The organism is Acinetobacter sp. M5A5_2a, from assembly GCF_053345265.1.
Genome location: NZ_JBKEZV010000001.1, coordinates 288,356 through 346,026, shown reverse-complemented (window position 1 = coordinate 346,026; position 57,671 = coordinate 288,356). Strand labels below are relative to the sequence as shown.

At 38.2% G+C, this 57,671-nt stretch carries 46 protein-coding genes and 1 pseudogene (2 of these 47 running past the window's edge); 17 read left to right on the top strand and 30 right to left on the bottom strand.

Going from position 1 to position 57,671, the window contains the following annotated elements; translation table 11 throughout:
- A protein-coding gene (locus ACLBWE_RS01645) for a DUF4882 family protein (RefSeq protein ID WP_447600746.1) crosses the window boundary here: on the top strand, nt 1–377 show its 3' portion. Its footprint begins 592 nt before the window's first position; 377 of the gene's 969 nt are visible here — the last part of the coding sequence; the start codon falls outside the window, past its left edge; it ends in the stop codon at nt 375–377.
- Nucleotides 378–433: 56 nt separating this feature from the next.
- Here ACLBWE_RS01645 and ACLBWE_RS01640 read toward each other — a convergent pair whose 3' ends face one another.
- Both ACLBWE_RS01640 and ACLBWE_RS01635 read right to left on the bottom strand, forming a co-directional pair.
- Entirely contained in the window at nt 434–1,543 is a 1,110-nt protein-coding gene (locus ACLBWE_RS01640) for an S-(hydroxymethyl)glutathione dehydrogenase/class III alcohol dehydrogenase (protein WP_045432371.1), read from the bottom strand.
- 229 nt (nt 1,544–1,772) lie between these two features.
- Nucleotides 1,773–3,644: a non-contractile tail sheath protein gene (locus ACLBWE_RS01635; RefSeq protein WP_447600743.1), complete on the bottom strand. Its 1,872-nt coding sequence runs from the start codon at nt 3,642–3,644 to the stop codon at nt 1,773–1,775.
- A gap of 183 nt (nt 3,645–3,827) precedes the next feature.
- Between ACLBWE_RS01635 and ACLBWE_RS01630 the strand changes: the two genes are divergently transcribed.
- Nucleotides 3,828–4,985, top strand: coding sequence for a catalase family protein (locus ACLBWE_RS01630; protein WP_447600741.1), 1,158 nt, complete (start codon nt 3,828–3,830; stop codon nt 4,983–4,985).
- Between the two features lie 59 nt (nt 4,986–5,044).
- Here ACLBWE_RS01630 and ACLBWE_RS01625 read toward each other — a convergent pair whose 3' ends face one another.
- The 3 genes from ACLBWE_RS01625 to ACLBWE_RS01615 all read right to left on the bottom strand — a co-directional run bounded on the left by ACLBWE_RS01625 (nt 5,045) and on the right by ACLBWE_RS01615 (nt 6,783).
- A complete protein-coding gene (locus ACLBWE_RS01625) occupies nt 5,045–5,353 on the bottom strand; it encodes a hypothetical protein (protein ID WP_447600739.1) in 309 nt (102 codons plus the stop codon).
- 349 nt (nt 5,354–5,702) lie between these two features.
- Nucleotides 5,703–6,158 (bottom strand): hypothetical protein, encoded by a 456-nt coding sequence (locus ACLBWE_RS01620; RefSeq protein WP_004642822.1) that lies wholly within the window; start codon nt 6,156–6,158, stop codon nt 5,703–5,705.
- A 190-nt stretch (nt 6,159–6,348) separates the two neighbouring features.
- Nucleotides 6,349–6,783 carry a GFA family protein gene (locus ACLBWE_RS01615; protein ID WP_447600737.1) on the bottom strand — a complete coding sequence of 145 codons (435 nt, stop codon included), beginning with the start codon at nt 6,781–6,783 and terminating at the stop codon, nt 6,349–6,351.
- 223 nt (nt 6,784–7,006) lie between these two features.
- On the opposite strand from ACLBWE_RS01615, the gene ACLBWE_RS01610 reads away from it, so the two are divergent.
- Nucleotides 7,007–8,572, top strand: coding sequence for a phospholipase D family protein (locus ACLBWE_RS01610; protein ID WP_205469259.1), 1,566 nt, complete (start codon nt 7,007–7,009; stop codon nt 8,570–8,572).
- A 17-nt stretch (nt 8,573–8,589) separates the two neighbouring features.
- Here ACLBWE_RS01610 and ACLBWE_RS01605 read toward each other — a convergent pair whose 3' ends face one another.
- The 3 genes from ACLBWE_RS01605 to adeR all read right to left on the bottom strand — a co-directional run bounded on the left by ACLBWE_RS01605 (nt 8,590) and on the right by adeR (nt 11,083).
- Nucleotides 8,590–9,177: a uracil-DNA glycosylase family protein gene (locus ACLBWE_RS01605; RefSeq protein ID WP_447600735.1), complete on the bottom strand. Its 588-nt coding sequence runs from the start codon at nt 9,175–9,177 to the stop codon at nt 8,590–8,592.
- Nucleotides 9,178–9,294: 117 nt separating this feature from the next.
- Nucleotides 9,295–10,362 (bottom strand): two-component sensor histidine kinase AdeS, encoded by a 1,068-nt coding sequence (adeS, locus tag ACLBWE_RS01600; RefSeq protein WP_447600733.1) that lies wholly within the window; start codon nt 10,360–10,362, stop codon nt 9,295–9,297.
- Nucleotides 10,352–11,083, bottom strand: coding sequence for an efflux system response regulator transcription factor AdeR (gene adeR / locus ACLBWE_RS01595; RefSeq protein ID WP_231763312.1), 732 nt, complete (start codon nt 11,081–11,083; stop codon nt 10,352–10,354). The genes adeS and adeR overlap by 11 nt, the downstream gene beginning before the upstream one ends.
- A 143-nt stretch (nt 11,084–11,226) precedes the next feature.
- Between adeR and ACLBWE_RS01590 the strand changes: the two genes are divergently transcribed.
- Nucleotides 11,227–12,393 (top strand): efflux RND transporter periplasmic adaptor subunit, encoded by a 1,167-nt coding sequence (locus ACLBWE_RS01590; protein WP_447600730.1) that lies wholly within the window; start codon nt 11,227–11,229, stop codon nt 12,391–12,393.
- Nucleotides 12,390–15,497 (top strand): AdeB/AdeJ family multidrug efflux RND transporter permease subunit, encoded by a 3,108-nt coding sequence (locus ACLBWE_RS01585; protein ID WP_427959590.1) that lies wholly within the window; start codon nt 12,390–12,392, stop codon nt 15,495–15,497. The genes ACLBWE_RS01590 and ACLBWE_RS01585 overlap by 4 nt, the downstream gene beginning before the upstream one ends.
- 83 nt (nt 15,498–15,580) lie before the next feature.
- Here the strand turns inward: ACLBWE_RS01585 and ACLBWE_RS01580 are convergent, their stop codons facing one another.
- From ACLBWE_RS01580 to ppk1, 9 genes are all read right to left on the bottom strand, one after another.
- Nucleotides 15,581–15,817, bottom strand: coding sequence for a hypothetical protein (locus tag ACLBWE_RS01580; RefSeq protein WP_005040740.1), 237 nt, complete (start codon nt 15,815–15,817; stop codon nt 15,581–15,583).
- Nucleotides 15,818–16,057: 240 nt separating this feature from the next.
- Nucleotides 16,058–16,234 (bottom strand): hypothetical protein, encoded by a 177-nt coding sequence (locus ACLBWE_RS01575; RefSeq protein WP_003651752.1) that lies wholly within the window; start codon nt 16,232–16,234, stop codon nt 16,058–16,060.
- Nucleotides 16,235–16,810: 576 nt separating this feature from the next.
- On the bottom strand, nt 16,811–17,863 hold the full coding sequence (locus ACLBWE_RS01570; protein WP_447600727.1) for a dipeptidase: 1,053 nt from the start codon (nt 17,861–17,863) through the stop codon (nt 16,811–16,813).
- Nucleotides 17,864–17,880: 17 nt separating this feature from the next.
- On the bottom strand, nt 17,881–19,035 hold the full coding sequence (gene pqqE / locus ACLBWE_RS01565; RefSeq protein ID WP_447600725.1) for a pyrroloquinoline quinone biosynthesis protein PqqE: 1,155 nt from the start codon (nt 19,033–19,035) through the stop codon (nt 17,881–17,883).
- The gene (pqqD, locus tag ACLBWE_RS01560; protein WP_049836639.1) at nt 19,032–19,316 is read right to left on the bottom strand and encodes a pyrroloquinoline quinone biosynthesis peptide chaperone PqqD; all 285 of its coding nucleotides are present in this window, start codon (nt 19,314–19,316) and stop codon (nt 19,032–19,034) included. The genes pqqE and pqqD overlap by 4 nt, the downstream gene beginning before the upstream one ends.
- Nucleotides 19,313–20,071 (bottom strand): pyrroloquinoline-quinone synthase PqqC, encoded by a 759-nt coding sequence (gene pqqC / locus ACLBWE_RS01555; protein WP_447600722.1) that lies wholly within the window; start codon nt 20,069–20,071, stop codon nt 19,313–19,315. The genes pqqD and pqqC overlap by 4 nt, the downstream gene beginning before the upstream one ends.
- Before the next feature lie 8 nt (nt 20,072–20,079).
- Complete coding sequence (gene pqqB / locus ACLBWE_RS01550) at nt 20,080–20,991, bottom strand: pyrroloquinoline quinone biosynthesis protein PqqB (RefSeq protein ID WP_447600720.1); 912 nt, start codon at nt 20,989–20,991, stop codon at nt 20,080–20,082.
- Between the two features lie 75 nt (nt 20,992–21,066).
- Nucleotides 21,067–21,141, bottom strand: coding sequence for a pyrroloquinoline quinone precursor peptide PqqA (pqqA, locus tag ACLBWE_RS01545; protein ID WP_001982218.1), 75 nt, complete (start codon nt 21,139–21,141; stop codon nt 21,067–21,069).
- A 224-nt stretch (nt 21,142–21,365) separates the two neighbouring features.
- Nucleotides 21,366–23,441, bottom strand: coding sequence for a polyphosphate kinase 1 (ppk1, locus tag ACLBWE_RS01540; protein WP_347018268.1), 2,076 nt, complete (start codon nt 23,439–23,441; stop codon nt 21,366–21,368).
- Nucleotides 23,442–23,737: 296 nt separating this feature from the next.
- Between ppk1 and ACLBWE_RS01535 the strand changes: the two genes are divergently transcribed.
- Entirely contained in the window at nt 23,738–25,516 is a 1,779-nt protein-coding gene (locus ACLBWE_RS01535) for a bifunctional metallophosphatase/5'-nucleotidase (protein ID WP_447600718.1), read from the top strand.
- A 58-nt stretch (nt 25,517–25,574) separates the two neighbouring features.
- On the opposite strand, the gene ACLBWE_RS01530 is transcribed toward ACLBWE_RS01535, so the two are convergent.
- Both ACLBWE_RS01530 and ACLBWE_RS01525 read right to left on the bottom strand, forming a co-directional pair.
- A complete protein-coding gene (locus ACLBWE_RS01530; RefSeq protein ID WP_004642804.1) occupies nt 25,575–25,976 on the bottom strand; it encodes a transcriptional repressor in 402 nt (133 codons plus the stop codon).
- A gap of 139 nt (nt 25,977–26,115) precedes the next feature.
- Nucleotides 26,116–28,068 (bottom strand): TonB-dependent receptor plug domain-containing protein, encoded by a 1,953-nt coding sequence (locus ACLBWE_RS01525; protein ID WP_447600715.1) that lies wholly within the window; start codon nt 28,066–28,068, stop codon nt 26,116–26,118.
- 217 nt (nt 28,069–28,285) lie between these two features.
- Here ACLBWE_RS01525 and ACLBWE_RS01520 point away from each other — a divergent pair, with 217 nt between their 5' ends.
- Nucleotides 28,286–31,447, top strand: a complete 3,162-nt coding sequence (locus tag ACLBWE_RS01520; RefSeq protein ID WP_447600713.1) for a multidrug efflux RND transporter permease subunit — start codon at nt 28,286–28,288, stop codon at nt 31,445–31,447.
- 55 nt (nt 31,448–31,502) lie between these two features.
- Here ACLBWE_RS01520 and ACLBWE_RS01515 read toward each other — a convergent pair whose 3' ends face one another.
- The 5 genes and pseudogenes from ACLBWE_RS01515 to ACLBWE_RS01495 all read right to left on the bottom strand — a co-directional run bounded on the left by ACLBWE_RS01515 (nt 31,503) and on the right by ACLBWE_RS01495 (nt 36,108).
- Nucleotides 31,503–31,691, bottom strand: a complete 189-nt coding sequence (locus ACLBWE_RS01515; protein ID WP_235823111.1) for a phosphopantetheine-binding protein — start codon at nt 31,689–31,691, stop codon at nt 31,503–31,505.
- A 39-nt stretch (nt 31,692–31,730) separates the two neighbouring features.
- A pseudogene (locus ACLBWE_RS01510) lies at nt 31,731–32,372 on the bottom strand (isochorismatase family protein); the annotation flags it as partial.
- Nucleotides 32,373–32,393: 21 nt separating this feature from the next.
- On the bottom strand, nt 32,394–34,058 hold the full coding sequence (locus tag ACLBWE_RS01505) for a (2,3-dihydroxybenzoyl)adenylate synthase (RefSeq protein WP_447600711.1): 1,665 nt from the start codon (nt 34,056–34,058) through the stop codon (nt 32,394–32,396).
- On the bottom strand, nt 34,055–35,293 hold the full coding sequence (locus ACLBWE_RS01500; RefSeq protein WP_447600709.1) for an isochorismate synthase: 1,239 nt from the start codon (nt 35,291–35,293) through the stop codon (nt 34,055–34,057). The genes ACLBWE_RS01505 and ACLBWE_RS01500 overlap by 4 nt, the downstream gene beginning before the upstream one ends.
- A gap of 44 nt (nt 35,294–35,337) precedes the next feature.
- Complete coding sequence (locus ACLBWE_RS01495) at nt 35,338–36,108, bottom strand: SDR family oxidoreductase (protein WP_447600707.1); 771 nt, start codon at nt 36,106–36,108, stop codon at nt 35,338–35,340.
- 267 nt (nt 36,109–36,375) lie between these two features.
- Here ACLBWE_RS01495 and fes point away from each other — a divergent pair, with 267 nt between their 5' ends.
- The 4 genes from fes to entS are packed head-to-tail and all read left to right on the top strand — an operon-like array spanning nt 36,376 to nt 46,237.
- Nucleotides 36,376–37,578 (top strand): enterochelin esterase, encoded by a 1,203-nt coding sequence (gene fes, locus ACLBWE_RS01490; RefSeq protein ID WP_447600705.1) that lies wholly within the window; start codon nt 36,376–36,378, stop codon nt 37,576–37,578.
- 29 nt (nt 37,579–37,607) lie between these two features.
- Nucleotides 37,608–37,823: an MbtH family protein gene (locus ACLBWE_RS01485; protein WP_003651732.1), complete on the top strand. Its 216-nt coding sequence runs from the start codon at nt 37,608–37,610 to the stop codon at nt 37,821–37,823.
- Between the two features lie 12 nt (nt 37,824–37,835).
- Complete coding sequence (locus ACLBWE_RS01480) at nt 37,836–44,990, top strand: amino acid adenylation domain-containing protein (protein ID WP_447600702.1); 7,155 nt, start codon at nt 37,836–37,838, stop codon at nt 44,988–44,990.
- Nucleotides 44,987–46,237: an enterobactin transporter EntS gene (gene entS / locus ACLBWE_RS01475; RefSeq protein WP_447600700.1), complete on the top strand. Its 1,251-nt coding sequence runs from the start codon at nt 44,987–44,989 to the stop codon at nt 46,235–46,237. Before ACLBWE_RS01480 ends, entS begins: the two co-directional genes overlap by 4 nt.
- 41 nt (nt 46,238–46,278) lie before the next feature.
- On the opposite strand, the gene ACLBWE_RS01470 is transcribed toward entS, so the two are convergent.
- Nucleotides 46,279–47,022 (bottom strand): 4'-phosphopantetheinyl transferase family protein, encoded by a 744-nt coding sequence (locus ACLBWE_RS01470; RefSeq protein WP_447600967.1) that lies wholly within the window; start codon nt 47,020–47,022, stop codon nt 46,279–46,281.
- Between the two features lie 400 nt (nt 47,023–47,422).
- Here ACLBWE_RS01470 and ACLBWE_RS01465 point away from each other — a divergent pair, with 400 nt between their 5' ends.
- Together ACLBWE_RS01465 and ACLBWE_RS01460 are read left to right on the top strand one after the other, a co-directional pair.
- Nucleotides 47,423–47,713: a hypothetical protein gene (locus ACLBWE_RS01465; RefSeq protein ID WP_003651724.1), complete on the top strand. Its 291-nt coding sequence runs from the start codon at nt 47,423–47,425 to the stop codon at nt 47,711–47,713.
- A 3-nt stretch (nt 47,714–47,716) separates the two neighbouring features.
- Nucleotides 47,717–49,321: a PepSY-associated TM helix domain-containing protein gene (locus ACLBWE_RS01460; protein ID WP_447600698.1), complete on the top strand. Its 1,605-nt coding sequence runs from the start codon at nt 47,717–47,719 to the stop codon at nt 49,319–49,321.
- A gap of 46 nt (nt 49,322–49,367) precedes the next feature.
- Here ACLBWE_RS01460 and ACLBWE_RS01455 read toward each other — a convergent pair whose 3' ends face one another.
- The 4 genes from ACLBWE_RS01455 to ACLBWE_RS01440 all read right to left on the bottom strand — a co-directional run bounded on the left by ACLBWE_RS01455 (nt 49,368) and on the right by ACLBWE_RS01440 (nt 52,303).
- Nucleotides 49,368–49,988: an ATP-binding cassette domain-containing protein gene (locus tag ACLBWE_RS01455; RefSeq protein ID WP_447600696.1), complete on the bottom strand. Its 621-nt coding sequence runs from the start codon at nt 49,986–49,988 to the stop codon at nt 49,368–49,370.
- A 4-nt stretch (nt 49,989–49,992) separates the two neighbouring features.
- The gene (gene modB / locus ACLBWE_RS01450; protein WP_205469283.1) at nt 49,993–50,685 is read right to left on the bottom strand and encodes a molybdate ABC transporter permease subunit; all 693 of its coding nucleotides are present in this window, start codon (nt 50,683–50,685) and stop codon (nt 49,993–49,995) included.
- Nucleotides 50,682–51,467 (bottom strand): molybdate ABC transporter substrate-binding protein, encoded by a 786-nt coding sequence (modA, locus tag ACLBWE_RS01445; protein ID WP_447600693.1) that lies wholly within the window; start codon nt 51,465–51,467, stop codon nt 50,682–50,684. Before modA ends, modB begins: the two co-directional genes overlap by 4 nt.
- A gap of 488 nt (nt 51,468–51,955) precedes the next feature.
- Complete coding sequence (locus ACLBWE_RS01440) at nt 51,956–52,303, bottom strand: winged helix-turn-helix domain-containing protein (RefSeq protein ID WP_348949235.1); 348 nt, start codon at nt 52,301–52,303, stop codon at nt 51,956–51,958.
- 222 nt (nt 52,304–52,525) lie between these two features.
- On the opposite strand from ACLBWE_RS01440, the gene antA reads away from it, so the two are divergent.
- From antA to ACLBWE_RS01420, 4 genes are all read left to right on the top strand, one after another.
- Nucleotides 52,526–53,941, top strand: a complete 1,416-nt coding sequence (antA, locus tag ACLBWE_RS01435) for an anthranilate 1,2-dioxygenase large subunit (RefSeq protein ID WP_447600691.1) — start codon at nt 52,526–52,528, stop codon at nt 53,939–53,941.
- 2 nt (nt 53,942–53,943) lie between these two features.
- Nucleotides 53,944–54,435, top strand: a complete 492-nt coding sequence (gene antB, locus ACLBWE_RS01430; RefSeq protein WP_003651713.1) for an anthranilate 1,2-dioxygenase small subunit — start codon at nt 53,944–53,946, stop codon at nt 54,433–54,435.
- Nucleotides 54,436–54,440: 5 nt separating this feature from the next.
- Entirely contained in the window at nt 54,441–55,475 is a 1,035-nt protein-coding gene (antC, locus tag ACLBWE_RS01425) for an anthranilate 1,2-dioxygenase electron transfer component AntC (protein ID WP_447600688.1), read from the top strand.
- A gap of 465 nt (nt 55,476–55,940) precedes the next feature.
- Nucleotides 55,941–56,999, top strand: a complete 1,059-nt coding sequence (locus ACLBWE_RS01420) for an AraC family transcriptional regulator (protein ID WP_447600686.1) — start codon at nt 55,941–55,943, stop codon at nt 56,997–56,999.
- Between the two features lie 58 nt (nt 57,000–57,057).
- On the opposite strand, the gene ACLBWE_RS01415 is transcribed toward ACLBWE_RS01420, so the two are convergent.
- Nucleotides 57,058–57,671, bottom strand: partial view of a SphA family protein gene (locus ACLBWE_RS01415; protein WP_447600684.1) — the 3' portion only. Its footprint extends 334 nt past the window's final position; 614 of the gene's 948 nt are visible here — the last part of the coding sequence; its start codon lies beyond the right edge, outside the window — the gene reads right to left on this strand; it ends in the stop codon at nt 57,058–57,060.

The window sequence follows — 57,671 nt, the reverse complement described above, 5'->3', positions numbered from 1 at the left end:
ATCCAGATTTTGGTGAGAATCCTGCTAGATTGCACTATTATGTAGCCTACCGACTTAGTGATAATGGCGGGCCTGATAATCCATACTATAAAGGTCAAAACATGACAAATAGTTCAAATGGATACCAAAGATTAGGTATGTATATTAATCAGAACACTAAGCAAGTTGGTTTTATTATAAATGGTGTTGATCAGGGGTATCAATCTACTTTACCTGCTCCACTTGAGAATATACGTTTTTCTGTAGCAAGTGCTATAGGAATATATTCTAATCAATTATTTGGGCAAGAGTTGTCTAATGAACTGATTACTGACCGTAATGAGCTACAGTTTAGCTATCCTCAGGGTACAACTGATATGTGCGGTAATGCCATTTAAGATATAAAACTATAAGTTGTAAAAAAGGGCTGAATCACAGCCCTTTTTTATTTCGTTTAAAAATGAATGACAGTACGAATTGATTTACCTTCATGCATTAAATCAAAAGCAGTATTAATGTCTTGTAAAGGCATGGTATGCGTTACAAAAGGCTCAAGTTGAATTTCACCTTTCATAGCATCTTCAACCATTTTAGGAAGTTGTGAGCGGCCTTTTACGCCACCAAAAGCAGTACCTAACCATTTACGGCCAGTAACCAACTGGAATGGACGAGTCGAAATTTCTTGACCTGCACCAGCAACACCAATAATAACGGATTGTCCCCAACCACGATGTGCACACTCTAAAGCAGAACGCATAACATTGACGTTACCAATACATTCAAATGAGTGGTCTACACCCCAGCCTGTCATTTCTACAATGACTTGCTGAATAGGTTTATCATAATCTTTAGGGTTTAAAAAATCTGTAGCGCCAAACTGTTTAGCAAGTTCAAATTTATCTGGATTCATGTCGATTACAATAATGCGCCCTGCTTTTGCCTGACGTGCACCTTGTACAACAGCCAAACCAATACCACCTAAGCCAAATACCGCAACAGAGTCACCTTCTTGTACTTTAGCTGTGTTATGCACGGCGCCAATACCCGTAGTTACGCCACATCCAAGTAAACAAACTTGTTCGTGATTCGCTTCAGGATTGATTTTAGCTAAAGATACTTCTGCAACTACCGTATATTCACTAAATGTTGAACAACCCATGTAATGGTAAATAGGTTCGCCATTATAAGAAAAACGCGTGGTTCCATCCGGCATTACACCTTTACCTTGTGTTGCACGTACTGCAACACACAAGTTGGTTTTTCCAGATTTACAAAATAAGCATTCTTTACATTCAGCGGTATAAAGTGGAATAACATGATCACCTGGTTGAACGCTCGTTACGCCCTCACCGACTTCCACCACAACACCTGCACCTTCATGACCTAAAATTGCAGGGAAAACACCTTCTGGGTCATCGCCTGATAGAGTGAAAGCATCGGTATGACATACCCCTGTATGGGTAATTTTTATTAAAACTTCACCAGCTTGAGGTGGTGCAACATCAACTTCAACAATTTCTAAAGGTTTTCCTGGGGCAAAGGCGACAGCTGCACGAGATTTCATCTTTGGGTTTCCTTTAAATCATTCGGTATTTATAGTCGAGCAAAATAGATTATGTAACAGTAATACAAGAGATTAATTTTGCTTAAATTAAAATTGGCTTTCATGACAATCCATCACAGCATAGCCAGTCAGGTACGTCTAAGCAAGCCTATGTTTCAAAAAGAAGAAAACCTCTTACTTGAAGAGGTTTTCTATCAAATCACTTATCTTATAAACGGTTTATGTTTACTTATAGGTAAATATTTGGTGGATATGGTGTGTTATCACTAATTGGTGAATAAAGCGTATTTTCAACAAAGAAGCCATTTGGGGCTTGAGTGGTATCGATCGTAATCGAATCAAACATGACTTGTGGATATGCCCAGATAAATTGCTTCATTAAACCCAGAGAAACATTGTTTTTCATGTCACCAAAAATTCGTTGCCAAATGGGCGTCCGATATGGTTTGGTTTTATCAAACCCATAAATATAGGCAATAGATGCATCAGGAACGAATCCTGATAAATAAATGACTTTATTTGCAGGATAGCCTAGCCCTTGTATTGGTATTTGGGAAACTGCTTGATGTGCCAAATCTAAGCGAGCTTCTAAAAGCCAATCATAAGCTTCGGTCATCATGTAATCAAAATTAGGATATGAATAGTGCGTGCTTGGATAGTTAATATAAGTTGCTAGTGTCTGAATTGGCGATTGAATAGAAGGAAAGAAAATAAGTGGGCTAACTTTGGCTGTTGAATATTTTGCTTTGATAACGGTACGAATGTTTTGACAGGTTTGTCCTAATTTATTTCTAAGCCATGTTTTAAACTCATCATAAGGAGTTCCTGTTTTATTCATGGCCTCATAAATTGTACCTAAATCTGGTGCATATAAACCTGTATCTGCATTAAAAGCCAGTTTTGTTGGATAGTCATACACACATGGTAGATTCGTGTCAGTGTTGTACCACCACCAAGGTTCACCAATCTGCATGTTTACATCACATCCCCCGACAACCATTGCATCTGCAAACTCAATAAAGACTTTATGTAGATATGCCAAAGCATTTTGGTCACTTAAACTAAAAAAATAGCTCGGTGGTTGGTAGCCTGTTTTACCCAAATTGCTATTCCAGTCACGCTGTGCCCAATACTCATTGGCCCCCAAGGAATACATTTCAAAGCTGACCCCAAAGATGGGCTGCATACTGGCGTTATGCAAAGCCTGAGCATATTTCTCATGCCATTTACGGGTACATGAGTTAACAACAGCTTCGCCCGTCACCAACGTATCAGGTATTTGCCATTTATTAATATCGCTTTTCCATTTCATTTCAGGATAATGCGACATTCCACAATAATGGTTCACCAAACCTTGATATCCCAAAGTGACCATATTGTTGACTAGGCGCTGCGGGTTTAAATCGTAATGGTCGTCATAGCTGGTACAGATACCATAATTGTGCTGAGGTACAACAACACGACTCAAATTTAACTTCGCATTTGTTCCTATAACAACCGAGTTGGTTAGTCGAATATAACCATCTTGGGGCTGACTTAAAGGTGTAGCTGATTGGCCATTATATTGACTGGTAAAACCAGAAAATGAAATTCGCTGAATATTGGTGACAGGAAAGCTATCTGTCGCAGAAAAACCAGCTTTCACCGTATCCCAATTAATATGAATATGCGCCGTGCGAGATGAAGGATTATTTGCGTAGTTAAACAAGACAACATATGCAATTTTATCTATGCCATTGTCTTTATAATACACCGTTAAAGTCGGTGTTAAACTCGCATTGTTAAGCACAGGCATAGAAGCCGACAATTCAATATCGAAGTCCCAAATTACCCCTGCATAGCTGTATTTGGTTTCATAAGCTAAAAATTTATGATCTTTAGTGTCATAAGAATCCCACGTAATTCCTACCAAATCATTTGCCATGCGCGACCTAAAAGATGCTTCAAAACCATTTCCATAATTAGTAATGGCAAAAGACATCGTTTGCGGGCCGTCTATTCTCCAATAAATAGGGCTAAATCGATCAATAAGTGTATTTTGAGTGATTGGATGAGGTGATGAATTAGAATTATTTTGCACATTTTGTCGATTAGTTATCATGTCGTCATTCTCTTAATGTATTAAGAAGTTTTATATTAAATAATAATTCTTATTTTATTGTTCAGATAAGTAACAATGACGTTTAAATTATTTACAGTTAATATTTTTTATAAAGCTCAAAATAAACTTAAACAAGAATTCTTAATATTATCCTAAAATATTTTTGCCCTAAGGAGATAATAAATGTCAAATTTTATGCAGCCTATAAATTTTAGGGTGTTGTTTGTATTTACTCCTCTTGTGTTTGCACTAACAGGTTGTAGTGAAACTTTACATTCCCAAAGAACCATACCAATAAAGATATCTTCAGAAAGTATCGCTTATCCAGAAGTTGATACCGTTTTAGGGGAAAAGCTACAGCCTAATGAGGAAGTATTAGCCCAGAACATAGCTCAAGTCATTGAAAAGTCAATTCGTGAACAATATACGGCGGGAAATGCTTTACGTGATGCGCATCCTAAAGCACATGGGTGTGTGCGAGCTGAATTTCATGTCTCAAAAAATATACCTGCTCAGTTCGCTAAAGGCGTTTTTATACCAGACCAAAGTTATCAAGCATGGATTCGCTTTTCTAATGCTTCTAATGACGCCTCTAGTGCTGACATTGACAAAGATGCACGTGGCATAGCGATAAAACTTTTAGGTGTATCTGGAGAGAAAATTTTAGAAAGTGAAAAGCAAGCAACTACCCAAGATTTTATTATGATTAATCACCCTGTCTTTTTTGCGAATGATGCTAAACGATACCTTTCTTTTATAAATGATGTGAATAGCCATAATATGATTAGAAAACTTCATATTCCATTTGCCTTAGGTTTTAAAGGAACAATGAATGCACTCGGAGCACGTAATTCACAAATTGCAAACCCACTCTATGCACGTTACTGGTCTATGGTTCCCTATCAGTTAGGCCTGGGTAATGATCGACAAGCGGTTAAATATTCGGTACGTGCTTGCTCAGTGACAGCAAATAATCTACCTAAAAATCCTAGTCATGATTTTTTAAGAGAGGCTTTAAAAAATACTTTACAGCAAACTGACGCCTGTATGGAATTCCTTATTCAGCCACGAACTTCAAGTCAAATGTTAGTAGAAGACTCGATGACAGAATGGGATGAGAAAGCGGCTCCTTTTTATCAAGTAGCGACTATTCATATTCCAAAGCAGAATTTTGATACGCCCGAGCAAAATAAGTTCTGTGAAAATTTGTCTTTTACGCCGTGGCATGCCTTACCTGCACATAAGCCACTAGGTGCAGTAAACCGAATGCGTAAAGTCATTTATGAAAATATAAGCAGGGTTCGACATGATATGAATTCCGCACCTAGACAAGAGCCTTAAATACCTTATTCCTCTCGGTTTAACATTTAAGTAATCTTGTCTTACGAGGAGCAACTTTTTTATTTAATGACTTTTTTACTGGTGTCTATGGTGATTCGATCAATGAAATCTGCCAGCCATAAAATAAATTCATCTTCATTTTTATGTTTTGGAATCAAGCTTATATCTACTCTAATGAGTAATTCAATTTGCACACTAACAACAGCCCCTTCGAAGTTCACAAAGTTATATAAAAATTTTAATTCTGTACCGGCAATCGCTTTTTCAATTTCTATAATTAAATTATTTAAGTCTTTAAAGTAATTGCTTGAATGTTTGTTTTTAATATTTTTATTAATTTTTTCTGCTAATAATAAGTATTTTGGCATTTTTATCTCCTTATTAATTATTTATAAAATATAAGTATAAAATTGTAGTTGTAAAAATAAATTTATAATTTTTATTAAGATTGTTTCTGTTTTTTAATTTTAATTGATAAATTATGAATATCATAACTATTTATTGTTTTAATAATGTGATCTGGTTTTAATTTTATTCCGATTAAATTGGTAGGTATTTTAACAGCCAGCTAAAAATTTATATTTAAGAAGATCTATATTATTTTAAATATTGAAAATTTTAAAAATCACTATTAAAAAACCGCCCCAGAAGGCGGTTGCTGAATTTACAGCGATATATAGAAGTGTAGTGGACGATCACTTCTATATTTTTTTAAACTTATTTTTCTTCTTTTATAATTTTTGTAAAGGCATCTGACTTGAAATAATTAATAATCATCTCTCCATCATCACCTGTAGATGAGGACACTTTAGGAGGTTCTTCATAGTTAAACTTAAAATCAGGAGGGATAAATTGTGAGATCGGTGGAAGCTTGGCCTCTCCTCCTGTTGTAATTCTTTCAATAAAACCTGCGAGCCAAAGAATATATTCATCTTTATTTTTATGGTTGGGCATGAGGCTCATATCCAACTTAATTGCACATTCTTCTAACGGCTTGGTTAAGCACTCATCAAAATCTATAAAATTATATTTAAGTTTAAACTTGGTTCCTTTAATTTCCTTACGAATTACACCAACCAAATGATTTAAGGTCTCTGCTGAGCTTTCTGAAAATAAATTTTTGTCCTCAATCTTTTTGTACACATTCTCAGCGATGATTAAATATTGTGGCATCTCTATTTTCTCCCTTTTATTGTTTAGCTACTCACTCAGCCTTTTAAGGAAGTATGATAGATATCATGTTTTCTAATGTAATTGTTGTACTGCCAATTGTAATTAATGTGTGTTTGTGAAATCTGAAAGCATAGCTATTCCTAAAAATTAAAGATAACGCAAAGCAAGTCTCTTTTTAGAGAAAATTATTCTAATCAAAAAATATTTTTAGTTCATCTAAAGTTGGAAGCTGGTTATAAGATTCATCTGCCTCTATTGTGTTCGCCCAGTTTGACTTTGAAAACACGCAAAAATTAAGTTTTTTTAGCACAACAATGTCTTTATCTAATAAGCCTAATGGTATCCACATAAAATGTGTATTTCCAACTAGGTTGGGTACTGGCGATCCACATTTACTACAAAATGAAGATGTGAAACCTGTTTCCTTTTTATAAGTACGAATAAGTTCTAAACCTGATAACCATTTAAATTTGTCTTTACCGACCAAAGTGGCCGCGTTTGATCCCGTTCCCGATTGTTTTCGGCAGAGACTACAGTGGCAGTGATAGATAGTCTCTATCTCGTTGGTAATTGAAAATCTTACTTCATTACATAGACAAAAACCCATATGACTCATCTCGAGCATCCTTAAAAAATAATATTGAATATAGCATTAGGTTTAAAACGGTTAAATTTAACTTTATATATTTAAAAGGCTATGTTTTCTTAGAAATACCTATAAAAATAAGGAATTGCTAGCGTTGAGGCTTGGCACAATGCATTTATAAGGTTTAATATGAATTTTGACATATAAATTGAATATAAGAATGCTCTGATAGGTTTAACTTGGATGCAGATTAAATGCTTACATGATCAATCAGCTATACCAGCATTACAGTACTATAGCTTCAAGTGCTTGGGGCTTTACTGATTTACCCTCTTATACAGATACATACGATCCTAATGAGAATGATACAGTGACGAATAGCTTTAATTGGTTGAATGATGAGCAAGCTACAGAAAAAACAGAACAAGGATTAACTGCTTTTGTGGCATTAGATGATGCCTTTATTAGCATTGCTTCTCGCATGTATCTCATTAGAAATGCAAAAGAAAAAATCGATTTACAATATTATATTTGGACAAACGATTTTGTTGGAAACTTAATGCTGCATGAGTTACTAACGGCGGCAGATCGTGGCGTAAAAATCCGCTTACTCATCGATGATCAAAATGGAGTAAAACTTGATGGAGTTCTCAGGAGCCTTCTCCACCATCCTAATTTTGAAATTCGATTATTTAATCCATATAAATTTAGATATTTAAGAATTTTAGACTATATTTTTCGTTTCAAAAAAGTAAACCATCGCATGCATAATAAATTAATTATTGCAGATGGAGCGATTGCCGTAACAGGTGGTCGAAATATCAGTAGTGAATATTTTGATGCAAGTAGTAAGTTTCAATTTACTGACTTAGATATTTTATTTTATGGACATACGGTACAGCATGCCCAGACTGTCTTTAATGATTTCTGGCAAAGCGAGCTAAGCCAAGATGCTACTGAGCTTATCGGAACTTGTGCTGTCCACCACCTACAATCGTTACGACAGCACTATCATGATCTAATTCATGAAAGTGAAAATCATACTCAAACCGAAGATAAGCTTTACGATGCTCAAAGCTATTTAAAAGAACTTTTAGAGCACTATCCCATTCAATGGTCAAAAGCGTATTTTGTTGCAGATTCACCTAAAAAAATCTTAGGAATAGCCTCTAAAGAAGAGATGCTTTATGGGCAAGTCATGAGGATTATGGGTGAACCAAAGCAGCATATAGAATTAGCTTCTGCTTATTTTGTTCCCACACAACAGGGTGCTTATTATTTAAAACAGCTAAAAGTGCAAGGAGTTAAAGTCAGGGTTTTAACAAATTCTTTTGCTGCAAATGACGTGGCGATTGTGCATGCATTTTATAGTCAATATCGAGTTGAAATGCTAAAAAGTGGTGTAGAACTATTTGAGTTTAAGCCATTTTTAGAACGTAGACGTAGAACATGGTATGAAGTTGTGACTGGAAGCGTGATCCCTGCAAAAGGCAAAAATAAATCGAGTTTACATGCCAAGTTTTTTGACGTAGACGGTAAAGTATTTATTGGTTCATTTAATTTTGATCCACGTTCGACATATTTAAATACTGAGGTTGGGCTTGTGATTGAATCGAGTCAATTACAGGCTCAAGTTTCGGTGATGCTTGATCAGCATTTACCACAAGTTGCTTATCAGCTTAAGTTAAATAGTGAAGGAAAAATTATTTGGTTAGATTATCAATCTAATGGAAAAGTTATTGAATATGAAAAAGACCCGGATACGAGTCTGTTCCAACGCACAATGATTAAAGCCGTTTCATATTTGCCAGTTGAATGGATGATGTAACAACACTTCAATTTTATTTATAAGATACCAATCTCTTTAAAGAATTTTTGATAAGCCTCTGCTTTTTTCTCTAATGCCAATGGATAAGCTCTAGAAGAGGATGGTAAGCGGTATAAACTAATATCCCGCCCTGCAAAGCGAGTTGATGTAGATGTTCCTATAAGTGGTTTTTCAGTGTGCTCCGGTAAAATAGAAATTAAAGTATCAGTCGCTTTATCGCCTGTAGTCATGATGGTTTGACATAACGGAATCTGCTGAAGTAACACAGCAAGATCTGTTGGCGTTACTATTTCAAGAAATTTATCTGCGGCATTCCCCTTCAATCGCTTAATTTGGTAAGCCGTATCAAAGATTGCAATACCTGTTTCAATCAAGAAATTTCGAATACGTTCTTCATTAAAATTTTTCTGGTTTTCACTTAAAAAGTGGGTTTTATCTTGAAAAAAAATTAAACCGAAAATACGCCACATGTCATTTTGGAAATTTGGATAGTAAAAATCCATCTTCCATTTATTACGCGGTGGTGGAAAACTACCTAACATTAATAAACGGGCATTTTTGGGTAAAAATGGTTCAAGTGGATGTGTTTCTATCTCAATTATCATAAAAAATCAGTATTTACTTAAAAATTTTATAAATAAACTAACCTATTTTCGAGTTAATCACGAGTCAAGAAATGCAATTTCTCTTCATTAAAGCGTTAAGGGATGCCACAACAGCGATCATTCTTGCGGAATGCTTATTTTAAAAATGCTATGTGAATGTTGATTGAGATAATCGACCTGACCTTTATGGGCAATAACAAGGGCTTGTACAACTGAAAGACCCAAGCCAGTGCCGCCTAACTCTTTATTTCTTGATTGTTCTAACCTAAAGAAAGGATTAAATAAATCTTTGCGATGCTCAGCTGAAATACCCGGCCCTTCATCTTCTATTTCAAGAATCCAGTTAGATTGGTCTTGTCTTGTTGAAACAAGTAGCTGCCCTGGATTTGCATATCGGGTAGCATTATCAAGTAAAGCAATTAAAACTTGTTCTATTCGCCTTTGATCACACTTAACTTCTGGCGCTTGAATGTCAAAAATGACTTCAAGCTGAGCTTTTTCTAATTTTTCTTGAAACATGTGCACGACTTTGTGGGCAGTTTCATTAAAATTAATAATTTCAAGATGAAGCCTGAGTTGTTGGTTTTCAAAAAGGCTTAATGTACGTAAGTCTTCAACTAAATTTGACAGACCTTCAACTTGATTAAGTAAATTTTTAAATAAGATAGGATCTGCTTCAAAAACACCATCAATAATCCCCTGTAACCTGCCCTGCAAAATAGTGACTGGAGTTCGTAACTCATGTGCAATTGCAGCATTCCAGACATGAGCGTTTTCAACTGAGGTTTCGAGCTTTTGAGCCATATCATTAAAATTATCCATGAGCTCAGCAATTTCAGAAGAATGATGTGTCGGTTTTTCTACTCGTGCAGTTAAATCCCCATGGCTAATTTTTTTTGCTGCATCTGCTAATAGATTAATAGGCACAATAAAACGTTGAGCAAGCTTTATGCCTAAAATAATTGATAATGCTGTACCAAACAGAAGCACGGCAAATAACCATATGCCATCTAAATAGTGGAAAAACTCATCACTTTCTTTGAGTTTTTCAAGAGAAATAAGACCCACTTCGATTGCAATATAATAGGTGCCGTAGCCTAAAATAAGCGAACTCAACGTAACACTTAGACTGGTAAAGCTCAGTGCAATAATAAGTTGTTTACTAATGCCTGTTTTATTTTTCATGAGGATTGTCCAGCCTATAACCTACACCACGAACGTTAATGAGCATATTGTGTAAGCCCAGATCTTCTATTTTCTTTCGTAGCTTACTGACGTGGCTATCGACCGTGCGTTCTAATGCATCTCGATCTGGTAAGCATTGATTCATCAGTTCAGAGCGGGTAAAAACTTTATGAGGGTGAGGTAACATCAACAACAAAATTTTGTACTCAGTCAGAGTTAAATTAAGTGCTTGTTGTTTTTCATCCGAATAAATATAGGCTGTATGAATTTCTGTATTCACTTCAATATTTTTATAAATTAAGTTCCGGTTAGGCGTTTGCTGATTTTGTTGAGTACGTCGTAGTACCGCTTGCACACGTGCGACCACTTCATTTGGGTTAAATGGTTTTACTACAAAATCATCCGCCCCAATTCGTAAAGCCATGACTTTATCGATTTCTTGATCTAAAGCAGTCAGCATAATTACAGGTGTAGCTGCTTTTTGCCGAATTTTATTCAGGACTTCCCATCCACTCAATTCGGGCATTTTGATATCGAGTATGACCAGATCAATGGGCTGCGTTGCATGTATTTCAATCGCCTGCTTACCATTCATGGCCCGTACAACACGCATGCCTTCGCGCTTAAGATAATGTTCAATAATATCGCCAATATCATATTCATCTTCTACGACAAGAATAAGCTTATCCTGACAGTTGAACGTAAAGCTTGGCTCGAACATATGAATAAAACGCGAGAAAAATTTGATTTATCATACGCGTATTTTTTGATAAATCTCCACACTTTTTCCATATATTCGTGATTTTCGTTACACACACATCAAAAATAATGTCAGCATCTAGAAGTCCATTAGGTGTTATAAAAGTGCAAAAGCATTTTTTAGTTCCATTCGTTTTATCTTTCAGTCTTGTGTTACATGGTTGTGGGACAGAACAAGCAAGTGATCAAACACAGGTATCTACAGCTAAAGTTACCGTTATTTCAGTTCAACCGCAGCCGATTAATTTTAACGAAAACTTACCTGCACGCGTTCAAGCTTTCAGGACTGCCGAAATTCGCCCTCAAGTTGGTGGCATTATCGAAAAAGTTTTATTTGCTCAAGGTAGTGAAGTTAAAGCTGGGCAACCGCTATATAAAATAAACTCAGAGACATTTGAGGCAGATGTAAATAGTAATCGAGCTGGGCTAAATAAAGCTGAAGCGGAAGTAAATCGTTTAAAAATACAACTCGAACGCTATCAGCAACTTTTACCAAGTAACGCAATTAGTAAGCAAGAAGTGAGTAACGCCGAAGCGCAATATCGACAAGCGATTGCAGATGTTGCCCAAATGGAAGCTTTGTTGGCTCGCCAAAATCTTAATTTACGGTACGCGACAGTGCGAGCACCGATTTCAGGACGTATTGGTAAATCATTTGTGACTGAAGGTGCATTAGTTAGCCAAGGTGATAGCAATACTATGGCTACAATTCAACAAATTGATCGTGTGTATGTCGATGTAAAACAGTCTATTGGTGAATATGAGCGTTTACAGGCAGCTTTACAAAGTGGAGAGCTATCTGCTAACAATCAAAAAGATGTGCAGATTCTAAATAGTTTAGGACAACCCTATAACGTCTCGGCAAAAATGCTTTTTGAAGACATTAATGTTGACCCTGAAACTGGTGATGTCACCATTCGTATTGAAGTAAATAACTCTGAAAGAAAATTACTTCCGGGTATGTATGTGCGCGTCACTATTGAACGTGCTTCGGTTCCTCAGGCTTTACTCGTTCCAGAGCAAGCAATTCAGCGCAATATGAACGGCGATCCGCAAGTCTACGTGGTAAATGCTAAAGGTGGTGCAGACATTCGCGCTATAGAATTAGGGCAACAATATGAGCAATTTTATCTCATCAATAAAGGGCTCAAAGCAGGCGACAAAGTTGTTGTTGAAGGTATAGAGCGCATTCAGCCAAACCAGAAGCTGGCGATTTCCGTATGGAAAGCAGCTTCAGCAGAAAATACGGCGAAGCAAGGAGACACGAAATGATGTCTCAATTCTTTATTCGCCGTCCTATTTTTGCATGGGTCATTGCGATTTTTATTATTTTATTTGGTGTACTCAGTATTCCAAAGTTACCTATTGCCCGCTTTCCGAGTGTTGCACCACCTGAGGTTAACATTACAGCAAGCTATCCGGGGGCTACTCCAAAAACTATTAATGATAGTGTGATTACCCTCATTGAACGGGAAATGTCAGGAGTAAAAAACCTACTCTACTATAGCGCCACAACCGATTCATCTGGTACTGCTGAAATTACCGCGACTTTTAAACCCGGTACTGATGTCGATATGGCTCAAGTCGATGTACAGAATAAAATTAAAGCGGTTGAAGCACGATTACCGCAAGTGGTTCGTCAACAAGGTTTATCTGTAGAAGCATCTTCATCAGGCTTTTTAATGCTTGTAGGCTTAAATTCACCTAATCACCGCTATTCAGAAGTAGATTTGAGTGACTATCTGGTACGCAATGTAGTTGAAGAGCTTAAACGTGTTGAAGGTGTTGGAAAAATTCAATCCTTCGGTGCTGAGAAAGCAATGCGGATTTGGGTAGACCCAAACAAGTTGGTCTCTTATGGATTATCAATAAGCGACGTAAACAATGCAATTCGGAATAATAATATTGATATTGCACCAGGTCGGCTTGGTGATAGGCCTTTAATTAACGGTCAACTAATTACCGTACCTTTGTCTGCTCAAGGACAGCTTGAAAATGTTGAGCAGTTCAAAAATATTAGTCTAAAGAGCAACATTAGTGGTGCCAATATTAAGCTGTCTGATGTGGCCGATGTAGAAATGGGTGCTCAGTCATATAACTTTGCCATTTTAGAAAATGGTAAACCTGCAACTGCTGCGGCGGTTCAGCTTAGCCCTGGTGCAAATGCGGTAAAAACAGCGGAAGGTGTCAAACAGAAACTCGAAGAATTAAAAGTAAATTTACCCGAAGGTATGCAATTTAGTGTTCCATACGATACTGCGCCTTTTGTTAAGGTTTCGATAGAAAAAGTAGTTCATACATTAATTGAAGCCATGGTTTTGGTTTTTATTGTGATGTATCTATTTCTTCATAATGTTCGCTATACCTTAATTCCTGCGATTGTGGCTCCAATTGCCCTGCTTGGTACCTTTACCATCATGCTTTTGACGGGTTACTCAATTAATGTGTTAACCATGTTTGGTATGGTGCTTGCGATCGGGATTATTGTTGATGATGCTATTGTCGTGGTCGAAAACGTCGAACGGATTATGGCAACCGAAGGTTTAGCGCCTAGAGAAGCGACTTCAAAGGCCATGACTGAGATTACCAGCCCGATTATTGGTATTACTTTGGTGCTGGCAGCAGTGTTTTTACCCATGGCTTTAGCAAGCGGATCAGTCGGCATTATTTATCGCCAGTTTACTATTACCATGTCAGTTTCAATTTTATTCTCGGCATTTTTAGCGCTCACTCTTACACCTGCCCTTTGCGCAACCTTATTAAAACCGATTGATGCACATCATCAAAAGAAAGGGTTTTATGCATGGTTTGATCGTAGCTTTGACAAAGTCACAAAAAAATATGAAGTTCTTCTACTTAAAGTCGTTAAACATACTATTCCGACTTTAATCATTTTTGTGGTGATTACGGGACTAACTTTTGCAGGAATGAAATATTGGCCAACTGCTTTTATGCCTGAAGAAGATCAAGGCTGGTTTTTGACTTCATTCCAGTTACCATCCGATGCAACAGCTGAACGAACTCAAAAAATCGTCAAAGAATTTGAGGACCATTTAAACGAGCAGTCAGATGTAAAAAGTAATATTTCAATTATGGGCTGGGGATTTAGTGGCGCTGGACAAAACGTAGCACTTGCTTTTACAACCTTAAAAGATTTTAGTGAACGTGATAAATCCACGACCGACTATACTAACTTCATTAATGCAGAAATGGCGAATAGTAAAGAAGGTACAACGATGTCGGTACTTCCTCCTGCCATTGATGAATTAGGCACATCTTCAGGCTTTAGCTTGCGCTTACAAGACAAAGCAAATTTAGGAATGCCTGCCTTAATTTCTGCACAAGAAAAACTTATGGAAATGGCTGGTCAAAACAAAAAGTTTTATATGGTTTATCCTGAAGGTTTGCCCGAAGGTGACAATATTAGCTTGAAAATAGACCGTGAGAAGTTAAGTGCTCTAGGGGTAAGCTTTGCTTCCGTTTCAGATATTATTTCGACTTCAATGGGGTCAATGTATATCAATGATTTTCCGAACCAAGGACGAATGCAGCAAGTTATTGTTCAGGCCAATGCAAAATCACGAATGCACTTAAAAGATATTTTAAGTTTGAAGGTTGCGGGCGCAAATGGAAAACTGGTTTCTCTATCTGAAGTGGTAACTCCTCAGTGGAATAAGTTGCCGCAGCAATATAATCGCTATAATGGCCGTCCTTCATTAAGTATCGCTGGTGTTCCTAACATGAGTGTATCTTCTGGCGATGCGATGAGAGAAATGGAAAAACTGATTGCCAAGCTTCCTCAAGGAATCGGTTATGAGTGGACAGGTATTTCTTTGCAAGAAAAACAGTCTGAATCTCAAATGGTATTTCTTATTGCTTTATCGATGTTGGTCGTGTTTTTAGTGTTAGCTGCACTTTATGAAAGTTGGTCAATTCCGTTGTCAGTTATGCTGGTTGTTCCTTTAGGAATCTTTGGTGCAATTTTAGCCATTATTTTAAGAGAAATACCAAATGATATTTTCTTCAAAATCGGTCTAATTACCATTATTGGTCTATCTGCCAAAAATGCGATCTTAATTGTTGAGTTCGCAAAAATGCTCAAAGAAGAAGGAATGAGTTTAGTTGAAGCAGCCGTTGCAGCAGCGAAATTACGCTTACGCCCAATTCTAATGACTTCCCTTGCCTTCACTTGTGGTGTGATTCCATTGGTGATTGCAAGTGGGGCGAGTTCAGAAACTCAACATGCGCTAGGTACAGGTGTATTTGGAGGGATGATATCTGCCACTATTCTGGCAATCTTTTTTGTCCCAGTATTCTTTATATTTGTGTTGGGAGCAGCAGAAAAATTCTTCTCTAAGAAGAAAATTAGCTCTTAGTTAAATGCATTGAGGCGAAACTTATCTGTGTTTCGCCTCAACAACTTAGAAATATAAAACTGTACTAGAGAAGTAAGAATCGATTAAGAGTTAAGGACTTTAAAGACCTTGCCTGTTCTTGGATGAGCAAAAGTATTATCTTGATCTAAATTAATGACTTTATCCGAAATCACAATTTTAGAAAGTGGTAACCAGTTTTGCTCTATTCCAGCTTCGACAAAGCTTTTCTCATCAATATTTTCATAAATTTGTTCAACAACAATTTCCATACCACACATACTTTTGGCATTTACTTCTTTTAAAATATGGCGCTTTGACATTCTAGTCTCCATTTTTATTATTCGCATCGATAATAATAAAGGCTCCTTTGATACAATATGTAAATTTTAATAATGAAAGTGTTTTTTTATTTTAATCATACTTTTCTAATAATTAAATGAATAGTTGAGTGATTATTTAATTTAAATATTATATTTAAGTTAATCTATTCAAAATAATTATTACTTTTATTTTTAATAAAAATTAAAGGGTTCATTATCTGAACCCCTTTTTATTTAATTCTAAACTTTTACAGCGTTATCAAGCTGGCCATCATCTTGATTTTTAGCACTGTCTTTACTAATCACTGAGTCAGTATCGCTATCTGTGTTAAAACTCTTACTGTTTTTTTGCTTTTTCTTGTACACACACATCCCAATCGCAATTCCTGTTCCCAATACTATAATTGACTTTAACATTTTGCACCTCTTCGATTAACGGAGTATTTTTGAAAAATCAACTTAAATTAATAGCACATAATTTGTTATTTAACGGCTTTCATTTGCTCCGCTTTTGTAAGGTATTTAATTTTTATGTTAATTGAATAGTGTAATAGTTAAAAAAATAAATTTTGATACAAAGTAAAAAGCCTATTCTGTTGTTGAATAGGCTTTTACTGTATTTCAGGATTAAGCAGTATTATGAATTGCTTTAAAACAATCTTATTATCTTTAAATACACTACAAATGTATTTAATGCTGAACTTTTAGTCAAGATGGGATTGAAGGGTTTTACCAATAATTAGTAATTATTGTGATGGAAGTCACGTTTGTGTAATTTGGATAAGAAAAAACCCATTTCTACTTCTCATGAAGAAATGGGTAATGTGAAAACCACAAAAGACCTGAAATACTAAATGTTCTTACATTCAGTAAGGTTGAGTTTAGTGAATTTACCGAATGGTTGACAATTAAACTATTTGTATTTTTTTTAGTCATTTCAGCCAATCAAAAAATGCAAATAATTAGTTATGTTCAATATGTTTAGCTCTAAAACTATTCACCCAGAATCCGATAAAGCACGTTTATCCAATTCGTAAAACATAGTTTTTCAATGAGTTCGCTTGAGTAGGCTCGTTGTTGCATGCGATGAATAAGTTTATGTAAGCCCATAACATCTTCAAGCTCTGTACCAATGAGTGCACCGTCAAAATCGGAACCAAAAGCTACATGCTCTTCGCCAAGTCGATCTATTAAATAATCAAGATGGTCTAAAATTACATCTATAGATGTATTTGCATTACGTTGTCCATCTGAGCGTAAAAAAGCAACATCGAAATTTACGCCTACCATACCTTTACTGTCTCGAATAGCTTTAAGCTGCTGGTCAGTTAAATTGCGGGCTTGAGGACATAAAGCGTGTGCATTAGAGTGTGTTGCTACGATTGGCTGTTGCAATAGATCTACAGTATCCCAAAAAGCCTGTTCATTCATATGGGAAACATCAATCACCATTTTTTTATTGGCACAGCGCTTTAAAAAGGCTTTGCCGTCTTGGGTAAGACCAGCTCCTGTGTCGGGTGAGTGAGGAAACTTAGCATTCAAACCATGTCCAAACCGACTGGGCCTATTCCAAAGTGGGCCGATACTCCGCAGACCTCTATCATAAAATACATCTAGTAAATCGGGGTTTTGTTGTAAAGCTTCTGCCCCTTCCATATGCAGCACAATGCCCAGTTTCTGCGTGCCTACACAACTCTGAATATCCTGAACTGATGTGCAAATTTGAATGTCCGTAGAACGTTGTGCGAGTTTGTGAGCTAAATCGAGTTGTTCTAAACAAATCTGCTCAATTTGCTGCTGGGTAAAATCAGAAGCATTTTGATCAAATAATTTATTGGGATGATGCTGTTGAACATAGCTAAATGGAGGTAAAAAAATGGCAAACATTCCACCAACAAAGCCTGCTTGCTGGCAGCGTTTTAAGTCTAGATGGCCTGCTAAACGTTCGTGCAGAAAAGCATTTACAGGATCTGCATGATCACTTAGCCATAAACGCGTTAATGCATCATTATGTCCATCAAAAACTGGAATATGGCTAGGCTTCATAAGATTCCCGCTGCTTGCTAGTTATCTATAATCGTGTGGACTGGAATATTTTGTGAAGCACTTAAAGATTTAGAATTTCTGCTATTACGGAATACTAACTGTTGTAGTGGAGCTGCTACATGACTTTCTGTACGTGCTTGTTCAATCATTTGATGATACGGTGATTTTCCACATACAGGATCAGCATTAGCAGCATCGCCGGTCAACATATACGCCTGACAGCGACATCCGCCAAAGTCACGATCTTTATCGGGGCAACTGCGGCAGCCTTCTGGCATCCATGCATCGCCACGGAAATGATTGAATCCAGTTGATTTGTACCAGATATCTGACAATTTATGTTCACGGACGTTTGGAAACGAAATTGGTAATTGCCGTGCTGCATGGCAAGGCAGCGCCATACCATCTGGAGCAACTGTAAAGAAGATTTTACCCCAGCCATTCATACAGGCTTTTGGTCGTTCTTCATAATAATCAGGCACTACAAAAATGAGTTTGCACGGATGATTTTGCGCTTTTAATTTTTCTCGATATTCATTGGTAATCCGTTCGGCACGTATCAGTTGTTCTTGTGTTGGTAGCAAACCTTGGCGGTTTAAAAAAGCCCAACCGTAAAACTGACAAATTGCTAACTCGACTGTGTCTGCATTGAGCTCTAGGCAAAGTTCAATAATTTGTTCAATCTGGTCAATGTTATGCCGATGGATTACAAAATTGAGCACCATCGGATAATCATATTTTTTAACTAGTCGGCACATTTCATACTTTTGTTCAAAAGCATGTTTTGAACCTGCCAAGGCATCATTTACCACAGGATCACTAGCTTGAAAGCTCACTTGAATGTGATCTAACCCCGCTTGTTTTAAATCAGCAATCCGTTGTTCGGTAAGACCCATACCAGAGGTAATTAGGTTGGTATAAAACCCTTGCAGGTGAGCATGTGCAACGAGTTGTTCTAAGTCCTGACGCACCAGCGGTTCACCGCCAGAAAAACCCAGTTGAACAGCACCCATCTGACGTGCCTGATCAAAAACATCAAACCACTCTTGAGTGGTCAGCTCATTTTTATGTTGAGCGTAGTCTAATGGGTTTGAGCAATATGGGCATTGTAGCGGACAACGATAAGTTAACTCCGCTAATAACCATAAAGGTAGGCCAACACCTTCTGTCATACCAAGTCAATCCAGTGTTGCTGCTTTGCGACCAGCATGTAGTCCACTACATCTTGATCAATCTCAGCAATCTCACCAAATTTTTGCTTTAACTGGGCAATAATTGCGGAAACATTTTGCTGCCCATCAATATATTGTCCGATTGCCCCTGCACTTTCATTTAACTTGATCATGCCTTCAGGATATAAAATCACAAAACCATTTTGAGCTGGTTCGAACTGAAAACGGTAACCTTGTCGCCACGTCGGCACAAGGTTTAAATCAAACTGTTCTTTATTCATTTAAATAGTCCTTTGTGCCAAACCCGTTTGCTAGTCACACTGTGATACGGTGCTTCATTGTGAACATATGCCAGCGTTAAAGCATCTAAAATGCTCCATAAAATATCCAGCTTAAACTGCAATATTTCAAGCATTCGTTCTTGTTGCTCATGAGTCGTAAATGAATCAAGCGTAATCGTTAAGCCATGTTCAACGTCACGGCGTGCCTGACTTAAACGTGAACGGAAATACTCATAGCCTTTATCATCAATCCATGGGTAGTGCTGTGGCCACGACTCTAGACGTGATTGATGAATTTTCGGGGCGAAAAGTTCAGTTAAAGAACTACTTGCTGCTTCCCGCCATGAAGCACGACGTGCGAAGTTCACATAGGCATCTACAGCAAATCGAACACCTGGTAATACCAGTTCTTCAGAAATCACTTGTTCACGACTCAAGCCCACAGCTTCGGCTAACCGTAACCATGCTTCTCGACCACCGCCATCAGGATATTCACCATCTTGATCGATCATGCGTTGAATCCATTCTTGACGAACGCGTTGGTCTGGGCAATTTGCCATAATGGCTGCATCTTTGAGCGGGATATTAATTTGATAGTAATAGCGGTTTGCAACCCAAGCCTGAATTTGTTGTTGAGTTGCTTTGCCTTCATACATCATCACGTGAAATGGATGATAAATATGATAATACTGGCCTTTATCAATAATCGCTTGTTTAAATTGCTCTGTTGTTAAAGCTTCAGGTGTTTGAATCATGTTTCACCTTAGAGTTCAATCTGCATGCCATCATAGGCAACTTCTACACCATTTGCTTTAAGCTCAGCAAACTGGCTAGAGTTTTCATTTAAAATTGGATTGGTATTGTTAATATGAATAAGTACTTTTTTAGGCGTACTCAGTTGGTTCAAATAAGACAGCGAACCACCTTCGCCACTAATATATAAATGCCCCATTTCACGGCCACTTTTTTTACCAACCCCTGTTTGCTGCATTTCATCATCTGTCCAGAGCGTTCCATCAATCATGACACAGTCTGAACTCTGCATAATCTGCATGATTTGATCATCAATTTTTCCAAGACCCGGCGCATAGAACAACTGCTTTTGTGTTTTATGGTCTTTGATAATTAAGGCAATGTTGTCGCCGTCATGTGGGTCATGTCGATGTGGTGAATACGGCGGCGCAGCACTTTTAATGATGAGTGGAATAAATTCTAAATTTTCAAAACCATCAATTTTAAAAGCTTCTTTAGGGTTAATCTCGTGATATTGAAGACCACCATTCCAGTGTTTTAGCATATTAAAAACTGGAAAGCCGCTCGTTAAATCTTGGTGGACCATTTCTGTACACCACACATTCATTGGGCAACCTTCACGTAAGGTTAAAAGCCCAGTCGTATGGTCTAACTGGCTGTCCATTAAAATAACGCTTGTTATTCCTGTATCACGCAATTTACGAGCTGGTTGAGCTGCTTTAAATTCGAAAAGCTGCTGACGAATATCAGGTGATGCGTTTAATAAAATCCAGTCTACGCCATTTTCTGAAACCGCAATTGATGATTGAGTACGGGGTTTGGCATTAATCGTACCTGTACGGACACCATGACAATTCGGGCAATTACAATTCCACTGCGGGAACCCGCCTCCGGCAGCTGAACCTAAAACATAAATATACATAAAATTAATATCTTATTAGAAAGAGATAAGCCCTAGAACAAGACTAGGGCTTATGACATATTTGGATGAAGCTGATTAACGTGCTTCGAAGTACATTGTAACTTCAAAACCAATGCGTAAATCAGTAAAAGCGGGTTTAGTCCATTGCATAAATTATCTCCGGTTCATATTAATCTTGTGAAATGAATCACTTGATTAAATCTTATAAGGCAATTAAAAATTTATTCTAAATAAAAAATTGGGGTTTGTAGACAACCTCTAGCTAAGATATTGTTCGATAATTGTGTTTTTTGTCCAAATTTTAATATTTCGCACATATTCAAATAAACTTCTAAAAAGACACAACAGTTTAAAATACTGTTGTGTCTACTGTTTTACCCAGACAAATTCATTAAATGTTGTTGTGCAATATAAAGTTGCTGTCCACGTTTAGGCTGGCATTGCACCCATGTACCATCTGCTTGTAATTCCCAAGCTTGACGATTGTCTTTTAGATAATTATTTAAACCATCTTCTATGATTTGTTTCTTTAATTTTTTATCTTCAATAGGGAAACACGTTTCTATACGAGAGAACAAGTTACGACCCATCCAGTCAGCACTCGCACAATAAACTTTTGTATTACCATCATTATAAAAATAATAAACGCGAGTATGTTCTAAATAACGACCAACAATTGAGCGTACACGAATATTTTCAGATAAACCCGCAACTTGTGGTCTTAAGCAGCAAATCGAACGAATAATTAAATCAATTTCTACGCCTGCTTGTGATGCCTTATAAAGTGCACTGATTAGCTGTGGTTCAGTGAGTGCATTCACTTTAATTATAATGTGGGCTTTTTTGCCTGCGAGGCTGTTTTTAGTTTCTTGATCAATTAACTCAAGCAATTGTGAATGTAAGGTAAAAGGTGCATGGAATAGTTTTTTAAGCTTTGCCATTTTGCCCATACCAGTGAGTTCTTGGAAAATTTTATGCACATCTTCACAGATTTCAACATCACTCGTAAGTAAACCAAAATCTGTATAAATCTTGGCATTCACGGCATGGTAATTGCCTGTACCTAGGTGTACATATCTTTTGATTTTATCTTGTTCACGACGAACAACTAAAATCATCTTGGCGTGAGTTTTATAACCCACAATTCCATAAACGACGACAGCACCAGCTTCTTGTAGTACGTTAGCAACTTCAATATTGGACTCTTCGTCAAAGCGTGCGCGTAACTCAATAACAGCAGTAACTTCTTTTCCGTTGCGAGCAGCTTCTGCAAGAAGTTGAACTATTTCAGAATTTGCGCCACTCCGATACAGCGTTTGTTTAATTGCCAATACATTTGGATCTTGTGCTGCTTCTCTAAGAAACTTAATAACAGGTGCAAAAGAGTCAAATGGATGATGTAGTAAAACATCCCCTGCTTTTAATACACTAAAAATCGGTTTCTTATTATAAAGAAGTTGAGGTAAAACCTGTTGGTAGGGTTTATAGCGTAGATCTGGCAAATCAAAATTCGAAATAAAACGGGCTAAATTGACAGGACCATCTACGTAATAAAGATGTTCAGCATCTAAATCAAATTGTTCCAATAAATAATTTGCAATGTCGGCAGGACATTTTTTGCCTACTTCGAGACGGACAGCTTGCCCAAAGCGACGTGAAGATAACTCACCTTTTAAAGCTTCCGCTAAATCCTCTACATCTTCAGACACGGTTAAATCAGCATTTCGTGTTACGCGAAATTGATAACACCCCGTTGCTTTCATACCAGGGAATAAATCTGAAATATGTTGATGGATAATGGCTGATAAAAGAATGTAATGCTCGGCACCACCGGAAATATGTTCCGGAATTTTAACAAGTCTTGGTAATGAACGTGGGGCTGGCACAATGCCTAAATCAATCTGACGGCCAAAAGCATCTTTGCCTTCTAAGGTAACAATAAAATTAAGACTTTTATTGACCAATCGTGGAAATGGGTGTGCTGGATCAAGACTAATTGGAGTAATGACAGGTTGTACTTCTTTAAAAAAGTATTCTTTAATCCATTCTTTATGTTTTTCCAATATGTCAGCATGTTGAATAAAATGAATACCATAGCCTTGTAGTTGCGGCAACAATGTATAATTTAAAATTTTATATTGTTCTTCAACTGCCTCATGCACATTTTTTGAAATTTGTTTTAATACTTCTACTAATGGCAGTCCTTCTGGCCCAGTTGCTTGACTCATTAGGCTAATTTGTTGAATTAGACTTGCTACACGAATTTCAAAAAACTCATCCAGATTGCGTGAAAAAATAATTAAAAAATTTAAGCGTTCAAGCAAGGGATGTTCAATATCTTTTGCTTGAGCAAGCACTCGCTTATGGAACTCTAATAAGGACAGTTCTCTATTAATATAAGTTTCTAAATTATGCTGGGTTGAGCTAGATAAAGTGGGCAATGATGTCATTATTGACTCTTATACTTGGAAAAAAGTTAAAATGAATAAAAAAGAGAAATTTAAAAACCGATTTTACTCACCTATATTTTGTAGATGTTTTATTGCAAATTAATGAATTATTTATGAAAAAATTTAAAATCAGCATTTATTTTAAGCACTTTATTTACTTCCTTACTAGAAGCTCATAAATAATTTTAGCACTAATTTTTTAAAATCACTCTATCTGTAGTTATATTCATTTTTCATCAAATATTCATACTAAAAGCGTATTTTTTATCCGTCTTAATTGATCAAATGATAAAAAAATGAAAAATTTAACAACACTATTTAAAGTAACAACACTTTCTCTGGCAGTAACGTTGTTGGCTGGATGTAATGACGATGATAACGATACAACATCACCTGCCCAAAGAAGCAATCAGACCGTAAATATTTTAGCTTTTAATGACTTTCATGGAAATCTTGAGCCACCAAAGCGTTATGTTGAAGCACCAAATCCAAACGATGCTGCTCAGTCTGTTCGTATTCCTGTGGGTGGGGTGAGTTACTTTGCGGATGCAATTAAAAAACTAAAAGCAGAAAATCCAAATAATGCAGTGGTTTCGGCAGGCGATTTAATTAGTGCGTCCCCACTGACCTCTTCTTTATTTTTAGATGAACCGACGATTGAAGTAATGAATGATATTCAAATTGACTTTAATGCTGTGGGTAATCATGAATTTGACCGTGGTACAGATGAATTACGCCGTTTGCAAAATGGTGGTTGTCAGCAATATACAAGTACAGCACCTTGCCAAATTAATAAAAACTTTAGTGGTGCAAAATTTAATTTTCTTGCAGCTAACGTAGCAATGAAAAATGATGCGAGCAAAACAATCTTTCCTGCCTATAAAGTCAAAACTTACGGGGGTATTCCAGTCGCATTTATTGGTTTAACCCTTAAAGCGACGCCGAGTATTGTTTCAGCGGCGGGTATTAAAGATGTAGAATTCCGTGATGAAGCTGATACGGTAAATGCTTTAATTCCTGAGTTACAAAAACAAGGAATTGAAGCATTTGTTGTAGTAGTTCATGAAGGCGCAGCTCCGAGTACTAAGTTTAATGAAAAAACTTGTGACGGCTTAAGCGGCCCGATTTTGGGCATTTTAGATAAATTAAATCCGGCAGTTGATATTGTTGTTTCGGGGCATACGCATCAATCTTATATTTGTGACTATGCTACAAAAAATCCGGCAAAACCGTTCTTGCTTACCTCAGCTGGACAATATGGCACGCTTATTACTGACATCAAGGTTGAGCTTGATGGTAAAACTGGTGATGTGATTAAAAAGGATGCTAAACAGGTTCCTATACAAAGTGAAGCCTACACATCTGGTACAACTACTGTAAGCCTTACAGATCTCTATCAAAAATTTAGTAAGACCCCAAGTATTGAGGCCATTTTAGATAAGTACCGCCAAGCTGTGACTACCATTTCAAGTCGTGTGGTTGGAACTGCAACAGCGGTTGTAAGTCGCACTCAAATCGAAAGTGGTGAAAGTCCGCTCGGTATTATGATTGCCGATGCTCAGCAAGCGGCTGCTTTAAAAGCAAGCAACCAAGGCTCTGACTTTACACTCATGAACCCAGGTGGTGTACGTGCCGACCTACTGATTAACAGCAGTAACCAGATTACCTTTGGCGATGTTTTTGCGGTGCAACCTTTTGGCAACTCTATTGTGACTTTGAGCTTAACTGGCAAACAGATTAGAGATGTACTTGAACAACAATGGTCTGGTGCAAATGCAAATTCAGCGAGAATTTTACAGCCATCTAAAGAATTCACTTATGAATATGCAGCAAATACTTCTGTTTCACCGCGAGCAAGTAACATCATGGTTGCTGGTTCACCGTTGGTTGACAGTAAAGTATACCGTGTGACGGTAAATAGCTTCTTAGCAGATGGCGGCGATAACTTTACAGTATTAAAAGATGGCCAAAACCGTGTAGGTGGTGGTCAAGATATTGATGCTCTGGAAAGCTATGTCTCTAAGAATTCGCCGTTAATTGTTCCAGCTACAACTCGAATTAAAGTAATTAAATAATAAGGCTCATCGAATAAAGGACAGCAAAAGCTGTCCTTTATTTTTCTATCTAAGCTTTTTATTCCGTATATAGATTAAGTTCAATACTGCTAATGTCTGCTCCAGTATTTGCAAAAATAATCTCCATAACTTCATGAAGTAATTCATTAACTTTCTCATGCTCAAAGTTAGAGGCTTCTGATGTTTTAAGACAAATCAGATTACAGCTCATTTTATCTTTTCTAATTTTGTAGATACTTTTGCTTTTACCTAAGAATACTCTTTTGATGAGTTTACGATTTTCAAATTCAGATAAAATTCTATAGATCGTTCCTAACGTTATTTTATATTCATTTTTAATTTGAGCATAAATATTGTCTGCGCTTAAACCTTGTGGATTCTGATTTAAGATTTCAAAAACATGTATTCTCGATTTTTTTATCGGTAGTCCGTTTAATAATGATTTTGAAGTTGTCGTCATGATTAATTAGCCTGAATGTTTAGAAGCATAAGATTTATTAAAATTATTTTGTCTATACTTGCTTGAAAATTATGGGTATTTGTTTATAAAAAAAGCAAAGCCTATTCCCCTATGAATAGGCTTTGAGCTTAGCTTTACCTTAGAAACTATAAGTCGCTTTTACAAAATAATTACGTCCATAGAGTTTCGTATTGAATGATGCATCTTCATTTTCAAGATCAACATCGGTCAGATTTTTTACGCCATAGTCCAATGTTAAACGTGGTGAAAGTGGTGAAGTAAACGTGACATCGTAAGTTGTATAAGCTGGTAACTCTTTACCACTAGACAACATTTGATTACCTACATAGCTTGCACCTAAATTCATACGATAATTTTCAACAATAGCCCATGAAAGTGAGCTATTAATTAACCATTCAGGGCGTTCTGTGAGGTCTTTACCTGTTACTTCATTTTTAGCATCTAAATAGGTCGCATTAGCAGTTATACCTAAAGCATCACTAAAGTCATATCCTCCGTTGAGTTCCACACCTTTTAGTTTTGCTTTAGCAACATTGTCCCATTTATATGGATATTTGATTAGATTTGGAGAATTAGGATTAGAAACACGTTCAATTAAGTTCTCAACATCATTTTCAAATACTGTAACACCAGCATTCCAGTTTGGTTTTCGAACGATTAAAGATGCTTCGTAATTTGTACTTTCTTCAGGTTTTAAATTTGGATTTCCTGTAATAAAACAGCTGCCACCACATGAAATTAATTCATAATTTGCATCTAACTGATATGGCCCAGGGACTTTGTAGGCTTGTCCAATACCACCTTTAAGAATAACTCCGTCTGCCAGTTGATAAGCTAAATATGCTTTACCAGTTGCTTTACCATCAAAATTGTCAAAATCATCATAACGACCACCTAAAGTTAATGTCAGTGCATCGTTAATGTGGGTATCATTCTGGACAAATACCCCATAACTTTTTTGTTCAGATCCGCCTGATGTATACCCGACAGGGTCTGTCACTTTCTGGTCTTTATAATCCACACCAGCAGTGGTGTTATTCATGAGCCAGTCAAAGTTAGCAAAAGCACGTCCTAGTAAATTTTCTTGCTTATAATTACGACTTTGTGGAGCATTGTATTCACTGTCATAGTCATAAATTTTAGCTGTTTCTTTACCAATATAAGCTTCTGTTTTACCCCAGCTCCATTTCCCTCGATGAGTAATACCAAAATTGGTTCGCTCATCTTCACCTTCTTGAATAGAGGTCGCAGCATCTTGAGTCAGTGGTCGCTTATCTTTGCTATAACCTAAATCTAGATCTAGGGTTTGTTGGTCATTGATATCCCAACTTAAAGTACCGTGTACATTCTTAGTGTCTTTTTCTACAAAGTAAGCCCCATTTGAGTCTGGTTTACCATTTCGATACCACGCATCACGGTTATAAGAATCTCCAGCAAGAGAGAAACTGAGATTATCTGTTAAACCACCAAAGAGATTAAACCCGTAACGAAATTGATCTTTACCATTGCCACGATCTGCTCGGTTATATTGCCCAAAGATCGAACCATGAAGCTGCCCATCTTCTGCTTTTTTGGTAATGATATTGATTACCCCACCCATAGCATCAGACCCATATAGAGATGACATCGGCCCACGAATCACTTCAATACGTTCGATACTATTTAAAGGAATAGAACTCCAGTCAAAGTCATTGCCTCGCCACATTGCTCCTAAGGAAGATATCCGTTTTCCATTAAGTAGGATGAGTGTGTAACTACCAGAGGTATCTTGCATCCCTCGAATAATAATTTTGTCCTGCCCACTATTGTAGTTATAAACCCCAGCTTGTTTTTGTAAAACATCAGCAAGACTAAGTGCTGCACTACGCTCAATCTCTTCGCTAGTAATCACACTAATCGATGCGGGTGCTTTATCAACATCTTGTTCTTTTAATGCTGCTGAAACCACAATAGTTTTAAGTTTTTGAACTGGTTCGTTATTGCCCTGCTGTTCACTATCTGTATTTGCTTGAACGGCGAATGGAAGCAGTGTTGAGATGGCGACCACCAGCGCCTTTTTAGTTAACGTCATTTCTCGGCCCTTGTTTTGGATAATGATTACCACATGATAATTATTATCATTTATGATGTGCCGAGCATGATATACGCATGACTTTTACTGATCAAGATAAAAATAATTATTAGTTATATAATGATAATCATTATTGTTTGTGCTGTAAAAACGCGTTACCATTACACGTTCGTGTGCCTAAAAACCTATTTAAAACAAGCTTAAAGTAGACATAACAATGCTCTCTCGATTTTTTATATATCACCCTATCTTTGTTTCTGTCATTGCAATCACTATTCTTATTTTTGGTTTTTTTGCCACTTTAGCAATGCCTGTTGAACGGTATCCAAACCTTGCTCCGCCCAGTGTCACTGTTGTTGCAAACTACCGTGGTGCAGCTGCTGACACTGTAGAAGAAAGCGTGACCCAAATTTTAGAACAACAAATCAAAGGTCTGGATAATTTGCTTTACTTTACGTCCTATAGTGAATCATCGGGAACGAGTAGCATTGATATTCACTTTAAAATTGGAACAGATATTGATAAAGCACAGTTACAAGTACAAAACCGAATTAATGGTGCGTTAAACCGTTTACCAGAGGAAGTTCAAAGACAAGGCGTAAATATATGGAAAACCACGGGTGATATACTGCTTATTGTTGGGCTATATGATGAAACAGGAAAAGCCAGCAATATTGAGTTGTCTGATTATATGGTGAATCACTTTGAACAGCCTTTAAGCCAGTTACAAGGAATTGGTGAGGTTGATGTCTTTGGTTCGAGTTATGCCATGCGAATTTGGTTAAACCCAAATCAGCTTAGAAATTATCAACTTGTACCGAGTGATATTGAACAGGCCCTCGAAGATTATAATACCCAAATTGCTGCGGGTTCGATTGGTGCAATGCCTTCTGCTTCTGACCAGAATATTTATGCAAAAGTAAAAGCAGGTTCCCGTTTAAAAACAATAGATGATTTTAAATCGGTGGTGGTTAAAGCAAATATTGATGGAAGCCTTGTTTATTTAAAAGATGTCGCGAGAGTCGAATTAGGTGCAGAAAATTATGAAAGCATTAATACGCTTAATGGTTATCCATCGGCAGGCCTAGGTATTTCTCTCAGCCCTGATGCCAATGCAATTGAGACTTCTGCTCTTATTAAAGAAAAAATGGCTCAGCTTAGTCAGCATTTACCAGCCGGATATAAAATTGTCTATCCAAGAGACAATACCCCCTTTATTGAAGAGTCAATTAAGCAAGTCATTATCACTTTGCTTGAAGCAATTGTACTTGTTGTTATTGTGATGTATCTCTTTTTACAAAATTGGCGCGCGACACTAATTCCAACCATTACGGTTCCTATTGTAATTAGTGGCACATTTGTTGTGTTGTATTTATTTGGAATGAGTATTAACACCCTTACCCTATTTGCACTGGTTTTAGCGATTGGGTTGCTGGTGGATGACACGATTGTCGTGGTCGAAAATGTTGAACGACTTATGCATGAACAACAGCTTAGCGTGCGTGAAGCTTGTTTAATGTCTATGCAAGAGATTAGCGGTGCCTTGGTTGGTATTACACTGGTATTAACTGCGGTATTTATTCCAATGGCTTTTTTTAGTGGTTCGACGGGTATGATTTACCGCCAGTTTTCTATTACCTTAGCGGCAGCCATGCTGTTATCGCTATTTGTAGCCATGACCATTACACCAGCAATGTGCGCAGTTTTATTGAAGCAACAATATAAAAAGCCAAAATGGGGACAAGCACTCGAGCTTGCTCTTCAAAAAGTTAGATCAACTTTTAGTTTTTTATCAGTTCGCCTAATTCAGTTCAAAGTTTTTTCCAGTCTGTTAGTTGTGAGCATAGCGGTTATTTTATTTATGATTTATCGTGGTTTACCTACAAGTTTTATTCCTAACGAAGACCAAGGCCTACTTGCTGTTCCATATAGTTTGCATAATAGTGCTTCGATGAGTCAGACCGAAGAAGTTGGAAAGCTCGTCAATAATTATTTTTTTGAACATGAATCCAAAAATATTAATACGGTACTTGTGGTGAATGGACAAAATTTTTCAGGAAGTGGGCCAAATTTAGGCATGGCATTTATTTCGCTCAAACATTGGAATGAGCGTAAAGGCGAAGCCAATACCGCAAGCGCTATTCGTGAACGTGCTCAAACTTATTTGCAAAAAAACTTGCCAGCGAAAGTCATGGTAGGAATGCCACCAAGTGTATCTGGTTTAGGACAGTCTGATGCTTTGGAACTTTGGCTTAGAGATGTAAATGGCCAAGGACGCGATGAATTAATCAAACAATATAAAGCCTTAGAAAAAGAATCACAGAATTATTCAGCATTTGAAAATCTAAGTCCCCTTGTGAGTGAAGATAAAGCCGAAGTATTTATTCAACTCGATCAAAATAAGGCAAAAATGCTAGGAATTGATCAGCAAGCGATACGTTCAACACTATCGACTGCTTGGGGTGGAAACTATGTTGGTGATTTTGTTGAAAGAGGTCGAATTAAAAGAATTATTATGCAAGGTGACTCTGAATTTCGCTCTAAACCCGAAGATTTAGCTTACTGGCATGTGCGAAACAATACAGGAGGAATGCTTTCTCTCGCCCATTTTGCTCAAAGTCAGTGGACTGGTGGACCAGAAGCTTTAACTCGCTTTATGGGACTGGCTGCTATACAACTTGAAGCAAATATCAGTCCGGGCTTTAGTTCAGGACAAGCCATGCAAGAACTTACAGATATGGTTGCTAAACAATCTGGCGTAGACGTTGCTTGGAGTGGCCTCTCGTTACAAGAGCAGCAGTCTAATCGGCAGGCTATCTTTTTATATGTCATTTCTATTTTATTTATCTTCTTATGTTTGGCAGCCTTATATGAAAGCTGGAAAGTCCCATTCATTATTTTATTAGGTCTACCTTTAGGAATTACGGGCACTATTATTTTTGCCAAGGTCTTTAGCTTACCTAATGATGTTTATTTTCAAATTGCCCTATTAACGGGTATTGGCTTGTCTTGTAAAAATGCAATTCTAATTGTGGAGTTTGCGACCCAAGCACTCAAACAAGGAAAAAGTAAAATCGACGCAGCAAGTGAAGCGTTAAAGTTGCGTTTACGTCCGATTTTGATGACTTCTCTGGCTTTTGGTGCGGGTGTTATTCCTTTAATCTTTGCAACAGGTGCAGGCGCTGCTAGCCGTTATGAAATTGGTATGAGTGTATTTGGAAGTGTTGTGTTTGGTACTTTACTTGTACCGCTATTTACGGTGTTTTTCTTTGTTATGATTCATAGTGTGCCAAGCTTTCAGTGGTCAATGAGTAAACTTAGGTTTACTCGAACTTTGAAATTTAACGGCCGTATTAAAAAAGATAATACCTCGTTCTAATTGTTCAAATAAAAAAATGGCAGATTTAATATCTGCCATTTTTTATTGTTTAGATTTAGGCTACAAGCTTATCAATCCAAACTTCTAATGTTGGTTGTTCGGCTAAATCTTCAAAGCTGACCTGCGCACCATAAGCTTGCCATTTACCTACCAGTGTCATGAGACGTACTGAATCAAGCCCAAGCATGAGTAAATCATCATTTAACTGAATGTCTGATGCAGGAATCTGTAGCTGTTCACTCACCGCTAAGACAATACCTTCTTGAGTTAATGGTGATGGGGCTTGTTCAAGTTCCCAAGCACGAGTGACTTGTTGAGTCGTCATGACTTGCCCACAACGTGTACTGGCATATTTCAAAGCCATATCGTGTTCTTCACGGCTAAAGTCAGCGAGTGCATCACCACATAAAAATGGTTGAATGTTTAGCATAAAGGCTTCTGCTGCACTCATGAGACAGCCAATATGTGCATAGACACCACAAATAATGAGTTGATCACGGTTTGACTCACGCATGAGCTGTTCAAGTGGAGAAAATTTAAATGCGCTATAACGCCATTTTGTTAAAACAGTATCATTTTTTTGAGGCGTAATTTCTGGCAAAATTTGAGTGATCTCAGGATCGTCTTTTAGACCAGTTCCCCAGAAATCAGTTAATAACTGGCGATGTTCTGGCGTCTGGTTACCAGGTTGTGCGGTATAGACCACAGGGATATTAAACTTGCGTGCAGTTTCAATCAGTTCTTTGGTATTTTTAATCAATTCTGGAATTGGTTCTTGGGTCTGATCATAAAAGTCTAAAAAATATTGCTGCATATCATGCACTAATAAAACAGCACGATTGGTATGTAACTGCCAATGTGTTTTATTCACCGTAAATTCGTGTGCTTGGGGCATGCTGTAACTGGCAATCTTTGGAATACTCATTAAATTTTTCCTTTTTTATCTTTAAGCAAGAACATTGGTGTTAGTTTCAAATTGTTGACGTAATCGTTTTTTGTCGATTTTTCCAAAGGCTGTATATGGAAATTGCTCGATAAATTCCACGCGATCTGGAATCTTGTAGGTCGCAAGTCCATAGTCTTTAAGGTGTTGGCGGACTGACATCGCAAGACGAATTGGACTTGGATCATCGCTTTGAGATTGCCATGCAACAAAGGCACAGCTTTTTTCACCCATGACCTCATCTGGCATAGCAACCAATGCCGCTAAACGAATTTGCGGATGGGTTAATAGAGCTTGTTCAACTTCTTCGGTCGCAATTTTTTCACCAGCACGATTAATTTGTTCTTTAGAACGGCCTTCGACAACAATGCAGCCATCTTCACGGATACGGACTAAATCGCCAGTACGATAAAAACCATCAGGAGTAAAAGAGCGTTCATTGTGCTCTGGCGCTTGGTAATAACCGCGAATGGTATATGGACCCCGTGTAAGCAAATGCCCCACTTGCCCAGCTTCTACTGGTTGATCGTTATCATCTAGCACTAAAATTTCATCATCTTCAGAAATTTTTAAGCCTTGTGTATGGATGATTTGCTCTTTCGTCATATCAAAACGCGTGTAGTTCACAAGCCCTTCAGCCATTCCAAAGACTTGTTGCAGATTGACCTTAAACTCATCAATTAAACGTGAAGCAACTGCATCAGGTAATCGAGCTCCGCCAACTTGTAAGCAACGCAATGTTGATAAGATTGGGGCTTGATCTTTTGCAGCTTTATCCATCCAAGGTCGAACTAATGCGGGAACTAGGCAGGCATCAGTAACACTATGTTTTTTTATTAAGGGAAATGCCGTGTCAGGACTTGCGTCAGTTCCTAAAACAACCGCTCCGCCTGCATAAAAAATACCTAAAGAACCAGCTGAGCTCATTGAGAAGTTATGTGCCGCAGGTAAAACCATAAGTAAGCGTGATGACTGGTCCAGACAACAAATTTTGGCACTCTCACGAACACTGTATAGGTAGTCGTCATGGGTACGTGGAATAAGCTTAGGAACCCCAGTACTTCCACCTGAAAGTTGTAAAAAAGCAACCTGATCTGCTGTAGTTGGCGAAATCGCCTCATCTAAAATACTGGTTTCTTTTAATAGGTCCTGAATGGCAACAAAGTTACCTGCATTTCCAAGTACAAAGATATGTTGTAAGCAAGGAGCCGTTTGCTGAAGCTTTTCGGCAAGCTCTCGGTAGTCAAATTTTTGTGCACCAAAATCAGCACAGAAATAAGCTTTTGCTTGAGTTTGTTTGAAAAAACTACTTAATTCAGCGTAGCGATGTGCAGGTAAAGACATCACAGGTAGTGCACCAAGTCGAATTAGTGCAAAGAATAGAACATAGAACTGATAGTGATTTGGCATCTGTACAACTGCCTTGTCACCTGCTCTTAGTCCATGTTGATATAAGTGGCTGGCACAGCAATCGACTAAATAATCGAGCTCAGAGTAACTAAAGGCTTTTTCACCATCATAGATTGCAATATTTTTTGGGTACTTTTGCGCACTTTCACGCAAGAAGTCACTCAAGTTTTGTCCAAGCCAATAACCCTTTTTACGGTAAATCTCAGCGAACTCTGCTGGATATGGCACGGCACCATCCAAATAAACCTGTGTTGTCATATGTTTGATCCCTGTATTGGCAATTGGTTTGGTGAAATCTGGAATCCGTCCAGCACAGTACGAAATTTTGCGGCAGTTTCAGCATGTTCAGCTTGCGGACGAGAAGCTTCCACAATGCCTGCACCAGCAAATAAACGGGCAATATTTTGATAAATTCGGGCACAACGGACAGTCACCGACCATTCACCATTACCTTGCTCATCTGCCCATCCCATGGTTCCTGCAAAGAGTTCACGATTAAACGGTTCAAGTTGTTGAATTAAATCTTTGGCTACTGAGCTCGGTTCACCACAAATTGCGGGCGTTGGATGTAAACGTTCAATGAGATCAAAAACATGTGTGTCGGCTTGTTTTAACTCGCCAGTAATGTGCGATGCTAAATGCCAAAGACGTTTGGTACGAATGAGAGATGGTTGCTTAGGAACATGTAATTGTTTGCAAAAAGGTGTGAGCTCATCTGCAATCATTTCGATTACGAGCGCATGCTCATGCTGATCTTTTTGTGAAGCAAGTAAAGCTCTAGCATTGTTTTGGTCTATAGTTGGATCGTCATCACGAGCCAATGTACCTGCAACGGGTTTACTCCAGATTTTTGTATTTTGCTTTGCAATTAATAGTTCTGGACTTGCACCAACAAACCAACCTTCACTTTGAGGATGCCTTGCGACTGCATAGTTATAACCTTCAGGATTATGCTTAGCTAAATTATAAAATAAGTCTGAGACTGGAATATTTTGTTCATATTCAAGTTGTAAAATGCGGGCTAGAACGGCTTTATCCAGTTTTTTTGCCTGCATTTGCTGAACTAGATATTCAACTTGCTGCTGATAATGTTCACCTAACGGGAAGTAATCAGCCTTGTTTAATCTTAAAGAACTAAGATCTATATCAGATTGTGCATAGAGGACCTTCTGACATATTTTTGCATTTTGCATGAGCATTAAATTGACATCTGCTGCCGAGCAAAACGGCAGTCCGCCCATAATCTTGACGTCTTTATAACCGTCGGTAATCGCCTGCTGTAGTTGAATTCGAGCTTCTTGTAGCCAGTCTTTTAAAAGGCTATTTTCAGCGACCTGAATATCTTGTAATTTCTCATGACTATTGATTGTGTATTCTGGCGTGGTAAAAATAAAACCCGCATCATGTCCGCACTTTAGAACCTCTTGAGCAAGTGCAACATGGCTTTCAGTAAAATTTTCTCGTTGGATAAAATACGGATGCTGTGCCGACATCTCGTGACTCCTTATACCGTTATTTTGTTGTAATGAATGAGTGTTTAAACGCCTAAAGTGGCTCCCCCATCAACCACAATTTCTTGCATGGTAATTTGTGCTGCTTGATCGGAAAGTAAAAAGCTGACTGTATTTGCAATGTCTTCAGGCTGGGCTAATTTTCTTAAAGGAATGCCTGTCCGGTATTGGCTTAAATCGCCATCAATTACCGCTGGTGGCGGTGTATTGTCTGTCCACAACTGTTGCTGCATTTGAGTTAAAGTTGAGCCTGGTGAAACAATATTGAGCCGTACCTGATGAGGTGCAATTTCAAGCGCAAGATTACGACAGTAGTGGCTGAGCGCAGCTTTACTAGTTGCATACATGCCAAGTTGTATACGCGGCATACGTGAACTATTTGAGCTAATCGTGACAATACTTCCCTGTTTTTTCTCACAAAAATGTTTGGCAAGTTGTTGACTAATCGCAATAGGAGCCATGACATTTACCGCAAAAAGTGTTTCCCAGTCTTCTGTTTTTGCTTCAAGCATAGAACGCATAATCAAGACCCCTGCGGCGTTCACTAAACCTGTAATGTTGTGCTTTTCTAAAAGATCGGCAATAAGCTTTTGAGTGGCTTGTTGCTGTGTAATGTCCTGTGGAATGCCTTGCCAACGTAAACATTCATCTGATGTCAGATTTTTGCTGATTTCCCATTGTTCTGGGTTTTCCTGCTGATCAATACCGATCACTTGATACCCTTGTTGCAATAATTGCTTTGCAATAGCAGCTCCGATACCTCTTGCAGCGCCTGTGACTACGATGGTAGAGCTCATGTTCTTACTCCCGTCTGATTTGATCACTAAATTGCGCAACATAATTGCAAATAATTATCATTATTATCAAGAGCGATAAATATCAAACATAAGATTACAATCTAAATTAAGTTATTTATTAACCATAATTTTAACTTAAATTATTGTTTTTAATTAATATTAATAAAACTCATCTTTTTTTATTGATTATAATGATAATTGTTTTCATTTACTAATGAGAATCATTCTGATAATTTGACCGCGCTTTCTTGTCGAGATGGACTCAAAATGAAGCCATTTTCTCATCCTTTACATCCACTATTTCAACAATCAAATGTTGGAAGTGAAACTTGGTGGAATACCGTTAAAAAATTAGGTAATCCCCTTGTTACTGTGCAAACAAATAATAAAACTTCTTGCACTTTTGTTTGGCGCAAGCCCAAGCACGAAGAGTGTTGCTTCGTTTATATCGATGTCTATTCACAAAGCCCATCTATCTATCAAAAGTGGAATCGTTTTAGCCATATAGCTGGAACAGATGTGTACTTTTTTGAAATAGAACTCCCTGTAGTTTGGACTGGTAGTTATGTTGTAGTTACAGCTAGTGAGGAAGCACCACAAACAAACTGTGCGGCAACGCGACGCTCATGGTGGCAAACCCAGCTTAAACAGAATGCTCAGATTGATTCATTAAGTCATCACCAGTTTTATAGCGGACACTTGGCTCGTTACATCAATCAAGTTCAACTCGAAAAGACAAAACAATTACCCACCACCCTTTGCCCTATTACAAAGATATTTCAGTGGTCAAGCGTGTTATGTCAACAAGATTATTTAGTTGATGTTTTTATTAGTGGTCAGGCAGTTCAAAAAACATTACCACTCGTTATTTTTCTTGATGGCCAAGTCTGGAGTCGAGAGCTTTCGATTCTTTCCGAAATTCGAGATTTAACCGATTTAAAAAAACTCCGTCCAGCTGCATACGTATTTATCCATAGTTTAAATAGTCAACAACGTCGACAAGATTATGGCTGCCATGATGTATTTAGTCAGGCGCTTATAAGTGAATTATTAGAAATTCTTTTAGAACAATATTCATTTATTTCAACAACAAACATTACCTTATGTGGTCAAAGTTTAGGTGGTTTATGCGCTTTACATAGCGCACTGCTTTTCCCAAAAGTTTTTACATCGCTGATTGTGCAGTCTGGCTCTTATTGGTGGTCAGATTTTTCTAACAGCGCGTTGGGACGAAACCATACGGGTAACTTTTTAGAACTACTAAATTCATCTCATCCATTACCAAAAACAACTCAAATTTATATCAGTGCAGGCACGTATGAAACCGATATGCGGGACGATGCCCACCAGCTTTATCAACAATTGCAATCATTTAATCAAGTGAGTTTTCGAACTTTTTCAGGCGGCCACGATGCGGTGAACTGGCGTGCAGACTTGCTTAAGGCATTGCAAAAAATTCTTTCACTATAACCATTTGTTTCATCAAGGATAACAATATCATGAGCAACTTACAGGAAAACTATATTAATCCTTTCGATAATGAAAGTTTGTCTTTTCAGGTTTTAAAAAATCAGCAAGGTGAATTCAGTTTATGGCCGGCCCAACATCAGGTGCCATCAGGTTGGGACGTTCAACATGGTCCAGATACACGGGCTTCGTGTATTGCGTATGTAGAAAAGCACTGGGTTGCGATTAACCCCTTTCAGCAAGCGTAAAGGAGTATTGTCATGAATCAAGCATTAAATAATGAATTTACTTCCGATATTTCACAACCAGCTCGTTTTGAATTGGCCTCTACCCAGCTCGGTATTTTTCTTGCCGATCATTTAAGTTCTATTGAAGATTTATATACGATTGCACACTGCTTAGAGTTACCAAAATCTATTGATATTTCAATATTTAAGCAAGCCATTCAAATGGGTTTAAATGAAGCTGACACAGTGATTGCTTCATATTCATCAGATCCGGCAGAACCATTTATTGAGCTTAATAACCAAGTACAGATTCGAATCGAAGAATTTGATTTTTGCCATTTAACCCCTCAAAAAGCTCAGCAACGATTATGGGATTGGATGCCTTCTGACCGCCAATGTGCTAAATCGCTTAAAGCTGGTGAATCTCAACTGTTACGTCAGGTGTTATTTACTACGCATGACAAAGTGTATTGGTATCAACGTTATCATCACATCATGCTTGATGGTTTTAGCATGATTAACCTCACAAAACGAATTGTTGAGTTATATCAACAATTACAAGCTGGAAAAGATCTTAGTTCTTCACCTTTTATTGATGTTAATGATGTCATCTTAGAGCGTCAGGCTTATGAAAATAGCAATCAATTTAAGATAGACCAAGCTTTTTGGAAGGCTTACTGTGAAGACTTACCTAGTCCTATTAGTTTAAGTACACACCACTTAGCCTCGAAAACAACAGCCCAATTTGTTAAGCATCAGCTGCGTTTTTCTACAGGAATTTTAGAGCAAATTCAGGCTTTAGCTGCGCAATCTAAATTAGCTTTGAATGACATGATGATGTCATTGTCATTACATTATATTTACAAAATGACAGATAAAGCCGAGTTGGTTAATGGCATTCCATTTATGCGCCGTTTAGGCTCAAAGGCAATTCGCTCAACATTACCGACCGTCAATGTATTGCCTGTGAAGTTTAATGTTGCTGAAAAAGACAGTTTGGTTAGTTTGGCTCAACATGTTCAAAAACAATTACAACAAGTTCGACCACATCAAAAATACGATGCTGAACAAATTTTAAGAGATTTAAACAGTATTGACATTCATGAACGGATGTATGGTCCAATTTTAAACTATAAAGCTTTTGATCAAGACTTGGTGTTAGATGGTGAAAAGGTCAAAACACATCATATCTCAACAGGACCAATTGATGATTTTGAGTTTTCTTTTATTGTTCAAGATCATGAACTCATTATCGAATTACGTGCAGATGCGCAGCGTTATACTCAAGATGAGTTACTCATGCATGGTCAGCGTATAACGCTGCTATTAGAGCAGACTTTATTACAACCAGAGCATCCATGTAGCAGTTTTAATATTACTACACCACAAGAACTGAGTGCCCTCACAAAAAGTGGCATAGGCCCTCGCGTTAACCATCCTGAACAATATAATAATGTTCTAGATATCTTCTATGAACAAGTTCAAAAGTATCCGGAACGTATTGCAATTATTAGTGGTGAACGTCCACATCTACAACAACTTAGTTTTTCTGAACTTGCAATTCGGGTGAACCAACTTACCCGTTTTTTACAGGAAAATGGCGCAAAGAAACACACGGTTATTGCTGGTGCTATTCCCCGTTCTATCGATTCAGTTGTTGTGATGCTATCGGTGTTAAATTCGGGTGCAAGCTTCTTACCACTCGATTTAGATTATCCAATCGATCGTATGCAAATGATGTGTGAAGATGCCAATCCATTGTTTGTTCTTACAACGCAGGCTCTTTCAACTCAATTGCCTCAAAATATTCAGCAGGTCCATCTTGACCATATTGATGTTCAAAAGCAGATTCAACAACAAGAAACGAGTGATATTCCTACCCAGAGTCGTAATTTCGATTTTCAGGATGTGGCTTATGTGATTTTTACATCAGGCAGTACAGGGCGTCCGAAAGGTGTTATGAACACACATGGTTCGCTACTCAACCTGATTTTATCGCATAAACCTACAATTTATTGGCCTGTATTAGAAGCTGTAAATCAGCGTTTCCCTAACCGTCCGTTACGTGCAGCGCATACACATTCTTTTTCTTTCGATTCATCTTGGTTGCAAGTTTTCTGGATGTTATGGGGACAAGAGCTACATATTTTTGATGAAAACATGCGCCGTGATGCATTTGGCTTAGTTCAGGAAATTCAGCAACGACAAATCGATACATTAGATTTACCACCGTCTTTTTGCGCGCAAATGATTACCAATGGCTTATTTGCAGATGGTAAACATCACCCAAGCCTGATTTTAATTGGTGGTGAAGCTGCGCCTTTAGCTTTATGGCAACAGCTTAATGCTCAGCCAGAGCTTTTTGCACATAACTTATATGGCCCAACAGAGTATACGGTTGATACTTTCCGTGCAGAATTAAAGCACACATCACGTCCGGTAATTGGTAACCCTATTGGTAATACTCAAGCATATGTACTTGATCGACATTTACAGCGATGTGCCACTGGTGTGATTGGTGAGCTTTATATTTCTGGCTTTGGTATTGCTAATGGTTATTTAGGTCGTGCTGACCTAAGTGCTGCTCGTTTTGTTGCCAATCCATTTGAACCTGGACAGCGCATGTATCGTACAGGTGATTTAGTGCGTTGGAATACGGCTGGCAAGCTTGAGTTTATGGGGCGCTGCGATGACCAAATTAAAATTCGTGGTTATCGGGTTGAAATTGGTGAAGTAGAAAATGCGCTTTCCGTTTTACCAAATATTGAAAGTGTTGTCGTCATTGCAGAGCCAATTAATAACAGCCACCGTTTGCTCGGTTACTGTGTTGTCAAAGACATCGAACTCGATGAAAAAATAAGTGAGCAGTTAAGTCAGCAATATTTAAGTCAGTTACGTCAAAACTTACCTGAATATATGGTGCCTTCAGCCCTTACAGTCATGGCTGAATTTCCCCGAAATGTAAGTGGTAAGGTTGATAAAAAAGCCCTACCGCATCCGAAGGTTCGCAGTCATAGTCGTATGGCAGAAACACCTGAACAGAAGCTTTTATGTCAGATTGTCGCATCTGTGCTGAAACTAGATTCTATTGGGATTGATGACGACTTCTTTATGACAGGTGGCGATAGCATTTCTGCCATCATGGTGTGTACTCAACTACGGCAGCATGGTTACAGCTTAAGACCAAGTGATGTATTCCAATTCAAAACAGTTGCTGCTCTGGTACCTCATCTGACACGTCTAGATGAGCAACAAACGGCTATTTCAAAACCTTTATTTTCAGTAGACCTAGAACACAAGGTTCAAGAAAAATATGGAAAAAATAGCACGATTCTGCCTTTGCTTCCTCTGCAAAAAGGCATGCTGTTCTTATCTCAAGTAGAAAATAAATCGAATTATAATGCCTTTACTCGTCTTAGCTTAAATGGAGACATTGATCCGGTACGTTTGCAGCAAGCGCTGATTGCCGTACTAAAACGTCACCCTCAATTAGGTGGACATTTTGATAGCGAATTAGCTGAAGAACCTATTTTTATCTATTCATTACACCCTACTCAAGCTTGGCCAGTTCAATTTTGTTCGGTCACTCCCGATTTGCTTGAGCAAACCATTCAAGAGGTATTACAACAACCGATTCACCTCGACCAACCCTATGGTCTGATTCGGGCAACTTTAATTCAACATGCTCCTGAACAATCAGAACTATTGATTATGGTGCATCACTTGCTAACTGATGGCTGGTCAACTCCACTGTTCTTACAAGACTTTATTAAAGCCTATCAGCAAACTAACCAACAACTGCCAGTGCTTAAACATAGCTATGAAACGGTGATTAAAGCCTTATCTGGACGTGACCATGAAACGTCAAAAGTAATATGGCAACGTGATTTAGCTGATTTGCAGCCACTTATTTTATTTAATCAACCACAGCAAGCCGTACAGGAAACTTCTTATCGTTTAAGTGCTGAGTTGGGTGCGAAACTTCAACACAAATTACGCCAACAAGGCATCACGCTAAATGTCTTCATGCAAATGATTTGGGCAATGACTTTAAATATTTATGCTCATCGTGAAGACATTGTGTTTGGCACACCTGTTTCTGGGCGTTCAGCGCCAATCAATGGCTTAGAGCAGCAGATTGGATTGTTTTTAAATACGATTCCAGTACGCGTACAGTTGAACATGCAGCAAACACTTTGGGAACAATTAACTCAGTTACAGCAATTGCATGTTGAACATTTAGAACACGATGGTTTAGGGCTAGGCGCAATTCAGCAGTTAATGGAGCAAGGTAATCTTTTCGATAGTTTGTTAGTCGTAGAAAACTACCCTGATAACCAATATTTACAGCAAAAACTTGGCGATGCGGCTATTTCTAAGCTCACAAATCGTGGTTATAGCCATTACCCGCTTGCTTTGTTAGTAATCCCTGATCATCAAATTGAATTACTACTCGAGCAACGTGGTGTAATTGATCAACCAGAACATTTCCTACAGCGAATGGTTCAATTTATTGAAATTGCATTAAATGAACCAGAGACATCTTTAGGCCACTATCGTCTACAACTTGCTGAAGAGCGTGAATTAATCCAGAAAACGAATCAAACTCAATATTATGTTCGCCCAACAACATTACAGCAATTGCTCAGAGAGCAAGCTCGAATTACTCCTGAACAAACAGCGTTATGTGATGAAACTCATCAGCTCAGTTTTAGTGAAGTACGTTTGCAAGTTTGTGCTTTAGCACAACAATTGCAAATTGCAGGTGTACAGGCTGGAGATATTGTTGCTGTTGCCCTACCAAGATCGGTCAAACTGAGTATTGCTATTTTAGCGGTGGTTGAGGCAGGTGCAGCTTATTTGCCACTTGATTTGCAACACCCGACTGAACGTATCAAATTTATGTTGCAGGATGCCAAATCTAAACTTGTGATTGGTGAACAAAAAGATCTAACCGATATTGCTCAACCATCAATAGCCACCTTTGCTTTTAATGAATTGTTTGATGAAATAAAGGTTGATTTAAGCAGCTATAAAACTACAGTCATTACCCCACAACATCCTGCCTATTTAATTTATACCTCAGGTACAACAGGTCAGCCAAAAGGTGTCATGGTTTCTCACCAAGCCATTGTGAACCGTATTTTATGGATGCAATCAGAGTATCCACTGTCAGCAGCCGATACGATTTTGCAAAAAACACCATGTACTTTCGATGTTTCTGTATGGGAATTTTTCTGGTCATATCTGGTCGGTGCTCGATTGGTTATGGCACCTGTGGATGCACACCGTGACCCGTTGGCATTATTAAATCTCATTCAAAAATATCAGGTAACCACATTACATTTTGTACCATCAATGCTGGCTGTCTTTGAAAATGCTGCTACAGAAATTTTGTCACTTGCTCAACGACAAATTTTGCCAATCCGCCGAGTGTTCTGTAGTGGTGAAGCTTTACCAACGGCTTTAGCAAAATCATTTACCCAACACTTTAGTTGTGAGTTGCATAACTTATATGGCCCAACGGAAGCTGCGGTAGATGTGAGTTATATGGATGCAACACAAGTACTAAATCCTGAAGAAAATAGCATTGCGATTGGTTATCCGGTTTGGAATACCCAGCTTTATATTTTAGATCAATATTTACGTCCAGTACCTGTTGGGGTGGACGGTGAGCTTTATTTGGCAGGCCATCAACTCGCCATGGGTTATTTACATCGTGCAGACTTAACAGCAACTCGTTTTGTGGCAAACCCGTTTGTCGCAGGTCAAAGAATGTATCGCACTGGAGATGTTGCTCGTTGGCACGCAGATGGCAGTATTCAATATATAGGCCGTGCAGATGATCAGCTAAAAATACGGGGTCAACGGATTGAGCTTGGTGAAATTGAGCAACAGCTGCGTTTAGCCAGTGAGTTAGATGATGTGATTGTCCAGCCTATTGTTTCTGAGCAAAATAAAGTAGACGTTCAACTGGTTGCTTACTTGCAAACAGCGACATCTGTTGACTTTGATCAATTGAAAAAACGCTTAGCTAAACAGCTTCCTACATATATGGTGCCTACCCACTATGTATTAGTTGAGAAATTCCCATTAAGTCATAATGGTAAGCTAGATCGTAAAGCACTACCGCGACCACAACTTAATTCTGCAAATACAGAAAAACAGTACGCCACAACTGCCTTTGAACATGAACTGACTCGTATTTTCCAGCAAGTTTTAAATACGGATCAAAATATTGGTGTGAACGAAGATTTCTTTGCCATTGGTGGACATTCCATTTTGGTCATGAAGCTTGCAATTGAAATCCGAAAAGTATTTAAGCGGACCATTCCAATTGGTCAGTTAATGAGTCATGTCACGATTCAACGTTTAGCAGCTTTGCTTCTTACACAAGAACGTTTGGAAGAAGTTGAACAAACTGGTATGCAACCTGTTTTACCCATCCGTTCTGGCTCTGGGCATCCATTATTCTGTTTCTTCCCTGGTTCTGGTTCTGCATGGCAATACACTGTGCTTAATCGTTATCTCCATTCTGACTTACCAATTATCGGGTTGCAGTCACCTCGACCAGATGGCCTATTGGCAAATAGCGCAGATATGGATGAGTTGGTTGAAAAACAACTTGAGATTATTCGTAAGCAACAACCAACAGGACCTTATACCTTATTAGGTTATTCACTTGGCGGCACTGTAGCCTATGCGGTTGCAGCAAAGTTAACTGAACAAGGTGAACAGGTTGATTTTCTGGGCTTGTTAGACACTTACCCTGCCGAAATTCATCAGTGGTTAGATTTATCTGTAGAGGAAATGAATGCTGAAGCTGAACAGGAACAACTTCAATTCTTCAATGATATTTTAGCCGATGCAGATACGGCGCTAAACGAAGAAACACGCCGTTTACAAGAGGATATTTTTGCAAACTATCGCGATGCAGTACGTTTGCTAAAACCTTATAAAATGCCACGTTTTAACGGTGATCTACACTTGGTTGTTGCTGAAAAAGATTTACTTCCATATATCCAACCAGAACAACAATGGTCGCCTTTAGTTAAAAAGCTCAATATCGTTCGACTAAGTGATGCAGACCATACTGATTTATTGTCTCCGCAGCAGCTTGAAACCCTTGGCCCAATTTTAAATCGCATGATTTGTCAGGCACGCGGTTTAGAGGAGCAAATGCCATGAGTTTTAAATCAATATTGACCGATTTCAGCCTTTTAAAGCGTAATGCTCATTTTCGACATGTATTTATTGCCCGCACGTTGTCACTGCTAACTATTGGCATGTTGGTCGTTGCTATTCCCAAACAAGTCTATGACTTAACTGGTAGTTCGTTAAATGTTGCTGTTGCAATGGCTTTTGAAGGCATTGCTATGTTTATTGGTCTGTTACTCGGTGGTTTGCTGTCAGATCGCAAAGATCGAAAATGGCTCATTTTATTGGCACGTGGTGTGTGTGGTCTAGGCTTTGCGGGGCTTGCGATAAATGCTATGTTTGACCATCCCTCTTTATATGCAATTTACTTCCTTTCAGCGTGGGATGGGTTTTTTGGTGCTTTGGGTGTAACCGCAATGATGGCGATTATGCCTGTGATTGTAGGACGTGAAAATATCGTACAAGCCCGTGCAATTAGCATGGTATCCGTACGACTTGCTACTGTTATTTCACCAGCAATCGGCGGTATTTTAATTGCGTTCAGTGGCGTTGCAACCGTGTATTGGGTCTCAACGGTGGGTACTTTACTCACTGTGTTTTTATTGATGGGGCTACCTGCGCTTAAACCACAACATGCAGCTAATGGTGAGAGTCCTCTTCGCCAATTAGCTCAAGGGTTTAAGTTTGTATTTAAGAATAAAGTAGTGGGTAGCACGATTTTAATTGGAACCTTGCTTAGTTTTAGCAGTGCTATTCGCATTATTTTTCCGCAAATGGCAGATGAAATCTTTCACGGCGGTGCATTTGAGCTCGGTCTTATGTATTCAGCAGTGCCTTTAGGTTCGACTTTAGGTGCCTTACTCAGTGGCTGGACAACACGATTACTGCGACCAGGCTTAGTCATGCTCTACACCTGTTTAGGCGTCTTTAGCTGCATGATTATGATTGGGCTTTCACCATGGTTAATCGTGACTTTGCCAATTTTATGTGTTTTCGGATATTTGATGTCGATTGCCAACTTACTTCAATACAGCATTGTGCAAGGACATACGCCTGATGAATATTTAGGGCGTATTAATGCAATCTGGCTTGCTCAAGATGCCTTAGGCGATTCGATTGCCACAACAACTTTAGGACTTTTAACGCGGTTTTTACCAATATCAGGAAGCATTCTCTTCTTCGGCATATTAAGTTTTGCGGTAGGATTTATGTTCTTATTCAATTCTCAAGATATGCGTGAAACAGGATTCCAAGATCCTAAATTACAAGAAAATTAAGCCATAATTTTAAAGAAGGCAATTCGTTGCCTTCTTTTGTTTCAAGCAGATGTATTCGCTTTAAAAACCCAAGTCATAATATGGTCTTGTTCCACTTTCCAGCCGCCTTGATAATGTTCTAAGAGTTGATGCCGATTTCGTATTTCTGATGTAAAAGCTAAAAATAATTTTTGGTTTTCAAAATCAATATCGACTACCGATGCTTCTAAAAAGTCGATGTATTGTTTAGCTATAGGATATACAGCTTTATATAAGCTTTCTTTAACAGAAAAAATTAAGCTCACAAATCGAGCAAAATCAAGAAACTCAGAGGCTTTAATCTTCCAAAGTTCAAGTTCAGAAGGCGTTAAAATAAGATGTGCACTCTCTTGAGCAAATTCAGAGCTTACCCAGTGCTCAATATCAATTCCCAAATAAATCGCATTGTGAGATAGCGCAACGATCAACTTATTTTGTGAATGACTAATACTACCCAAAACATGGGGTGGCCAGATGGGCAAATGTTCGTGCATAGATGTTAGTGGCTGATCTAAATCTAAATGATGTTTTAAAACAGCTTGAGCCAATATCCTTCCACATAAATATTCATGTTGGCGTTTAGGATGGGCTTGAATAATTTTTTGGGGATGCTCTAATTGCTGATCTATATGTAAATTCAGTGTTTTTAATAAGTCTAAACCATAACAATAGAACGGCATTTTAAATAAAATTGGTTTAGAAATTTCGAAAATCAAGCCACAAAGAGACTCAGGAATATATAAATAATCACTTACAGCATTTGACATCAAATAAAGAATTTTTAACGAGTTATCTCCTATCTTATCGCATGGCAACATATCCATAAATAATTATATTTATCATTTGATAATAATTATTATTTACTTATACTATTGGATAAATTTTCCCCTTAATTTATTTAAAAATATTGATCATGAAACTTATAGGACTTTTTTTGACCCTGTTGGGAGCGGTCAGTGTCTATTGTAGTCATAGCAACCAAAACCTGTTATCTCAACATCTTCCCACTCTATTTAAGTATTTAGGCCTGTTGTTTTTAATCATTGGATTAATTGCACTCTTTGCCAGCTTACCCAAAGTTGTTGCCGCTTTTTGTTGGTTCATGCTTATCATTTTTGCATGGTCGTTCCTTCCTTTTATGGCGCTTTTTAAACGGAAACTGGTTTTATGAAAGCTAAAATTCAGTCTCCTATTCAGCCAGACTGGTGGAGTAAAACCTTTGCTGGTGGTGTTCTAGGGTTAAGCCTTGCCATTGCTTTTGGCAACCTGATTGTTTTATTGGGTCAGCCTTATATTTCGATGGATCTTTTGGCCCAATTAGGCATGTGGAGTGTTCCTTGGGTTTGGATGCCAATTATGTTTGGCACCTATTTCTTCGTGACAGGAAGACAAGCAATGGTTTATTTATTTGTTGCCAACGTACTGGCTTATAGCTGTGTGTTTCTAATTCGGGGTTAAACAATGAAAGTACGTTCGGATATCATGAAACTTGCAAAAAGCATGCATACTTGGGTGGGTGTATGTGCAGGGATTTTGCTTTTTATCTGCTTTTTTGCTGGCGGCCTCAGCATGTTTCAGCACCATATTAGTAAGTGGGCTACGCCAACGCAGCAAGTTTTACCTAAAGTCTCACCTGACCAATATAATGAGCTTATTCAGAAAGTACAGGCTGCCTATCCTGCTGCACAAAAGAACTTCACACTGAATTTATCGTCGAATGAGTTTCACTATGCGCCTATTACATGGAGTGAACATGAACGAGGAGATGGCTTTAATGCTGCTCAGTCCACGTGGATGGCAAGCTTAGATGAAAAAGGTCAATTAATTGTTGCTCAAGAAAACTTATCTAAAGCAGGTTGGCTCATCGAACAGCTACATGAAACCGCAGGAATTCCGGGCATGGCAGGCCACCACGGATTGGGTCTCTATGTGATGGGTGTGGTTTCGATTTTATATTTTCTTGCCTTACTTTCAGGCGTAATTATACTTTTACCAACATTAGTGAAAGATTACTTTGTTATTCGCCCCGGCAAGAATAAAAAGCGCTTTTGGTTAGATGCGCATAACGTAATCGGAATTACCAGCCTACCTTTCCACATCATTATTAGTATTAGCGTGATTGTCTTTGCTTTTCATGACTTTTTTTATGATGCGATTGGACAACTTGCACTCAAAGGACAACCTGTTTTTCAACGTTCTCCGCCTGCACTTATTCAGCCAAAACAAACACAGATTGATGTGCAGCAAATATTAGCTCAAGCCAAAAAAGTTGCGCCTGAATATTCAGTTGACTATATCCAGTTCAGTGGCCTAGATAAACCTGAAAAAGCCAATGCACGTATAGCTTTATATAGTTCAGATCAGATGTTACGCGGCGCGAATCAAGACTTTATGCGTATGAATCCGTACGCGGTTGAGCACTTTAATCATAAAGGCATTAATACGCAGACTGATGCTGGTAATAAGTTAATCAATGCAATGTTTAGCCTACATTTTGGGAGTTTTGGTGGCACAGGCGTACGTTGGATCTATTTTGTTTTAGGTGTTGGTGGTGCTTTCTTATTTTATACAGGCAACATTCTTTGGGTTGAAACTCGTGCACGTAAGCAAAAGCGTGCTGAAGATCCTGTTCCCGTGCAGCGTAAAGATGTTGTGTTCCTTGCGAACTTAACCATTGGTACGTGCTTAGGATGTGTTTTAGCAGTAGTGGGCACAATGTTGGCCAGTCGTTGGCTTTTCGTAGCATTCAATATTGAGAGTATGAATCACCTCTTTATGTATGGTTATTATGCAATTTTCCTACTGACTTTGATTTACACCTTTGTCATTGGCTATGCAAAAGCTTTACCTCAACTACTGTTAACCTTGGTTTTGGTGTTATTTGCGATTCCTCTTACGTCTCTTGCGGCCTACTTCATTCCACAAAGTGGTTTATGGGTACATGGTGGAGAAATTTTGCTGGTTGATTTCTTGGCTGTCATTTTTGCTTTCGCCTTCTGGCGTTTTTATCAACAAGCCCAAGATCGCTTGAAAGCTGCTCCACTGGGCAGTTTATGGGCTAGCTAACAACCATAAATCAAGATGACTGAAATAATGTGTGAAATATGAAAAATTATAAAATCCACATTGTTTCGGTCAGTTGTTTAATTTCTTGAATATCATGACTCACATAAATCATCGGAATTTTTATTTCCTGTTTTACCTTTTGAAAAAAAGGAATAATTTCAGCTTTATGGTTCGCATCTAGTGCTGATAAAGGCTCATCAAGTAGTAACAGCTTAGGTGAATATAACAATGCTCGACCCAGTGCCACGCGCTGTTTTTCACCACCTGAGAGCTTGATTGGCATACGTTGTAGCAAGTGTTCTAACTTTAATAATTCAATAATGTAATCAGCCTCAAAATGACGTTCTTGTTGGGAAAGATGCTTAAGACCAAATAATAAGTTTTGCTTTACCGTTTTATGCGGAAAAAGCTGAGCATCTTGAAAAACCAGTCCAACATGCCGCTTTTGCGTGCTCAAATTAATTTTTTGATTTGAATCAAACCATGTTTGATCCTGTATCTTAATTAGTCCACTACGTGGTGTGTTTAATCCTGCAATGGCATGTAATATTGAAGTTTTACCAGAACCAGAGGCACCAAATAAGCCAATAACAGAAGCATCTGACTGGAAACTAGGTTCAATAAGAAATTGACCCATTTGTAGCTGAAAACGGCAATCAATCAACATAACTCTATCGCCCTAAGCGCTTTTTTTGATAACGATGAAACCACTGTGCAAACCATAGCGCTAAAAATGCCACGCTTAACGATAAAACAATAAGCCTTTGAATCGCAGTCTCTGTATCTGGTTGTTGCATCAGGCTATACATGGCTAAAGGTAAGGTTCTTGTTTCATCAGAGATATTGCCAACAAAAGTAATGGTGGCACCAAACTCACCTAAACTACGACAAAAACATAAAATGGCACCAATTAAAATGCCGCTACTGGCAAGTGGTAACGTGACATGAAAAAATGCCCCAAAAGATGATGCACCTAATGTCTTTGCTGCCATTTCTAAACGTTGATCGACTAGCTCAATCGCTAAACGAATTGATTGCACCAAGAGAGGAAAACCCATCACTGCCGAAGCAAGAACTGCCCCTTTCCAGTTAAATGCGAACTCTAATCCTAAAGGCGCTAAGTATTGCCCAATAATGCCGCGGTTTCCAAAGACTTGTAATAGCAAATAACCCGGCACAACCGGGGGCAGTACCAATGGTAAAAAGACCAATGTTTCAATGAATGACTTACCCCAGAACTCTTTACGTGCCAAAACCCATCCTACAAAAATTGCAGGAACAAGGCTGATAATCAGGCAACTTGCTGCAACCTTACAAGAAAGTTGCAGAACGCTGAGCTCTTCTGGGGTTAAAGAAAACATCATGGTTTTGCTTGAGCCAACACGCTAAAGCCATATTTTTTAAAAACTACTTTGGCTTGGTTGCTTTGTAAAAATTGATAAAACTTTGCTGAGTCAGGATTCTTTTTAAGCATCCCTACAGGATAAATAATTGACGAATGGGTATTTTCTGGAAATACGCCCACCACAGTTACGTCTTTACTAATGGCAGCATCTGTTGCATAAACAATGCCCACCTGACATTCACCACGCGCCACAAAGTTTAATGCAGCTCGCACATCTTCTGTTTCAACTAATTTTGGCTCAATACGGCTCCACCAACCTAAATTGGTAAATGCTTGTTTAGCATATTTACCTACAGGCACACTTTTGGTATCCCCTGTACAAATCTTCCCTGTAAACACTTTATTCGGATCGGTAGTTTTATCCAATTTAACCTTTAATGATTGTCCTTTTGGTGTAATTAGTACTAATCGATTACCTAATAAATTTATACGGTCATTTGCTGCAACTAATTTTTTATTTTGCAGATAATCCATCCACTGTGTATCAGCAGAGATAAATACATCGGCTGGTGCCCCAGCTTCAATTTGTTTAGCTAAGGTCGATGAACCTGCATATGAAGTTTTGACTTCTATATTATTTTGTTTTTCGTAATTTTTTTCTAAATCGTTAATTGCATTAGTTAAGCTCGCTGCTGCATAAACAGTAACCGATTCAGCTTTGGCTGGAGTATTAAAAACCAATCCTATGCTGAGCACCGAACATGCTAAAGCCAATTTTTTTATCTTCGTATTACTTACCATTATGTTTTACCTTTTTTGTCTTTTTTTGCAGCGATATATACCCCAGAATATAGCGCTACACAAAGATTATGAAAAGCATAATTCGTTAAATATAGATGACCGGAATGAAGGTAAATAGTGCAATTCGTATTTTGATCTTCATTTTGGTGCGCTCTGTGGCGGCGTTAACCATTTAAGAGCACTATATAAAACTCATTTTCTTTAAATATTAGTGAATAATTCCATTAGTTTTATGGTCATCACCATGCCAAGAAGCACATAGCGATCACCATAAAGATCTGTAAACAGATCAGTCGTTTATGCCAGCCACTTTTTTAGATACACAATAAAAAACGCCTATCCCCGACCATCTTTTACGATAGTACAGAATAGACGCCATTGTCTGTGTAACTGAAAATTGCAGCAGTGCTTTTTCAGCGTGCACTTTTTATTAAGCAAAAGCTATACCAAATTAAAAGATTCAGTCACTACAAAGTCTTTTAATTTAGCTATTTTAAATAGCTACTCATAATTTGATAATCATGTTCTAAGGCTTGTCGAGCATTGATTTCCATTTGGCGATAGTGTTGTAAGACTTTCTGGCCTAAAGCTGTGACCGCAGCCCCACCACCATGTGTTCCACCCGTTTGAGTTTCAACTAAGGCTGTTTCGAAGCACTGATTCATGGTGTCTACCAACTGCCATGCACGGCGGTAACTCATATTCATAGATTTAGCAGCTTGAGAAATTGAACCCGTTCTCTCAATTGCTTCAAGTAAGTCTGCCTTTCCAGGACCAAATGCAATGTTCTGCTTTAAAAGAATTCTAATTTGTAATTTTAATTTGTGTTCTTTCATAGGCTTAACTCACAAGGTCTCACTTTATGCTCTTTAGGATTATAGGGAAGTTTAACAAGTTAAGACACCATACAAATTTAGAATTCTCATTACTCCCTTGAAAATAATTTTATTAAAAAATCAAAACTGCACAAAGTGGATAAAGATCTGGAAAAAACGGATAGAGGTAAAGGCCTAATCGCGGTTCAATCAGTTAAAAGCTGAATGAATAGGATTGAGCAAATGACCTCATCTAATTTAAAACAATGGAATGATTTTGTAGATGGATGTATCGACTTCCGTCCTAAAGATGGCGTGTTTCGTATCGCACGCAATATGTTTACCGAGCCTGAGCTGTTTGATTTGGAAATGGAATTCATTTTTGAAAAGGTTTGGATTTATGCATGCCACGAAAGTGAAATTCCAAACAATCATGATTTCCTAACGGTTCAAATTGGTCGTCAGCCGATTATTGTGAGCCGTGATGGTAAAGGCGAATTACACGCCATGGTCAATGCTTGTGAGCACCGCGGCGCGACATTAACACGCGTTGCTAAAGGCAACCAATCTACATTTACTTGCCCATTCCACGCATGGTGCTACAAGTCAGATGGCCGTTTGGTCAAAGTAAAAGCACCGAGTGAATATTGCGAAGATTTTGATAAATCAAGCCGTGGATTAAAACAAGGCCGTATTGCTAGCTATCGTGGATTTGTATTTGTAAGCCTTGATACTCAAGCAACAGATTCACTAGAAGACTTTTTGGGCGATGCAAAACTGTTTCTTGATTTAATGGTTAATCAGTCACCAACAGGTGAACTTGAGGTTCTTCAGGGCAAGTCATCTTACACCTTTGCAGGTAACTGGAAACTACAAAATGAAAATGGCTTAGATGGCTACCATGTCAGTACCGTTCACTATAACTATGTCTCTACAGTCCAACACCGTCAACAGGTTAATGCATCAAAAGGAGAAGAACTCGATACGCTTGACTATAGCAAGTTAGGTGCGGGTGACTCCGAGACTGATGATGGCTGGTTTAGCTTTAAAAATGGTCATAGTGTGCTGTTTAGTGATATGCCGAATCCAACAGTTCGTCCGGGTTACAGCACAATTATGCCTTATTTAGTCGAAAAATATGGCGACAAATATGCTGAATGGGCAATGCATCGTTTAAGAAATTTGAACTTATACCCTAGCCTATTTTTTATGGACCAGATTAGTTCTCAACTTCGTATTATTCGCCCTGTGGCATGGAATAAAACTGAAGTCATCAGTCAATGTATTGGTGTCAAAGGTGAATCTGTTGAAGCGCGCCGTAACCGTATTCGCCAGTTCGAAGATTTCTTTAACGTATCAGGCCTTGGTACACCAGACGATTTGGTTGAATTCCGTGAGCAACAAAAAGGTTTCCAAGCACGACTTGAGCGCTGGAGCGATATTTCTCGTGGCTGTCAGTCTTGGGAATATGGCGCGACCAAAAACTCACAAGATTTAGGAATTCAACCAGTCATTACTGGCCGTGAGTTTACCCATGAAGGGCTCTATGTAAACCAGCATGGACATTGGCAACGTCTAATGCTCGATGGCTTAAACAAGAAAGCGCTGAAAATGCAGGATATTACTTACGAAAACAATGCCGTAAGGGATGAGGTGTAACCATGTCACAAGAACTATATTTTGCTGTATCTCAGTTTTTGTACAAAAAAGCAGAACTTTGTGATGCTTATGACTGGGATGCCTATTTAGAACTTTACGATGAAGATAGTGAATATCATATTCCACAGTGGATTGATGACCATAACTATGTTCAAGATCCGAATCAGGGCTTGTCTTATATTTATTACGCAGACCGCACTGGACTCGAAGACCGTGTATTCCGTATTCGTACAGGAAAAGCAGCTTCGGCAACGCCATTACCACGCACGTTACACAGCATGAATAACATTCGAGTTAAAACACTTGATGATGGTCTAATTGAAGCAAAAGTTGCATGGCAAACACTGTATAACCGTCAAGGTTTAGAAGGCTGTTTTTACGGACACGCTACTTATCTTTTACGTCAAACAGCAGATGGTTTCCGCATTCGTCGTCAGCACAGCATTTTGCTTAATGACAAGATTGATTCCGTTTTAGACTTCTATCACGTTTAAGGGGAATGAAAATGGGACATTCAGTTGCACTTAACTTTGCCGATGGCAAAACCTTTTTCATTTCGGTAAATAAGGACGAATTGTTGCTGGATGCAGCAGTTCGCCAAGGGATTAACCTTCCTCTCGACTGTCGTGAAGGTGTTTGTGGTACCTGTCAAGGACAGTGTGAAACAGGCATTTATGAACAAGAATATGTTGATGAAGATGCATTAAGTGAACGTGATTTGGCCGAGCGAAAAATGTTAGCTTGCCAGACACGGGTAAAATCGGATGCAGCTTTTTATTTCGATCATGATTCAGCTATTTGCAATGCTGGCGATACTTTAAAAATTGAAACCAAAGTGACTGCGGTTGAGCTGGTTTCTGAGACAACAGCAATTTTGCATCTTGATGCAAGCAGTCATGCTGAGCAACTTCAGTTTTTGCCGGGTCAATATGCTCGTTTGCAAATTCCAGATACTGAAGATTGGCGTTCTTATTCTTTTGCAAACAGACCAAACGCAACCAATCAATTGCAATTCTTAATTCGTCTTTTGCCAGATGGTGTTATGAGCAATTACTTGCGTGATCGCTGTCAGGTTGGACAAAGCCTATTCATCGAAGCGCCACTTGGTAGTTTCTATTTACGCGAAGTACAGCGACCATTGGTTTTTGTTGCTGGTGGAACAGGATTATCAGCTTTCTTGGGAATGCTTGATAACTTGGTTGATCAACCAAACTCACCTGCAGTTCAGTTGTATTACGGCGTAAATAGTGAAACCGATTTGTGTGAACAACAGCGTTTACATGCCTACGCAGAACAGCTTCCAAACTTTAGCTATCACCCGATAGTGACTAAAGCAACCGAGGCTTGGCAAGGTAAAGCGGGTTATATTCATGAGCATTTAAATAAAGATCAACTGGCTGAACAGGCTTTTGATATGTATTTATGTGGCCCACCGCCAATGATTGAAGCCGTAAAAAATTGGTTAGATGAACAAGCTCTGCAAAACTACCGGATCTACAGCGAGAAGTTTTTACAGAGCAATACATCACGTTGAAAATATAAATAGCTTAAGTGCAAATAATTTAAAAACCACTAAACCTGAAATGATTCAATATACTCTGTAAGGGGTATATTGAATTTTTATTTAAAAAATTAAAAAACCTTTATATTCAACAGTATAAAATAATAAATTCCGACAAAATAAATTGACCAGTTCACTCGGATTTGCTATAAATTTGATAGATCTTAAGGAATAAGATCATGATGAGATTAAGTTATAGCGCCTTTTATATCCCTCTATTCTATTTCTCGAATTTATTAAATTAATGGACTAGATCCGAACTAAAAACTTGAGAAAATCACATTAATTAGCGGTTAAATTGGTCTATATCTTGCTTATATCTCATTGTAATTTGCGAGTAACTTAATTTTTTTAAGTGCCGTATTTACTTGCTGCACAGCGAAGTTTTAGAGCTTCTGCAACATAAGTAAATACAGGAGTGAGCCAAAAGGGATAAATATGAACCAAGCCAACTCCCCAGAACTCAGTGGACGTCATTTTCAAAATGAGTCTATTTTTACTGATCATAATTTGGTGTTTGATCATCACGATTTAAGCGAAACCTGCCGAAATGTAGGGCAAATTTTTAAACCGCATGATCTTAAAATCTCTCAACAGAAGCGAGATTTCAGTGCAACCATGCACCATGTTAAAACAGGTGCCCTGTCTATTAGCCGCTTGGAATATGGTGCGGATGTCATTATTGAACCTGATCATCTTGATAACTTTTACTTAATTCAAATCCCAACTCAAGGCTACGCAGAAATCGAGTTTGGTTCGCAAAAGTTTATTTCTTATTCTCAAGTTGCTTCTCTTATTTCCCCTCAGCAATCTTTACGTATGCGCTGGCACGCGAACTCACCGCAGCTCATTCTAAAAGTTTCAAAGGATGATTTTACTTACCATTGCCGTCAGCACATTGCCGATTCAGAAAACAACTTACTCGTTTTCGACCCAAAATTAGACTTTGCAACACAAAGTGGAGCCTATTTTTTACAACTCGTTAGAACATTGATGGATGCTTTAGCATGCGAACAACATCCACTCCATCACCCTCTAGCCTTTAAACAATTTGAGTCAAATCTGTTTAATGCACTGATTTATGGTCAACCTAATAATGCATTACATAAAATTGATCATTATAAAGAAAAAACGGTCTCTCCTTATTTCGTGAAACGCACAGAAGCCTATATTAAAGAACATTTACATGAACCGCTTAATGTCGAAATTTTGGCTGAACATGCAGGCGTGAGTGTAAGAACCTTATTTACTGGTTTTAAAAATTATTTGGGGACCACCCCAATGTCTTATCTAAAAGAATTACGTTTTGAACAAGCTCATTTAGAGCTTATGCATAATGAAAATCTATCAGTAACAGATGTCGCATTTAAATGGGGATTTAGCCATTTAGGCCGTTTTTCTCAAGAATATAAACGTCGTTATGGTGAATTACCCTCTTCTACTCGCCGTTCTGGTCAAAGTGAAGGCTCAGGCTTAATTACTTCAATTTTTTCTTAAACTAAAAATAGATAAAAGCCCTTTATATTATATTGATATAAAAGGCTTTTTTTATGATTTAGAAATGATGGACATAGCGAACTTGAAGTCGTATTCCCTCTGGGCGATTTTCAGCATCTTGCTCAAAATATGCATTTGCAACCAAGTGATCATTTTTAGAAAAACTATACATCGCACCAGGACCAATTGCCCAGACTTGTTCACGTCGGCCTTTAACTTTTTCACCATCAACTTCGGTGTCGGTGACTTGTTTTAGCCAATAGCCATTTAGTCCTAAACGGAAGTGTTCGGTAATAGCATAGTCCGTTGCGAAGTTTGCATGAATTGCTTGCCCTGCCTGCATATCATTTGCTCCTGCAAACGCATAGCTTGGGTCGTCATTTTTAAAGTTATAGAGATAATGGATGCGTGTTGAAGCGGTCCATTTGGGATTAAACCAATATGTGGCAGCCCAATAAGGATCAAATGAAACAGCGTTATTACTGGGGTTAATGTCTTTTTGCTGGTCATATTCGCCAGTAGGTAAATTCACCTGAAACTCAAAACGATGTACAAACTTAGGCCCTTGTGCGCCCATGACTGGATCAAACTGAATAAAAGGTCCAATCATAATGTCCCCAAAGCCACTTTGGGCTTTAATTGCAGCATTATTCAAACCATCATCCATGTCCA

What these genes read in the sequence shown, in the direction of transcription:
- ACLBWE_RS01640 (WP_045432371.1), bottom strand. Translation starts at nt 1,543, where the DNA reads ATGAAATCTCGTGCAGCTGTCGCCTTTGCCCCAGGAAAACCTTTAGAA.
- ACLBWE_RS01635 (WP_447600743.1), bottom strand. Translation starts at nt 3,644, where the DNA reads ATGATAACTAATCGACAAAATGTGCAAAATAATTCTAATTCATCACCT.
- ACLBWE_RS01630 (WP_447600741.1), top strand. Translation starts at nt 3,828, where the DNA reads ATGTCAAATTTTATGCAGCCTATAAATTTTAGGGTGTTGTTTGTATTT.
- ACLBWE_RS01625 (WP_447600739.1), bottom strand. Translation starts at nt 5,353, where the DNA reads ATGCCAAAATACTTATTATTAGCAGAAAAAATTAATAAAAATATTAAA.
- ACLBWE_RS01620 (WP_004642822.1), bottom strand. Translation starts at nt 6,158, where the DNA reads ATGCCACAATATTTAATCATCGCTGAGAATGTGTACAAAAAGATTGAG.
- ACLBWE_RS01615 (WP_447600737.1), bottom strand. Translation starts at nt 6,783, where the DNA reads ATGCTCGAGATGAGTCATATGGGTTTTTGTCTATGTAATGAAGTAAGA.
- ACLBWE_RS01610 (WP_205469259.1), top strand. Translation starts at nt 7,007, where the DNA reads ATGATCAATCAGCTATACCAGCATTACAGTACTATAGCTTCAAGTGCT.
- ACLBWE_RS01605 (WP_447600735.1), bottom strand. Translation starts at nt 9,177, where the DNA reads ATGATAATTGAGATAGAAACACATCCACTTGAACCATTTTTACCCAAA.
- adeS (WP_447600733.1), bottom strand. Translation starts at nt 10,362, where the DNA reads ATGAAAAATAAAACAGGCATTAGTAAACAACTTATTATTGCACTGAGC.
- adeR (WP_231763312.1), bottom strand. Translation starts at nt 11,083, where the DNA reads ATGTTCGAGCCAAGCTTTACGTTCAACTGTCAGGATAAGCTTATTCTT.
- ACLBWE_RS01585 (WP_427959590.1), top strand. Translation starts at nt 12,390, where the DNA reads ATGATGTCTCAATTCTTTATTCGCCGTCCTATTTTTGCATGGGTCATT.
- ACLBWE_RS01580 (WP_005040740.1), bottom strand. Translation starts at nt 15,817, where the DNA reads ATGTCAAAGCGCCATATTTTAAAAGAAGTAAATGCCAAAAGTATGTGT.
- ACLBWE_RS01575 (WP_003651752.1), bottom strand. Translation starts at nt 16,234, where the DNA reads ATGTTAAAGTCAATTATAGTATTGGGAACAGGAATTGCGATTGGGATG.
- ACLBWE_RS01570 (WP_447600727.1), bottom strand. Translation starts at nt 17,863, where the DNA reads ATGAAGCCTAGCCATATTCCAGTTTTTGATGGACATAATGATGCATTA.
- pqqE (WP_447600725.1), bottom strand. Translation starts at nt 19,035, where the DNA reads ATGACAGAAGGTGTTGGCCTACCTTTATGGTTATTAGCGGAGTTAACT.
- pqqD (WP_049836639.1), bottom strand. Translation starts at nt 19,316, where the DNA reads ATGAATAAAGAACAGTTTGATTTAAACCTTGTGCCGACGTGGCGACAA.
- pqqC (WP_447600722.1), bottom strand. Translation starts at nt 20,071, where the DNA reads ATGATTCAAACACCTGAAGCTTTAACAACAGAGCAATTTAAACAAGCG.
- pqqB (WP_447600720.1), bottom strand. Translation starts at nt 20,991, where the DNA reads ATGTATATTTATGTTTTAGGTTCAGCTGCCGGAGGCGGGTTCCCGCAG.
- ppk1 (WP_347018268.1), bottom strand. Translation starts at nt 23,441, where the DNA reads ATGACATCATTGCCCACTTTATCTAGCTCAACCCAGCATAATTTAGAA.
- ACLBWE_RS01535 (WP_447600718.1), top strand. Translation starts at nt 23,738, where the DNA reads ATGAAAAATTTAACAACACTATTTAAAGTAACAACACTTTCTCTGGCA.
- ACLBWE_RS01530 (WP_004642804.1), bottom strand. Translation starts at nt 25,976, where the DNA reads ATGACGACAACTTCAAAATCATTATTAAACGGACTACCGATAAAAAAA.
- ACLBWE_RS01525 (WP_447600715.1), bottom strand. Translation starts at nt 28,068, where the DNA reads ATGACGTTAACTAAAAAGGCGCTGGTGGTCGCCATCTCAACACTGCTT.
- ACLBWE_RS01520 (WP_447600713.1), top strand. Translation starts at nt 28,286, where the DNA reads ATGCTCTCTCGATTTTTTATATATCACCCTATCTTTGTTTCTGTCATT.
- ACLBWE_RS01505 (WP_447600711.1), bottom strand. Translation starts at nt 34,058, where the DNA reads ATGACAACACAGGTTTATTTGGATGGTGCCGTGCCATATCCAGCAGAG.
- ACLBWE_RS01500 (WP_447600709.1), bottom strand. Translation starts at nt 35,293, where the DNA reads ATGTCGGCACAGCATCCGTATTTTATCCAACGAGAAAATTTTACTGAA.
- ACLBWE_RS01495 (WP_447600707.1), bottom strand. Translation starts at nt 36,108, where the DNA reads ATGAGCTCTACCATCGTAGTCACAGGCGCTGCAAGAGGTATCGGAGCT.
- fes (WP_447600705.1), top strand. Translation starts at nt 36,376, where the DNA reads ATGAAGCCATTTTCTCATCCTTTACATCCACTATTTCAACAATCAAAT.
- ACLBWE_RS01485 (WP_003651732.1), top strand. Translation starts at nt 37,608, where the DNA reads ATGAGCAACTTACAGGAAAACTATATTAATCCTTTCGATAATGAAAGT.
- ACLBWE_RS01480 (WP_447600702.1), top strand. Translation starts at nt 37,836, where the DNA reads ATGAATCAAGCATTAAATAATGAATTTACTTCCGATATTTCACAACCA.
- entS (WP_447600700.1), top strand. Translation starts at nt 44,987, where the DNA reads ATGAGTTTTAAATCAATATTGACCGATTTCAGCCTTTTAAAGCGTAAT.
- ACLBWE_RS01470 (WP_447600967.1), bottom strand. Translation starts at nt 47,022, where the DNA reads ATGTCAAATGCTGTAAGTGATTATTTATATATTCCTGAGTCTCTTTGT.
- ACLBWE_RS01465 (WP_003651724.1), top strand. Translation starts at nt 47,423, where the DNA reads ATGAAAGCTAAAATTCAGTCTCCTATTCAGCCAGACTGGTGGAGTAAA.
- ACLBWE_RS01460 (WP_447600698.1), top strand. Translation starts at nt 47,717, where the DNA reads ATGAAAGTACGTTCGGATATCATGAAACTTGCAAAAAGCATGCATACT.
- ACLBWE_RS01455 (WP_447600696.1), bottom strand. Translation starts at nt 49,988, where the DNA reads ATGTTGATTGATTGCCGTTTTCAGCTACAAATGGGTCAATTTCTTATT.
- modB (WP_205469283.1), bottom strand. Translation starts at nt 50,685, where the DNA reads ATGATGTTTTCTTTAACCCCAGAAGAGCTCAGCGTTCTGCAACTTTCT.
- modA (WP_447600693.1), bottom strand. Translation starts at nt 51,467, where the DNA reads ATGGTAAGTAATACGAAGATAAAAAAATTGGCTTTAGCATGTTCGGTG.
- ACLBWE_RS01440 (WP_348949235.1), bottom strand. Translation starts at nt 52,303, where the DNA reads ATGAAAGAACACAAATTAAAATTACAAATTAGAATTCTTTTAAAGCAG.
- antA (WP_447600691.1), top strand. Translation starts at nt 52,526, where the DNA reads ATGACCTCATCTAATTTAAAACAATGGAATGATTTTGTAGATGGATGT.
- antB (WP_003651713.1), top strand. Translation starts at nt 53,944, where the DNA reads ATGTCACAAGAACTATATTTTGCTGTATCTCAGTTTTTGTACAAAAAA.
- antC (WP_447600688.1), top strand. Translation starts at nt 54,441, where the DNA reads ATGAAAATGGGACATTCAGTTGCACTTAACTTTGCCGATGGCAAAACC.
- ACLBWE_RS01420 (WP_447600686.1), top strand. Translation starts at nt 55,941, where the DNA reads ATGAACCAAGCCAACTCCCCAGAACTCAGTGGACGTCATTTTCAAAAT.